55 protein-coding genes and 1 tRNA gene (2 of these 56 only partly in view) are annotated in these 55,373 nt (G+C 67.0%); 39 read left to right on the forward strand and 17 right to left on the reverse strand.

Going from position 1 to position 55,373, the window contains the following annotated elements; all coding sequences use genetic code 11:
* The 5 genes in view from ACG01O_RS06870 to hemW are tightly spaced (at most 13 nt apart) and all read left to right on the forward strand, a layout consistent with a single transcriptional unit that may run on beyond the window.
* On the forward strand, positions 1–943 hold the 3' portion of the coding sequence (locus ACG01O_RS06870) for a serine/threonine protein kinase (protein ID WP_394382785.1). The gene continues 26 nt to the left of window position 1, outside the view; only the last 943 of its 969 coding nucleotides appear in the window; its start codon lies beyond the left edge, outside the window; the stop codon is at positions 941–943.
* Positions 940–1,839, forward strand: coding sequence for a PP2C family protein-serine/threonine phosphatase (locus tag ACG01O_RS06875; RefSeq protein WP_394382788.1), 900 nt, complete (start codon positions 940–942; stop codon positions 1,837–1,839). The genes ACG01O_RS06870 and ACG01O_RS06875 overlap by 4 nt, the downstream gene beginning before the upstream one ends.
* Before the next feature lie 13 nt (positions 1,840–1,852).
* Positions 1,853–2,575, forward strand: coding sequence for a ribonuclease PH (rph, locus tag ACG01O_RS06880; RefSeq protein WP_394382790.1), 723 nt, complete (start codon positions 1,853–1,855; stop codon positions 2,573–2,575).
* A complete protein-coding gene (gene rdgB, locus ACG01O_RS06885; protein ID WP_394382792.1) occupies positions 2,572–3,177 on the forward strand; it encodes an RdgB/HAM1 family non-canonical purine NTP pyrophosphatase in 606 nt (201 codons plus the stop codon). Before rph ends, rdgB begins: the two co-directional genes overlap by 4 nt.
* Before the next feature lie 5 nt (positions 3,178–3,182).
* A complete protein-coding gene (hemW, locus tag ACG01O_RS06890) occupies positions 3,183–4,367 on the forward strand; it encodes a radical SAM family heme chaperone HemW (RefSeq protein ID WP_394382794.1) in 1,185 nt (394 codons plus the stop codon).
* Positions 4,368–4,402: 35 nt separating this feature from the next.
* Here hemW and ACG01O_RS06895 read toward each other — a convergent pair whose 3' ends face one another.
* Positions 4,403–5,326 carry a LysR substrate-binding domain-containing protein gene (locus ACG01O_RS06895; RefSeq protein ID WP_394382796.1) on the reverse strand — a complete coding sequence of 308 codons (924 nt, stop codon included), beginning with the start codon at positions 5,324–5,326 and terminating at the stop codon, positions 4,403–4,405.
* A gap of 94 nt (positions 5,327–5,420) precedes the next feature.
* Between ACG01O_RS06895 and ACG01O_RS06900 the strand changes: the two genes are divergently transcribed.
* A complete protein-coding gene (locus tag ACG01O_RS06900) occupies positions 5,421–5,744 on the forward strand; it encodes a hypothetical protein (RefSeq protein ID WP_394382798.1) in 324 nt (107 codons plus the stop codon).
* Positions 5,745–5,825: 81 nt separating this feature from the next.
* Here the strand turns inward: ACG01O_RS06900 and ACG01O_RS06905 are convergent, their stop codons facing one another.
* From ACG01O_RS06905 to ACG01O_RS06915, 3 genes are read right to left on the reverse strand one after another with little or no spacing between them, the layout of a single operon-like run.
* Complete coding sequence (locus ACG01O_RS06905; RefSeq protein WP_394382800.1) at positions 5,826–6,914, reverse strand: protein-glutamate methylesterase/protein-glutamine glutaminase; 1,089 nt, start codon at positions 6,912–6,914, stop codon at positions 5,826–5,828.
* A 12-nt stretch (positions 6,915–6,926) separates the two neighbouring features.
* On the reverse strand, positions 6,927–7,586 hold the full coding sequence (gene cheD / locus ACG01O_RS06910; RefSeq protein ID WP_394382804.1) for a chemoreceptor glutamine deamidase CheD: 660 nt from the start codon (positions 7,584–7,586) through the stop codon (positions 6,927–6,929).
* 3 nt (positions 7,587–7,589) lie between these two features.
* Positions 7,590–8,441, reverse strand: a complete 852-nt coding sequence (locus ACG01O_RS06915; protein WP_394382805.1) for a CheR family methyltransferase — start codon at positions 8,439–8,441, stop codon at positions 7,590–7,592.
* 200 nt (positions 8,442–8,641) lie between these two features.
* On the opposite strand from ACG01O_RS06915, the gene ACG01O_RS06920 reads away from it, so the two are divergent.
* From ACG01O_RS06920 to ACG01O_RS06935, 4 genes are read left to right on the forward strand one after another with little or no spacing between them, the layout of a single operon-like run.
* Entirely contained in the window at positions 8,642–9,379 is a 738-nt protein-coding gene (locus ACG01O_RS06920; RefSeq protein WP_394382806.1) for a GGDEF domain-containing protein, read from the forward strand.
* Positions 9,376–10,173, forward strand: a complete 798-nt coding sequence (locus ACG01O_RS06925) for a MinD/ParA family protein (protein WP_394382809.1) — start codon at positions 9,376–9,378, stop codon at positions 10,171–10,173. Before ACG01O_RS06920 ends, ACG01O_RS06925 begins: the two co-directional genes overlap by 4 nt.
* Positions 10,127–10,561: a group II truncated hemoglobin gene (locus tag ACG01O_RS06930; RefSeq protein ID WP_394382811.1), complete on the forward strand. Its 435-nt coding sequence runs from the start codon at positions 10,127–10,129 to the stop codon at positions 10,559–10,561. The genes ACG01O_RS06925 and ACG01O_RS06930 overlap by 47 nt, the downstream gene beginning before the upstream one ends.
* A 54-nt stretch (positions 10,562–10,615) precedes the next feature.
* Positions 10,616–10,996, forward strand: a complete 381-nt coding sequence (locus tag ACG01O_RS06935; RefSeq protein WP_394382814.1) for a response regulator — start codon at positions 10,616–10,618, stop codon at positions 10,994–10,996.
* Between the two features lie 21 nt (positions 10,997–11,017).
* On the opposite strand, the gene ACG01O_RS06940 is transcribed toward ACG01O_RS06935, so the two are convergent.
* From ACG01O_RS06940 to radC, 3 genes are all read right to left on the reverse strand, one after another.
* A complete protein-coding gene (locus ACG01O_RS06940; protein WP_394382817.1) occupies positions 11,018–11,656 on the reverse strand; it encodes a hypothetical protein in 639 nt (212 codons plus the stop codon).
* A 165-nt stretch (positions 11,657–11,821) separates the two neighbouring features.
* Positions 11,822–12,466, reverse strand: coding sequence for a Smr/MutS family protein (locus ACG01O_RS06945; protein ID WP_394382820.1), 645 nt, complete (start codon positions 12,464–12,466; stop codon positions 11,822–11,824).
* Positions 12,463–13,137, reverse strand: a complete 675-nt coding sequence (radC, locus tag ACG01O_RS06950) for a RadC family protein (protein ID WP_394382823.1) — start codon at positions 13,135–13,137, stop codon at positions 12,463–12,465. Before radC ends, ACG01O_RS06945 begins: the two co-directional genes overlap by 4 nt.
* 40 nt (positions 13,138–13,177) lie before the next feature.
* On the opposite strand from radC, the gene ACG01O_RS06955 reads away from it, so the two are divergent.
* From ACG01O_RS06955 to ACG01O_RS06970, 4 genes are all read left to right on the forward strand, one after another.
* On the forward strand, positions 13,178–13,621 hold the full coding sequence (locus ACG01O_RS06955) for an FKBP-type peptidyl-prolyl cis-trans isomerase (RefSeq protein WP_394382825.1): 444 nt from the start codon (positions 13,178–13,180) through the stop codon (positions 13,619–13,621).
* Entirely contained in the window at positions 13,621–14,598 is a 978-nt protein-coding gene (gene ispH / locus ACG01O_RS06960) for a 4-hydroxy-3-methylbut-2-enyl diphosphate reductase (RefSeq protein WP_394382828.1), read from the forward strand. Before ACG01O_RS06955 ends, ispH begins: the two co-directional genes overlap by 1 nt.
* A 73-nt stretch (positions 14,599–14,671) precedes the next feature.
* A complete protein-coding gene (gene serS / locus ACG01O_RS06965; protein WP_394382831.1) occupies positions 14,672–15,967 on the forward strand; it encodes a serine--tRNA ligase in 1,296 nt (431 codons plus the stop codon).
* A gap of 57 nt (positions 15,968–16,024) precedes the next feature.
* A tRNA-Ser gene (locus ACG01O_RS06970) sits at positions 16,025–16,115 on the forward strand.
* 176 nt (positions 16,116–16,291) lie between these two features.
* On the opposite strand, the gene ACG01O_RS06975 is transcribed toward ACG01O_RS06970, so the two are convergent.
* The 3 genes from ACG01O_RS06975 to ACG01O_RS06985 all read right to left on the reverse strand — a co-directional run bounded on the left by ACG01O_RS06975 (position 16,292) and on the right by ACG01O_RS06985 (position 18,514).
* Complete coding sequence (locus ACG01O_RS06975; protein WP_394382834.1) at positions 16,292–16,510, reverse strand: hypothetical protein; 219 nt, start codon at positions 16,508–16,510, stop codon at positions 16,292–16,294.
* Between the two features lie 180 nt (positions 16,511–16,690).
* Positions 16,691–17,434 carry a LuxR C-terminal-related transcriptional regulator gene (locus tag ACG01O_RS06980; protein ID WP_394382837.1) on the reverse strand — a complete coding sequence of 248 codons (744 nt, stop codon included), beginning with the start codon at positions 17,432–17,434 and terminating at the stop codon, positions 16,691–16,693.
* 102 nt (positions 17,435–17,536) lie between these two features.
* Positions 17,537–18,514 (reverse strand): NADPH:quinone oxidoreductase family protein, encoded by a 978-nt coding sequence (locus tag ACG01O_RS06985; protein ID WP_394382839.1) that lies wholly within the window; start codon positions 18,512–18,514, stop codon positions 17,537–17,539.
* A 91-nt stretch (positions 18,515–18,605) separates the two neighbouring features.
* Here ACG01O_RS06985 and surE point away from each other — a divergent pair, with 91 nt between their 5' ends.
* The 6 genes from surE (at position 18,606) to ACG01O_RS07015 (ending at position 25,169) form a co-directional block, all read left to right on the forward strand.
* The gene (surE, locus tag ACG01O_RS06990; protein ID WP_394382842.1) at positions 18,606–19,349 is read left to right on the forward strand and encodes a 5'/3'-nucleotidase SurE; all 744 of its coding nucleotides are present in this window, start codon (positions 18,606–18,608) and stop codon (positions 19,347–19,349) included.
* A complete protein-coding gene (locus ACG01O_RS06995; RefSeq protein WP_394382845.1) occupies positions 19,350–20,153 on the forward strand; it encodes a protein-L-isoaspartate(D-aspartate) O-methyltransferase in 804 nt (267 codons plus the stop codon).
* Between the two features lie 70 nt (positions 20,154–20,223).
* Entirely contained in the window at positions 20,224–21,111 is an 888-nt protein-coding gene (locus ACG01O_RS07000; RefSeq protein ID WP_394382848.1) for a peptidoglycan DD-metalloendopeptidase family protein, read from the forward strand.
* Between the two features lie 42 nt (positions 21,112–21,153).
* Positions 21,154–22,134: an RNA polymerase sigma factor RpoS gene (gene rpoS, locus ACG01O_RS07005; protein WP_394382851.1), complete on the forward strand. Its 981-nt coding sequence runs from the start codon at positions 21,154–21,156 to the stop codon at positions 22,132–22,134.
* Between the two features lie 30 nt (positions 22,135–22,164).
* Positions 22,165–23,517 carry a 23S rRNA (uracil(1939)-C(5))-methyltransferase RlmD gene (gene rlmD, locus ACG01O_RS07010; RefSeq protein ID WP_394382854.1) on the forward strand — a complete coding sequence of 451 codons (1,353 nt, stop codon included), beginning with the start codon at positions 22,165–22,167 and terminating at the stop codon, positions 23,515–23,517.
* Between the two features lie 131 nt (positions 23,518–23,648).
* Positions 23,649–25,169 (forward strand): glycoside hydrolase family 5 protein, encoded by a 1,521-nt coding sequence (locus ACG01O_RS07015; protein WP_394382857.1) that lies wholly within the window; start codon positions 23,649–23,651, stop codon positions 25,167–25,169.
* Between the two features lie 84 nt (positions 25,170–25,253).
* Here the strand turns inward: ACG01O_RS07015 and ACG01O_RS07020 are convergent, their stop codons facing one another.
* Entirely contained in the window at positions 25,254–25,946 is a 693-nt protein-coding gene (locus tag ACG01O_RS07020; RefSeq protein WP_394382859.1) for a Bax inhibitor-1/YccA family protein, read from the reverse strand.
* A 91-nt stretch (positions 25,947–26,037) separates the two neighbouring features.
* Here ACG01O_RS07020 and ACG01O_RS07025 point away from each other — a divergent pair, with 91 nt between their 5' ends.
* The 6 genes from ACG01O_RS07025 (at position 26,038) to ACG01O_RS07050 (ending at position 32,731) form a co-directional block, all read left to right on the forward strand.
* Positions 26,038–26,439 carry a GlcG/HbpS family heme-binding protein gene (locus ACG01O_RS07025; RefSeq protein WP_394382862.1) on the forward strand — a complete coding sequence of 134 codons (402 nt, stop codon included), beginning with the start codon at positions 26,038–26,040 and terminating at the stop codon, positions 26,437–26,439.
* Positions 26,440–26,610: 171 nt separating this feature from the next.
* Positions 26,611–27,771 carry a glutamine-hydrolyzing carbamoyl-phosphate synthase small subunit gene (gene carA / locus ACG01O_RS07030; protein ID WP_394382864.1) on the forward strand — a complete coding sequence of 387 codons (1,161 nt, stop codon included), beginning with the start codon at positions 26,611–26,613 and terminating at the stop codon, positions 27,769–27,771.
* Between the two features lie 17 nt (positions 27,772–27,788).
* Complete coding sequence (gene leuE, locus ACG01O_RS07035; RefSeq protein WP_394382866.1) at positions 27,789–28,427, forward strand: leucine efflux protein LeuE; 639 nt, start codon at positions 27,789–27,791, stop codon at positions 28,425–28,427.
* 24 nt (positions 28,428–28,451) lie between these two features.
* Positions 28,452–31,727: a carbamoyl-phosphate synthase large subunit gene (carB, locus tag ACG01O_RS07040; protein ID WP_394382869.1), complete on the forward strand. Its 3,276-nt coding sequence runs from the start codon at positions 28,452–28,454 to the stop codon at positions 31,725–31,727.
* Positions 31,728–31,808: 81 nt separating this feature from the next.
* The gene (gene greA / locus ACG01O_RS07045) at positions 31,809–32,285 is read left to right on the forward strand and encodes a transcription elongation factor GreA (protein WP_394382873.1); all 477 of its coding nucleotides are present in this window, start codon (positions 31,809–31,811) and stop codon (positions 32,283–32,285) included.
* Entirely contained in the window at positions 32,285–32,731 is a 447-nt protein-coding gene (locus ACG01O_RS07050; RefSeq protein ID WP_394382875.1) for a DUF4149 domain-containing protein, read from the forward strand. The genes greA and ACG01O_RS07050 overlap by 1 nt, the downstream gene beginning before the upstream one ends.
* Here the strand turns inward: ACG01O_RS07050 and ACG01O_RS07055 are convergent.
* Positions 32,709–33,188 (reverse strand): YhbY family RNA-binding protein, encoded by a 480-nt coding sequence (locus tag ACG01O_RS07055; protein ID WP_394382877.1) that lies wholly within the window; start codon positions 33,186–33,188, stop codon positions 32,709–32,711. The two genes, ACG01O_RS07050 and ACG01O_RS07055, sit on opposite strands and share 23 nt — an antisense overlap.
* A gap of 20 nt (positions 33,189–33,208) precedes the next feature.
* Here ACG01O_RS07055 and ACG01O_RS07060 point away from each other — a divergent pair, with 20 nt between their 5' ends.
* From ACG01O_RS07060 to glmM, 4 genes are all read left to right on the forward strand, one after another.
* On the forward strand, positions 33,209–33,883 hold the full coding sequence (locus ACG01O_RS07060) for an RlmE family RNA methyltransferase (protein WP_394382880.1): 675 nt from the start codon (positions 33,209–33,211) through the stop codon (positions 33,881–33,883).
* 85 nt (positions 33,884–33,968) lie between these two features.
* Positions 33,969–35,867 carry an ATP-dependent zinc metalloprotease FtsH gene (gene ftsH / locus ACG01O_RS07065; protein WP_394382883.1) on the forward strand — a complete coding sequence of 633 codons (1,899 nt, stop codon included), beginning with the start codon at positions 33,969–33,971 and terminating at the stop codon, positions 35,865–35,867.
* 61 nt (positions 35,868–35,928) lie between these two features.
* Complete coding sequence (gene folP, locus ACG01O_RS07070; protein WP_394382885.1) at positions 35,929–36,789, forward strand: dihydropteroate synthase; 861 nt, start codon at positions 35,929–35,931, stop codon at positions 36,787–36,789.
* On the forward strand, positions 36,786–38,117 hold the full coding sequence (gene glmM / locus ACG01O_RS07075; protein ID WP_394382888.1) for a phosphoglucosamine mutase: 1,332 nt from the start codon (positions 36,786–36,788) through the stop codon (positions 38,115–38,117). The genes folP and glmM overlap by 4 nt, the downstream gene beginning before the upstream one ends.
* A 121-nt stretch (positions 38,118–38,238) precedes the next feature.
* Here glmM and ACG01O_RS07080 read toward each other — a convergent pair whose 3' ends face one another.
* On the reverse strand, positions 38,239–38,727 hold the full coding sequence (locus ACG01O_RS07080) for a fasciclin domain-containing protein (protein ID WP_394382891.1): 489 nt from the start codon (positions 38,725–38,727) through the stop codon (positions 38,239–38,241).
* A 218-nt stretch (positions 38,728–38,945) separates the two neighbouring features.
* Between ACG01O_RS07080 and pstS the strand changes: the two genes are divergently transcribed.
* From pstS to phoR, 7 genes are all read left to right on the forward strand, one after another.
* A complete protein-coding gene (pstS, locus tag ACG01O_RS07085; protein ID WP_394382893.1) occupies positions 38,946–39,995 on the forward strand; it encodes a phosphate ABC transporter substrate-binding protein PstS in 1,050 nt (349 codons plus the stop codon).
* Between the two features lie 138 nt (positions 39,996–40,133).
* A complete protein-coding gene (pstC, locus tag ACG01O_RS07090; protein WP_394382896.1) occupies positions 40,134–41,093 on the forward strand; it encodes a phosphate ABC transporter permease subunit PstC in 960 nt (319 codons plus the stop codon).
* Positions 41,090–41,950, forward strand: a complete 861-nt coding sequence (pstA, locus tag ACG01O_RS07095) for a phosphate ABC transporter permease PstA (protein ID WP_394382899.1) — start codon at positions 41,090–41,092, stop codon at positions 41,948–41,950. Before pstC ends, pstA begins: the two co-directional genes overlap by 4 nt.
* Before the next feature lie 9 nt (positions 41,951–41,959).
* Positions 41,960–42,745 (forward strand): phosphate ABC transporter ATP-binding protein PstB, encoded by a 786-nt coding sequence (gene pstB / locus ACG01O_RS07100; protein ID WP_394382902.1) that lies wholly within the window; start codon positions 41,960–41,962, stop codon positions 42,743–42,745.
* A gap of 14 nt (positions 42,746–42,759) precedes the next feature.
* A complete protein-coding gene (gene phoU / locus ACG01O_RS07105; RefSeq protein ID WP_394382907.1) occupies positions 42,760–43,467 on the forward strand; it encodes a phosphate signaling complex protein PhoU in 708 nt (235 codons plus the stop codon).
* Positions 43,468–43,577: 110 nt separating this feature from the next.
* Positions 43,578–44,279: a phosphate regulon transcriptional regulator PhoB gene (phoB, locus tag ACG01O_RS07110; protein ID WP_394382910.1), complete on the forward strand. Its 702-nt coding sequence runs from the start codon at positions 43,578–43,580 to the stop codon at positions 44,277–44,279.
* A 15-nt stretch (positions 44,280–44,294) separates the two neighbouring features.
* Complete coding sequence (gene phoR / locus ACG01O_RS07115) at positions 44,295–45,662, forward strand: phosphate regulon sensor histidine kinase PhoR (RefSeq protein ID WP_394382913.1); 1,368 nt, start codon at positions 44,295–44,297, stop codon at positions 45,660–45,662.
* 31 nt (positions 45,663–45,693) lie between these two features.
* On the opposite strand, the gene ACG01O_RS07120 is transcribed toward phoR, so the two are convergent.
* The 4 genes from ACG01O_RS07120 to trxA form a co-directional block, all read right to left on the reverse strand.
* A complete protein-coding gene (locus ACG01O_RS07120; protein ID WP_394382915.1) occupies positions 45,694–47,334 on the reverse strand; it encodes a hypothetical protein in 1,641 nt (546 codons plus the stop codon).
* 190 nt (positions 47,335–47,524) lie between these two features.
* On the reverse strand, positions 47,525–47,776 hold the full coding sequence (locus ACG01O_RS07125) for a type B 50S ribosomal protein L31 (protein ID WP_268168108.1): 252 nt from the start codon (positions 47,774–47,776) through the stop codon (positions 47,525–47,527).
* Between the two features lie 127 nt (positions 47,777–47,903).
* A complete protein-coding gene (gene rho, locus ACG01O_RS07130; protein ID WP_268168107.1) occupies positions 47,904–49,169 on the reverse strand; it encodes a transcription termination factor Rho in 1,266 nt (421 codons plus the stop codon).
* A gap of 250 nt (positions 49,170–49,419) precedes the next feature.
* Complete coding sequence (gene trxA / locus ACG01O_RS07135; RefSeq protein ID WP_394382920.1) at positions 49,420–49,749, reverse strand: thioredoxin TrxA; 330 nt, start codon at positions 49,747–49,749, stop codon at positions 49,420–49,422.
* 149 nt (positions 49,750–49,898) lie between these two features.
* On the opposite strand from trxA, the gene ACG01O_RS07140 reads away from it, so the two are divergent.
* A complete protein-coding gene (locus ACG01O_RS07140; RefSeq protein WP_394384185.1) occupies positions 49,899–52,433 on the forward strand; it encodes a PD-(D/E)XK nuclease family protein in 2,535 nt (844 codons plus the stop codon).
* On the forward strand, positions 52,430–55,373 hold the 5' portion of the coding sequence (locus tag ACG01O_RS07145; protein ID WP_394382922.1) for a UvrD-helicase domain-containing protein. 275 nt of this gene lie beyond the right edge of the window; only the first 2,944 of its 3,219 coding nucleotides appear in the window; it begins with the start codon at positions 52,430–52,432; its stop codon lies beyond the right edge, outside the window. The genes ACG01O_RS07140 and ACG01O_RS07145 overlap by 4 nt, the downstream gene beginning before the upstream one ends.

Below are 55,373 nucleotides of genomic sequence, written 5' to 3' on the forward strand. Positions count from 1 at the left end.
GCCAGCAGGCACGGTGGTTGGGGGCTACCAGATCATCAAGCGACTGGCGGCGGGAGGTTTCGGCGTCGTCTATCTCGCCGAGGATCCCGACCATCACCTGGTCGCGCTGAAGGAATACCTGCCCTCATCCCTGGCCGAACGTTCGCCCGGTGAATTGACGCCGCGGGTGAAGCCGGAGAAACAGCCGTTGTACCGGCTGGGGCTGAAGAGCTTCTTCGAGGAAGGCCGCTCGCTGGCGCAGATTTCGCACCCCAGCGTGGTTTCGGTGCTGAACTTCCTGCGCGAGAACGAAACCGTCTACATGGTCATGAACTACCTGCAAGGGGACACCCTGCAGGACTTCATCGTGACCGCGCGCGATCTGAAACGCGACAAGGTGTTCCGCGAGTCCACCATCCGCAGCCTCTTCGACGAGATCCTGCGTGGCTTGCGCATCGTGCATCAGCACAAGATGCTGCACCTGGACATCAAGCCGGCCAACATCTTCATCACGAACGACAACAAGGCCGTGCTGTTGGACTTTGGCGCCGCGCGTGAAGTGCTGAGCAAGGAAGGCAACTTCATCCGCCCGATGTACACGCCGGGCTTCGCCGCACCGGAGATGTACCGCCGCGATGGCTCGCTGGGCCCTTGGACGGACATCTACGCCATCGGCGCGTGCATTTACGCCTGCATGCAGGGCTACCCGCCCAACGATGCCCCGCAGCGCCTGGACAAGGACCGCCTGTCGCTGAGCTTGTCGCGGCTGCGCAATGTGTACTCCGACAACCTGCTGGAAGTGACCGAATGGTGCATGTCGCTGGACGCCTTGTCGCGCCCGCAAAGCGTGTTCGCCTTGCAAAAGGAACTGGCGCGGGAGACCGAGCGCCGCTACACCAAGCTGTCGTTCAGTGAGCGACTGAAGCTGCAACTCGAGAACCTCAAGTCCGGAGCGAAGGCATGAGGTTCGCTGTCTTCCAGGTCAGCCGCCGTGGCGGCCGCGAGACCAATGAAGACCGCATGGGCTACTGCTACACCAGCGAAGCCGGTCTGTTTGCTCTGGCCGATGGCATGGGTGGCCACCCCGAGGGTGAAGTGGCGGCGCAAATTGCGCTGCAAACCTTGGCCGCGCTGTTCCAGCAAGATGCTCGCCCCGCGATCGAAGACCCACAGCGGTTTTTGCAAGACAGCATCGTCATCGCCCACCAGCAACTGCTGCGCTACGCCGACAGCAAAGACCTGTCCGACACCCCGCGCACCACGGTCGTGGCCTGCATCCTGCAAGGCAACCAGGCATGGTGGGCGCACTGCGGCGATTCGCGGCTGTATCTGGTGCGCCAAGGCAAGCTCATCGCCCGCACCCGAGACCATTCGTACTCGGAACTTCAAGAAGCGCTGGGCCGCACCTCGCGCCCCGGTGAGGCCTTCAACCGCAACGTGCTCTTCACGTGCCTGGGCAGCCCGGGCAACCCCATGGTGGACTGCCAGGGTCCCTTGATCCTGGAACAGGGCGACCGCCTGCTGCTGTGCTCGGACGGTCTCTGGGGCAGCGTGGAAGATTTCGAAATCGTCCAGCAACTCGCCGACCTCGGCATTGGCGAGGCCGTGCCCGAGTTGGTGGAGCAGGCGCTTCGCCGCGGCGGCGAGCGCAGCGACAACGTGACCGCATTGGCCGTCGAGTGGGAAAGCGATGGCGACCCCGGCGGCGACACGACACAGAACCTCGGCAACTCCGGGTTCGCGTCCACCATCCAGGGCGCCCTGGATGCCGACTTGGTGGCTGGCATGGATGACGAAGAGATCGAGCGCTCGGTGCGCGAGATCAATGAAGTCATTCGCGAACGCGCCAGCCGCCGCTAACTTCCGAACACCCATGACCCAGACTTACCTGCGCAGCGCTGGCCGCGCTGCCAATCAATTGCGCCCGGTTCGCATCACCCGGGGCTTCACCGTGCATGCAGAGGGCTCGGTGCTGATCGAGTTCGGCGCCACCCGCGTGCTGTGCACCGCCTCGGTGGAGGAGCGCGTGCCGCCGCACAAGCGCGGCTCGGGCGAGGGCTGGGTGACGGCCGAATACGGCATGCTGCCGCGCGCCACCCACACGCGCAGCGACCGTGAAGCGGCCAAGGGCAAGCAAAGCGGCCGCACGCAGGAAATTCAACGCCTGATCGGCCGTTCGCTGCGCGCGGTGTTCGACCTCTCCAAGCTGGGCGAGCGCACGCTGACGCTGGATTGCGACGTGATCCAGGCGGACGGCGGCACGCGCACCGCCGCCATCACGGGCGCCTTCGTCGCGGCCCGTGACGCGGTGAATCGCCTGCTGGCCGACGGCAAGATCACCGAGTCGCCCATCAAGGACGCCGTGGCCGCGATCTCGGTGGGCATCGTCAACGGTGTGCCGCTGCTGGACCTCGAGTACACGGAAGACTCCGCCTGCGACACCGACATGAACGTCGTGATGACCGGCGCCGGGGGCTTTGTGGAACTGCAAGGCACCGCCGAAGGCGTGGTGTTCTCGCGCGACGAAATGAACGCGCTGCTGGACTTGGCCGATCAAGGCATTCGCCAGCTCATCGACTTGCAGAGCCGCGCATGAAGCTCGTGCTCGCGTCGAACAACGCGAAGAAGCTGGTGGAGCTGCAGGCGCTGTTCGCGCCGCTGGGCATTGAGCTCGTCACCCAGGGCAGCTTGGGCATCGGCGAGGCCGAGGAGCCGTTCAACAGCTTCGTCGAGAACGCACTGGCCAAGGCCCGGCACGCGTCGCGCGAAAGCGGCCTGCCGGCCCTGGCTGACGATTCGGGCCTGAGTGTGGATGCCTTGGGCGGCGCGCCCGGCGTGCGTTCCGCTCGTTACGCGCTGGATGCCGGTGGCGAGAAAAGCGACGCAGCCAACAACGCCCGCTTGCTGCAGGTGCTGGCCGGGGAGGCGGATCGCCGTGCGCGTTTCGTGTGTGCCTTGGTGGCCGTGCGCAGCGACGCCGACCCCGAGCCGCTGGTGGCCATGGGCCGCTGGATGGGTGAAATCCTGACCGAGCCGCACGGCGCGGGGGGCTTTGGCTACGACCCCCTCATGCACATCCCGTCGATGGGGGCGAGCGTGGCGGCCTTGTCGGCTGACGTGAAGAACCGTCACAGCCACCGGGCGTTGGCGGCGCAGCAACTGATCGCGCAGTTCCGCGAGGTCTGGCACCTCGGTTGACCCGCATGGCGGACTTGCTGCACCTCATGCGCCCGGGCACGCTGCAACTGCCGGCGCTGCCGCCACTGGCGCTGTACGTGCACCTGCCGTGGTGCCTGCGCAAGTGCCCGTACTGCGACTTCAACTCCCACGAGGTGCGGGGCGGCGCACTGGCGCCTGACACGGCCCAGGCCTACCTGGCCGCGTTGCGGGCCGACCTGGAGGCTGCGTTGCCGCTGGTGTGGGGGCGGCCGGTGGTGAGCATCTTCATCGGCGGCGGCACGCCCAGCCTGTTCAACCCCGACGAGGTGGGGCAGCTGATTTCCGACATCCGCGCACGCTTGCCGCTGGAGCCGGGTTGCGAGATCACGCTGGAGGCCAATCCCGGCACATTCGAGCGAGAGCGGTTCAAGGGCTTTCGGGCTGCTGGCGTCACGCGCCTGTCGGTGGGCGTGCAGAGCTTTGACGACGGGCAGTTGAAGGCGCTGGGCCGCGTGCACAGCGCTGCGCAGGCGCGCGAGGCCTTGGCCGAGGCCGCACAGGCGTTCGACACCTTCAACCTGGACCTGATGTACGCCCTGCCAGGTCAGAGCCTGGATGACTTGGCGCAGGAGTTGGACACGGCCCTGAGTTTTCGGCCGCCGCATCTGTCCATCTACCACCTCACCATCGAGCCCAACACGGTGTTCGCCACGCGCACGCCGGCCGGGCTGCCGGACCCCGACCTGGCCAGCGACATGCTGGACCTCATCACCGCCAAGACGGCGGCTCAGGGCCTGCAGCGGTACGAGGTGTCGGCCTATGCGCAGGCGGGGCACCGGTGCCAACACAACCTGAACTACTGGCAGTTCGGCGATTACCTCGGCATTGGCGCGGGCGCGCACACCAAGCTGAGCTTCCCCCATCGTGTGCTGCGCCAGGTTCGCTGGCGCGAGCCGGCTGCTTACATGGCCCAGGCCGAGAAAGTCAGCAACGAGCATGAGGTGGCTCGCAAGGACTTGCCGTTCGAGTTCATGCTGAATGCGCTGCGCCTGAAAGAGGGTGTGACCGTGACCCAGTTCCTGGAGCGCACGGGCTTGCCGCTGTCGGCCATCGCCACCGGCCTGGACCAGGCGCGCGGGCGCGGTCTGCTGTCGCCCGACCTGGCTCGCATTCAGCCCACCGAGCGTGGGTTCGACTTCTTGAGCGACCTGCAGCAGTTGTTCCTTTAGGCCGGCGCCCGTTGCCGGGAGGAAAGCCCGCCGGTTCAGGCCAGGCCGGCTGCCTCGTTCAGGCGTTGTTGCAGGGCGGCAAATTCGGCGTGCAGCCAGTCGCAGAACATGCGCACGGCGGGGTCGTCCCGCAGCGCTTCGGGGTAGACGACGTGGTAGTCGCGTCCGACGTCGAAGTCCAGCTCCTGCGTGGCCACGCGCACCAGGCGGCCGTCCAGCAATGCATCGCCCGCCATCAACTCGCGGGCCAGGGCCACGCCCATGCCCTGCTCGGCGGCTTGCAGCAGCACGCCGGCGTCATTGAAGCTGGCCACCACCACCGGTGCCACCGGCAGGCCGGCCAACGCGAACCATTGCCGCCACACGTCCACATCGTCCAGCAGCGGTTGCTGGGCCAGGGCCTGCAAGGGCTGGCCGATCAGGCGGTGCGCCAGGGCGGGCGCCGCCACGGCAATCAGGGGCGAATGGAACAGCTTTTCGTGCACCAGCCCGGGCCACGGCCCACGGCCCACGCGCAGGCCGACCTGGTAGCCCTCGCGTTCCAGGTCCATCACTTGATGGCCGGTGTGCAGGTCCAGGGTGATGTGCGGCTGCAGGGCTTGCCAACGGGGCAGGCGGGGCATCAGCCAGCGCTGGGCCAGTGAGGGCAGGGAGGTCACGCGCAGCAGGCGGGCCTGCTGCCCGTGCGCCTGGCCGGCTGCCAGCAGCCCGGCTTGCAGTTCCGCAAACATCTTGCTGACCGCCCGTTGCAGCGCCTGGCCGGCGGGGTTCAGGCGCAGGCGCCGGCCCTGCCGGGTGAAGAGTTCAAAGCCCAGCTGGGCTTCGAGGCCGCGAATCTGCTGGCTGATGGCGCTGTGCGTGAGGTGCAGGCTTTCGGCCGCTGCACGGAGGTTTTCGGTCTGCGCGGCCGCTCGGAACGCGGCCAGGTACTGCAGCGGGAAGCGGTCGAGCGAGGTCATCTTGGTAGGTTTGGCTGCCCAGCCAATGAAGATTTCAGCGTTTTGCGCGGGCTCATTGGGTGCATAGGATAACCAGCAAACCCAAGGAGTGACCATGCACACGTTGAATCACTGGACCCCGTTGCTGCTGGCGCCGATGTTGTTGACCGCCGCCCTGAGCGCTCAAGCGTTCAGCGACGAGAACGCGGAGGCGAAAGAGGTGGCGAAAGCGGTGGCGGACCGTCGTGCCGCAGCTCGCGTGGTGGTGCCTGACCCGGCCGGCGTGCCGCGCCGGGTGGTGTGGGTGCCGCCGTCGCCCAAGCGGCTGGATGGATTCAGGCCCTGGACGGCGGATGAGGCACTGCCAACCGCAGACCACACCCTGCGGCTGGCAGCAGCTTCGAGCGCGGCCAGCGGAATCCTGGCGAAGTCGCGCTGATCGGTTGCGTCAAGCCGCTGCGGCCCAGCCCAGCCAGCGCCAGCGGGGCAAGACGCGGCGCTGCCACCGCGCAGCTGGGGGTCAGACGCGGTTCAGCGAGATGCCGGACGTGGCGCGCAGGCGCTCCAGCACCTTGGTGGCGATCTGGTTCAGCGGCAGCACTTCGTCGGCCGCCCCAGCAGCGATGGCCTCACGCGGCATGCCGAACACGACGCAGCTCGCTTCGTCCTGGCAGTAGTTGTATGAGCCCGCGTCCTTCATCACCTTCATGGCGCGTGCACCATCGGCGCCCATGCCGGTCAGCATGATGCCGATCGCGTTTTGCCCCACCACCTTGGCAGCTGACAGGAACAGGGCCTCCACCGAGGGCTTGTGCCGGTTGATGGGTTCGCCGTCTTGCACCCGGGCGATGTAGTTCGCACCACTTCGCTCCACCGTCAGGTGGAAGCCGCCCGGGGCGATGTAGCCGTGGCCCGGCAAGATGCGCTCGCCGTCCTGGGCCTCTTTCACGCGGATCTTGCACAGCCCGTCCAGCCGCGCGGCGTAGCTCTTGGTGAAGCCGGGCGGCATGTGCTGCGTGATGACCACCGCCGGACTGTCGGCCGGCAGGTTGATCAGCACATCCTTGGTGGCTTCCGTGCCTCCGGTGGACGCGCCGATGAAGATCAGCTTTTCAGTGGACGCCTTGCCCAGGCTGGCCATGGTGACGGCCTTGACTGGCGCGGCCGGTGCAGCGCCCGGTGCCGGCGCGGCATGCGCCCGGCGGATGTGGGCCTTGGCGGCGATGCGGATCTTGTCGGTGATGTCCTGCGCCAGCAGGCGGATGCCGTCGGCCACGCCGATCTTGGGCTTGGCGACGAAGTCCACGGCGCCCAGTTCCAGCGCCTTGAGCGTGACCTCGGCGCCGCGCTCGGTCAGCGTGGACACCATCACCACCGGCATCGGGCGCAGCCGCATCAGGCGGGAGAGGAAATCTAGCCCGTCCATGCGCGGCATTTCCACGTCCAGCGTGATGACGTCGGGGTTGAGGTTGCGGATCATCTCGCGGGCCACGAGCGGGTCGGCGGCTGCGCCGATGCATTCCATGTCCGTTTGACGGTTGATGATTTCGGTGAGGATGGAGCGCACCAGCGCCGAATCGTCCACCACCACGACCTTGGTCTTGGCCATGGATGTCTCCTGTCAGAACAAGTCGATGGAGCCGCCGCTGCTGGCGACCGGCTGCACCTTCTGGATCGCGGCCTTGTCCTGTTGGACCAAGGCGTCCGTGTTTGTGGGGGCCAGTCGTTTGACCATGGCCTTGCCGCTGGCCGGCAGGAAGCACACCTTGCGGGGGTACACGTCCATCACGTCCTTGGACACGATGGGAATGCGCTCCAGCTTCAGGAAGTCGATGACGAAGTTGGTGTTGCGCTCGCCCACGTTCAGCGAGTTCATGCCCGAAATCACGGCGCCGCCGCCGAAGATCTTGGCCTCCATGCGGCTCTTGCTCGCGCCGCGCTTCATCATTTCGTTGATCAGCAGTTCCATCGCGAACGAGCCGTAGCGGCCCGAGTCGCCGTTGCCCTCGGGCAGCATGAAGTGGTTCATGCCCCCCACCTTGGCCACGCGGTCCCACAGGCATGCGGCGATGCACGAACCCAGCGTGGTCATGACCAGCAGGTCTTCCTGATCCACAAAGTATTCGCCGGGCAGGATCTTGACCGCTGCGTTCTTGAAGTGCGCGTCGTAGAAGAAGAACGACGCCTCACCCTGCTTGCGCGGTTGCGCCTTGAGCTGGTTGACCTTGGCCAGCGCGGCTGGGTTGCCGAGGGTCGATGCGGAAGCGAGGGGGGTGCTCATGGATCAGACCCGTTCGTAAATCGTCTTGCCGCGGAGCTTGAACAGGTCGCGCGATTCGGTGAAGTTTTCGGAATGCCCCACGAAGAGCAGTCCGCCCGGCCGCATGACGCGGTGAATGCGCTCCAAGACCTTGCGTTGGGTGGGCGCGTCGAAATAGATCATCACGTTGCGGCAGAACACCATGTGAAAGGGGTCGCCGAGTTGCCACTGCTGGTCCATCAGGTTCAGCGGGCGGAAGTCGACCCAGCGCTGCAGCTCGGGCTTCACGCGGATCTTTCCGGAGTTGGCGCCCGTGCCGCGCATGAAGAAGTTCTTGAGGCGGTTGGCGTCCAGGCCGCGGGCGTCGGCGTTGTAGACCCCGCGCCGCGCCGTGGCCAGCACGTTCGTGTCGATGTCGCTCGCCACCAGTTGCACCGACGCGCCAGGGCCCAGTGCTTCGCTGCACGTCATCAGGATGGAATAGGGCTCCTCGCCCGTGGACGCTGCGCAGCACCAGATGCGCACCGACTTGCCCACGAAGGGCTTCAGGTCGTCCTTCAGCGCGTGGAAGTGGTGGTCCTCACGGAAGAAGGACGTCAGATTGGTGGTCAGGCAGTTGACGAATTCCTGCCATTCGGCAGCACCGTTGGGGCCGGTGGACGCCTCCAGCCACTGCAGGTAGCTGGCGAAGCTCTTGTGGCCGGTCTCGCGCAGGCGTCGTGACAGCCGGCTGTACACCATGGCGTGCTTGCCATCGTGCAGGCTGATCCCGGCGTGCTTGTAGATCAGCTCGCGCACCCGGTCGAAGTCAGCTTTGCTGAAGCTGAACTCGTGGTCGAGGGCGTCCGAGCCGGAGGCGAGGTCGGGAGCGGGCATGTGAATCGATCAGGTGGAGACGTGCTCGCTGCGTGTATGACGAAGGGCACTTTGATTCTGCACTGCGGGGCGTCGCCCCCGAGCCGGTTGCGAGGCAGGATAGTGCAAAGAGCCGTCAGGAACGTGCCTGTTTCACGACCTGTGAAGCCTGGCCCCGCTGCTAGACTGGCCGCACGCCCCCTGCCGGTCCTGCATCCCCCTTGGAACACCCTGCGCCTCCACCCCACCTGATCGACGCCGAAGCGCTCGTTCTGGACGAAGCCTTGCAGCTGCTGCAGCAGGCGGGGGCGCGGTTGCCGCACGAGGCGCCCAAGAGCGTGGCTTGGTTGCAGGCGGTGGTGGATGCCTTGTGCGACCTCTCAAGCAAAGACGCGCTCACCGGCCTGGTGAACCGGCGCAGCTTCGAGATGGCCCTGGCCCGCGAAGTGGACCGGGTGGCCCGTTCGGGCGAAGCGGCCCTGCTGCTGGTGCTGGACATTGACCACTTCAAGGCCGTGAACGACACCTACGGGCATGGCGCCGGCGATTTGGTGATCCGGGCTGTGGCGCGGGCCATCGAGCAAACCGTGCGCCCGATGGACCTGGTGGCGCGCGTGGGTGGCGAAGAGTTCGCCATCATCCTGCCCAACTGCGCCTCGCACGTGGGGTTGGCGGTGGCAGAGCGGGTGCGTGAGCGGGTGTCTGAGATCGGCGTGGAAGTCACGCCCGGGCAGATGCTGAACGTGACCGTGAGCCTGGGTGGTGCCTTCGCGCCGCAATGGGTGCGGTCGTCGCCGTTGCTCTGGACGGAGCGGGCCGATCGCCAGCTCTACCGCGCCAAGGCCGAAGGCCGCAATCGTGCCTGCCTGGAGCCGCAGGTGGACTCTCTGGTCAGCGCTGAAGAAAAGGGCATGTTGTTCGCCTCGCTGAATCTTGAAACGCAACAGGACCTGCCATGAGCATGACCCCCGATCCTGCTGCATCACGCCCGGCGCGTTCCGGCGCCCGCACGCTGGCCGTGACCAGCGGCAAGGGTGGCGTTGGCAAGACCTTCGTCACCGCCAACCTCGCCGCGGCGCTGGCCGCGCGCGGGCAAAAGGTGCTGGTGCTGGACGCCGACCTTGGCCTGGCGAATCTGGACGTGGTGCTGAACCTGCACCCCAAGCTCACGCTGCACGACGTGTTCACCGAGAAGGCCACGCTGGAGCAGGCCATCCTGCCCGCGCCGGGCGGGTTCTCGGTGCTGCTGGCGGGTTCCGGCATGGTGGAGTACTCGCGGCTGACGCCCGAGGTGCGTGACAAGCTGCTGCACATCATCGACCTCGTGAAGCCCCGGTTCGACTGGGTGCTGCTGGACACCGGCGCCGGCATTTCGGACGTGGTGCTGTTCGCCATTTCGCTGGCGCAAGACGTGCTGGTGGTGGCCACGCCCGAGCCCACGTCGCTGACGGACGCCTACGCCACCATCAAGGTGCTGGCCACGCAGCAAGAGCGCCGTACGGTGGGCCTGCTGGTGAACCAGGCCAACCGGGTGGGCGAGGGCAAGCTGATTTGCGGGCAGTTGCAGCAGGTGCTGCAGCGCTTCGTGGGCCCCACGCCGGGCCAAACCTTCAAGCTGGAACTGATGGGCGAGGTGAAGGCCGATGTGGCCGTGCGCCAGGCCGTGCTCAAGCGCCAGCTGATGTTGGAACACTACCCGGGCTGCGATGCGGCCCAGGCGATCAAGGCCTTGGCCTCCAAGATCCTTGGCTGACGCACAGCCCACCACGGCGTTCGAGTGGATTGGCGGGGAGCCGCGGGTCCGCGAACTCGTGGACCGCTTCTATGACCTGATGGATCTGGAGCCGGCGTACGTGCGCTTGCGGGCGGCCCACGGCGCGTCGCTGGAGTCGGCCCGGGACAAGCTCTTCTGGTTCCTGTGCGGCTGGTTGGGCGGCCCGGATCACTACATCAGCCGGTTCGGCCATCCGCGCCTGCGGGCGCGCCACCTGCCGTTTCGCATCGGCATTGCCGAGCGCGACGAGTGGCTGGCCTGCATGGCCCAGGCCATGACCGAGACGGGTGTGGACCCGCAACTGCAAGCGCGACTGGCCGAGTCCTTTGCGGGCACGGCCGACTGGATGCGCAACGTCGGTGGCTGAGGGGCGGGCGGCTCGCCGTTGGGTCTCGCTGCGCCTGACGGCCCCCGTCGCTTCATGACCGCCGCCTCGGCTTTCGCCCATGTGTTGGTGGTGGACGACAACACCGATGCCACCGAGGTGCTCGCGCTGCTGATTGAAACCGAGCAGTGCACCGCAGCCACCGCCCGCACCGTGGCGGAGGCCCGCCAGGCGTGGCGGGCGCAGCGGCCCGACCTGGTGCTGCTGGATGTGCAACTGCCCGACGGCAGTGGGTTGGACTGGCTGGCCGAACTGCAGGCGGGCGGCGCTCTCAGCGACACCCGGGTGGTGGTGCTGAGTGGCGCGTTGGACACTGCGACTCGAACGCGCGCGCTCGCGTTGGGCGCCGCTGAAACCCGGCTCAAGCCCTTGGGCCTGGACGAGTTGCAGCAGGTGCTGGGTTCGGTGCGCCGCTGACGTCACCGAACCCGGTCAGGCTCAGTCGATCCGGAAGGCGAAGTCCTGCTGGAAGACGGCTTCACCCTGGCATTGGTAACCCGACAGCGCCGTTTCAACCGACCGCTGCAACGCACGCCGGGTCTTGGCGTCCAGTGCACCTTGTACGGTGCGGAACTCCGTGCCCACGACGCGACCGCCGCGCACGGTGGCCACCACCTGCAACACGGCCTCGCCGGTCCAGTTCACGGCCGGGACTTCGGGTTGGGGCATCACCGCGCAGACCGCGCCCGCCGCGCGGATTTGCGGTGGGTGGGTGACGGCGGGCGGCGTGTCGACACGTGGTGTGCCGGGCGTGCTGGGAACCGTGGCGTCTGGGCGCAGGGGCGCGGTGCGAAGCGGCGGGGCGTCGGTCGTCGCTTCCACGACGACATCAGGTACCGGAATCTGAATGACGTTCGGCTGGCTGAACCGCGGCTGCTCGGCTTGCAGCGGCTCGACGGGCGGCTTGGGCAGCGGCAGGTCGGGCGGCAGCGGCTTGAACTCGGTGGGCTGGTGCGCACGGGGCGGCGTTTTCATGAGCCCGGCACTCAGGGCATACAAGGCTGCGAGATGCAGGGCCACCACCAAGCCGATGCCCACATAGCGGGCGGGGGACGGGGCATGACGGGACAGGTTCATGGGCGCTCCTTGGGTGGGCTGAGGGAAACCTGATGTCGCGCAGTGACGCGTTGACCCCAGGCTACCGCAGGCCTGTCAGCGCAAAGGTCGCATTTGTTGCGGCCGTTGGGGTGCGTGGCGGTGCAGCGACGCCGGCACCATTCCCGCGCCAGCGTCAGCCGGATGTCAGGCCGTGCCGGTCAGCAGCACGATCAGGGCGCCCGCGCCGCCATCGCTGGCGCGGGCCTGCACAAAGGCCAGCACTTCGTTCTTTTGCACGAGCCAGCGGCGCACGCGGCCTTTGAGCACGGGCTCGCGGCCCGGCGACCCATGCCCCTTGCCGTGCACCACGCGCACGCAGCGCAGGCCGCGGCGTGCGCTGTCGTGGATGAACTGGCTCATGGCTTCTCGGGCGGCGTCTCGGCGCAGGCCGTGCAAGTCCAATTGAGCCTGCAAGGCCCAATGGCCCCGACGCAGCTTGCGCACCACCTCCAGCGAGATGCCCTCGCGGCGGAAGCTCAGCGTCTCGTCGGTGTCGAGCAGGGTGTCGATGTCGATGTCATCGGACAAGGCCTGCAGCAGCACTGCGCGCTCATCCGCCTCGCGTTGGCGCGGCTCAGGTTCCGGGCGCGGGACTTCATGCAGCACGCGGTCGGCCTGACGCAACGGCGTGACCGGGCCCACCGTCAGCTCGAACACCCGGCGCTCCTGCTCGGCCAGCCGGGCCGCTGCCGCGCGCCGCTCGCGCTCCATCTCGGCCGCCACGCGGGCGGCCTGCAGTTCGCGCGCCAGTGGCTTGAGGTCGGCAAAGCTGCGCGCCGTCTTGCTCACAGCAGCCCTCGCTCGGCAAATGACACCACCTCGTGGGCGCCCACCACGAGGTGGTCCACCACCTTCACGTCCACCAGGGCCAACGCCTGGCTCAGGTGGCGGGTCAACATTTCGTCGGCATGCGACGGCTCGGCATGGCCGCTGGGGTGGTTGTGGGCCAGCACCACGGCGCCGGCACCCAGGGCCAGCGCGCGTTTGACCACCTCGCGCGGATGCACGGTGGTGGAGGTGAGGCTGCCCTGAAACAGGGTTTCCAGCGCGATGAGCTTGAGCTGCGCGTCCAGGAACAGCACGGCAAACACCTCGTGGCCCAGGCGCCCGAGGTGCAGGCGCACGTAGGTTTTCACGCTCTGCACATCGGCCATGGCGGGCTTCTCGGCCAGGCGCTGGTCCAGCGAGCGGCGTGCAATCTCCAGCACGGCGGCAATTTCCGCCCGTTTGGCCGGGCCCAGGCCCTTCACCTGTGCAAGGTCTTGCACATCCGCCGCCAGCAAGCCAGCCCAGCCACCGAAGCGGTCCAGCAGCGATTGCGCCAATTGCAGCACCGGGTGACCCTGGATGCCGGTGCGCAGCAACAGGGCCAGCAACTCGGCGTCCGCCAGCGCCTGCGGGCCGCGGGCGAGCAGCTTCTCGCGCGGCCGGGCGTCCGGGGGCAGGTGGGTCAGCGGCATAAAATCGGCAGTCTAGCCAAGCGCTCCTTGCCCCTCTCGAATGAACCCCATCCAGGCCGGCTCTTTCCTCACGCTGCATTACCGGCTCTCAGGCCCGGACGGTGCCGACATCGTCAACACCTTCAACGACAAGCCGGCGACGCTGTCGCTGGGCGCCGGGCAGCTGTCGCCCGCCATTGAAAAGCGCCTCGTCGGTTTGCCGGAAGGCGCGCGGGAGCGCTTCGAGCTGGCACCGGGTGAGGCCTTTGGTGACCGCAATCCCGAGTTGCTTCAGTGGGTGAAACTGTCGCTGCTGCGGCAGCTGGGCGATCCGGACGAGGCCTACAACGTTGGCGACGTGGTGCAGTTTCCTGGCCCGGACGGGCAGGGCGGCTACGCCGGCGTGGTGCGTGAAATGGGAGATTCCGCGCTGCTGTTCGACTTCAACCACCCGCTCGCTGGCCAGCCGGTCAGCTTCGAGGTGCACGTGATCGGGGTGCTGTGATGACCGACGCCGTGAACCTGCAAGAGGTGCTGCTGGCCGAGCCGCGGGGGTTCTGCGCGGGCGTGGACCGGGCCATCGAAATCGTCGAGCGGGCCCTGGTCAAGTTCGGTGCGCCCATCTACGTGCGCCACGAAATCGTGCACAACACCTATGTGGTGAACGACCTGAAGTCGCGCGGCGCGATCTTCATCGAGGACCTGGCCGAGGTGCCGCCCGGCGCGACGCTGGTGTTCAGCGCCCACGGGGTGAGCCAGGAAGTGCGCCGCGAGGCGGCGGCCCGCGGCTTTCAGGTGTTCGATGCCACCTGCCCGCTGGTCACCAAGGTGCACGTGGAAGTGGCCAAGCTGCACCGCGAGGGCTTCGAGTTCATCATGATCGGCCACAAGGGCCACCCTGAGGTGGAAGGCACCATGGGTCAGCTGTCCGACGGCATCTACCTCGTCGAAGAGGTGCAGGATGTGGCCCAGGTGCAGGTGAAGAACCCTGCCAAGCTGGCCGTGGTGACGCAAACCACGCTGAGCGTGGACGATGCGGCCGAGATCCTGGCCGAGGTGAAGCGCGTGTTCCCGCAGGTGCGCGAGCCCAAAAAGCAAGACATCTGCTACGCCACGCAGAACCGGCAAGACGCCGTGAAGGTGCTGGCGCCGCAGGTGGATGTGGTCATTGTGGTGGGCAGCCCCACCAGCTCCAACAGCAACCGGTTGCGTGAACTGGCCGAGCGGCTGGGCACGCCGGGCTACATGGTGGACGCCGCGGAAGACCTGCAGCCCGCGTGGCTGGAAGGCCGGCCACGCGTGGGCCTGACGGCGGGCGCCTCGGCTCCCGATGTGCTGGTGCAGGCCGTCATCGAGCGCCTGCGTGAATTCGGTGCCACCACGGTGCGCAGCCTCCCCGGCGTGGAAGAGCATGTGCGCTTCCCCCTGCCATTCGGGCTGGGCGACAAATCCATGGCCGAGGTGAGCGCCTCCCGATCTTGACGCCGCGTGCTGTGCACCGGGCGGCGCCCTGAATCGGCGCCGTTTTCCTGTCCGAATTTCCTAGGTACCCGACATGCTCGACATCACCCAACTGCGCAAGGACCTCGACGTCGTCATCGAGCGTCTGAACGCGCGCAAATCGCCCCAGCCGTATCTGGATGTGGAGGCCTTCAAGTCGCTCGAAGCTGAGCGCAAGGCCGTGCAGACCCGCACGGAAGAACTGCAGGCGCGTCGCAACGCGCTGTCCAAGCAAATTGGCATGGCCAAGGGCAAGGGCGAAGACGCCTCGGCATTGATGGCCGAAGTCAACGGCATCGCAGATGAACTGAAGGCGGGCGCTGAACGCCTGGACGCGATTCAGCACGAGTTGAACCAACTGCTCATGGGCGTGCCCAACCTGCCCGACGCCAGCGTGCCGGCCGGCGTGGATGAATCCGGCAACGTGGAAGTGCGCCGCTGGGGCACGCCCCGTACCTTCGACTTCCCCGTGCGCGACCACGTGGACCTGGGTGCCCCGCTGGGCCTGGACTTCGAAACCGGCGCCAAGCTGTCGGGCTCGCGCTTCACGTTCCTGAAGGGCTCCGTCGCGCGCTTGCACCGCGCACTGGCGCAGTTCATGCTCGACGTGCAAACCACCGAGCACGGCTACACCGAGTGCTACACGCCCTACATCGTCAACCGCGAGATCCTCGAAGGCACGGGCCAACTGCCCAAGTTCAAGGAGGACATGTTCTGGGTGCTGCGCGGCGGAGACTCGGAACACCCGGAGCAGTACCTGATCTCCACGTCGGAAATCTCGCTGACCAACACCGTGCGCGAAAGCGTGCTGAAGGCTGAGGAGCTGCCCGTCAAGCTCACGGCGCACAGCCCCTGCTTCCGCTCGGAAGCCGGTTCGGCCGGGCGCGACACCCGCGGCCTGATCCGCCAGCATCAGTTCGACAAGGTGGAAATGGTGCGCATCGAGCACCCCGACCACAGCATGGCCGCCCTGGAAGAGATGACCGGCCACGCTGAAGCCATCTTGCAAAAGCTCGGCCTGCCGTACCGCACGGTGCTGCTGTGCAGCGGCGACATGGGCTTTGGCTCCACCAAGACCTACGACCTGGAGGTCTGGGTGCCGGCGCAGAACACCTTCCGCGAGATCAGCTCCTGCTCGAACATGGGCGCCTTCCAGGCCCGCCGCATGCAGGCGCGCTTCAAGAACGCGCAGGGCAAGAACGAACTGGTCCACACCCTGAACGGCTCCGGCTTGGCCGTGGGACGCACCCTGGTGGCGGTGCTTGAGAACTACCAGAACGCCGACGGCAGCATCACCGTGCCCGAGGCGCTGCGCCCCTACATGGGCGGCGTCGAGGTGCTGCGCGCATGATTCTTTGCGTGGGCGAAAATTCTGCTTATAATGGCAGGCTTCGCTCACACCGAATCAGGAGAGGTGGCAGAGTGGTCGAATGTACCTGACTCGAAATCAGGCGTACGGTATCCCCGTACCGAGGGTTCGAATCCCTCCCTCTCCGCCAATTGCCTTGCTCAGCAAGGACCTGAAAGCCCGCCTTGTGCGGGCTTTCTTGTTTTTGGCGCGCTGCTGATTGAGCTAGCCCAGGTGGGCGGTGAATCGCGCGGCCTGAGCGAAGCGGTGGCGCAGAGGCCGGCGTGACCGTGGCCACGAGGCGACGCCTGGGTGCGGCCCTGACAATCAGCTCAGTCGATGCTTCTTGGACCGGTTGTCGGCCTCGAGTTGGTCCGCGACGTGCCGGAGGATTTGCGGCAGTGCCATGCAGAACTCCGGTGAGCCCATGGCCGAGAACCCATTGCCGAACATGCCGTCGTGCACCACCACGACCGTGCCATTCGCTTCGGCTTTGGCATGCACTTCGTTGCACAGGTCGCTGTATTTGCCGGGTTTTGAGGTCATGGTCGCTCGCATGGTGTCCTTCGTTGGGTGCTGCGCAGCGTAGCGGATGGCTGGCTCATCAGATGAGCTAGTTGCGTGTGCTGGCGTCGAGGCTGCCGCACCATGGTGACGCTGAACAAAGAAAAAAGGCCGCGGCGGGTGCCGAGGCCTTTTCGAGGTGGGGCGGTTTGGGGCTTGGCGTCAGACCAGGCCTTGCTTGGAGGCCAGCACCGCCGCTTCTGCGCGGCTCGAGACGTTGAGCTTCTTGTAGATGCTCTTGATGTGGTCGTTCACCGTGAACCACTTGATGCCCATCAGGTTGGCGATTTCCTTGATGGTGAAGCCCTTGCTCAGGTAGGTCAGGACTTCGCTTTCGCGGGGCGTCAGGCGCTCCCACTCGGGAGTCGGGTCCAGCGCCACGTTGCGGCTGCTGGAGAAGGGCGCTTGTGCCGTGGACAGACTGCCGAAGCCTGAGTTCAGCGGCATGTTGCCGCTCTCACCCGAGGCCGGGCGGAAGTGGGCGAGCAAGCGGCGGGCGATGGCCGGCGACAGCGGCGGCTGACCGCGCACGATGCGCTGCAGTTCTTCCACCAGCACTTCGAAGCGGTCTTCCTTGAGCAGGTAGCCGTCGGCGCCGCATTGCAGCGCGGGGAAGAGGTGGTCGTCGTCCGAGTAGAGCGTGGTGACGATCTTGATGGCGGTCGAGCCGTTCAGTTCCGTCAGGAACTCCATGCCGTTGCCGTCGGGCAGCTCCAGGTCGACCAGGATCAGCTTGAAGCCGACCTCGCCCGCGCTGTTGGTGTGCTTGCCCACCTGGCGCCGCGCGTTTTCGAGGTCACCGACCTCGGTGATTTCCATCGCGTCGCTGAAGCTCTCGCGCACCACGCGGCACAGGAAGCTGCGGGCGACGGGGTTGTCTTCGATGATCAGGACTTTGACGGTCATGGCGCGGGTCTGGCGGCGGCGGGAAATCCAACAGAGGAATGTAGCGCACGCCCCCTGGAAAACCCGTTGTCAGGCGGCGGCGCCTCGCCCCCGTTTCAGGCTTCAAGCATTGGTAAGAACCAACTTGCCGACCACGTCGCGCGCCGCCATGCGGGCGAAGGCGCGGGGCAGGTCCTCCATCGGCAGCACTTGGTCCACCACTGGCTTGACCTTGCCAGCGGCGTACCACGCAGCCAATTCGGCCAGCATGCGGGCGTTGCGCTGGGGCTCGCGCTTGGCGAACTCGCCCCAGAACACGCCAACCAGTGAGGCACCCTTGAGCAGTGCGAGGTTCAGCGGCAGGGCCGGAATGCTGCCTTGGGCGAAGCCGATCACCAGGTAGCGACCGCGCCAGGCGATGGAGCGGAAGGCGGCTTCGGCCAGGTCGCCGCCGACCGGGTCGTACACCACATCCGGGCCTTTGCCCTCGGTCAACGCTTTGAGTTCGTCCCGCAGGTTTTGCTGGGTGTAGTTGATGACAGCATCGGCGCCGAGCGCGCGGCAGGCGTTGGCCTTGGCGTCCGAACTCACGGCCGCAATGACGCGGGCGCCCGCCGCCTTGGCGATTTGCAGCGCCGCTGTGCCCACGCCACCCGCAGCGCCCAGGATGAGCACCGTTTCGCCCGGTTGCAGGGCGCCGCGATCCATCAGGGCGTGGTGGCTGGTGGCGTAGGTGCAGATGAACGCGGCGGCGTCTTCGAAGGAGAACGCGTCGGGCAAGGGCATGGCAAGTGCCGCCGGAATGCAGACCTCAGTGGCGAATCCGGCCAGTCCGCCGAAGGCGGCAACCCGCTGGCCCACGGTGAAGCCCTTGACGCCGTCGGCCACCTCGGTGACGACGCCGGAGAACTCCGTGCCCGGGATGAAGGGCAGCGGCGGCTTCATCTGGTACTTGTTCTGCACGATGAGCAGGTCGGGGAAGTTGAGGCTGGCCGCATGCACCGCCACACGAAGGTGCCCGGGTGCCAGGGTGGGGGAGGGCAGTTCACGCCATGCCAGGGCTTCCACGCCGACGGGGTTTTCACAGAGCCAAGCCTTCATCGTCATCTCCGGTTTTGCAAGCGGCGGATGATAGGAATCGGAGGGCTAACACCCGGTCCCGCAGGTGACGCGCTCCCTACAATCCGACCCCATGCGCATCCTCATTTCGAACGACGACGGCTACCTGGCACCGGGCCTGGCGGCACTGGTCAAAGCGTGTGAAGGCCTCGGTGAAATCGAGGTCATCGCGCCCGAGCAAAACGCCAGCGGCACCTCCAACTCGTTGACGCTGAACCGCCCGCTGAACGTCTACCGCGCGGCCAACGGGTTTCGGTATGTCAGCGGCACGCCGTCTGACGGCGTGCACCTCGCGCTGAGCGGGCTGCTCGGCTACCGGCCGGACCTGGTGCTCTCGGGCATCAACAACGGCGCCAACATGGGCGACGACACGCTCTACTCCGGCACCGTGGCTGCGGCCACCGAAGGCTATTTGTTCGGCATCCCGTCCATTGCGTTCTCTCAGGCCGAGAAGGGTTGGGGCGAACTGGAAGCCGCCGCTCGCACGGCGCGCAGCGTGGTCGAGCAGGTCATCGCCGGTGGGCTGGACAAGGCTTTCCTGCTGAACGTCAACATCCCCAACCGGGCCGATGCCGACACCCTGCCGCGCAAGATCACGCGCTTGGGTCGCCGTCACTCGGCCGAGGCCATCATCGAGCAGGTCAACCCGCGCGGCGAAACCATCTACTGGATCGGCCCGGCGGGCGATGCGCGCGATGCTGGCGAGGGCACCGACTTCCACGCCACGATGAACGGCCAGGTGTCCATCACGCCCTTGCAGGTCGACCTGACGGACCATGCCGCGTTGGGTGGTTGGGCGCAGCGACTCGGCCTTTGAATGTCGGCTCCCAAGCGCTTTCCAGCCAGCCTGAAGACGGTGACGGCACCGCAACGAGAGTTGCTGATGCCGCAGCGCCATCTGCAGTTGGCGGCGGCCGATGCGGCCCGCTTGGCACGACCCAGCGGCACTGGTTTGGACGGCGGTGCCGTGCGTCAACGCATGGTGGCCCGGTTGCGGGCGGAAGGGCGTTTTGACGAGCGTGTGTTGGCCGCGATGGCCAGCGTCCCACGACACGAATTCGTCGACACCGCGCTCGCCGCCCAGGCGTACGAGGACACGGCGCTGCCCATCGGTCACGGTCAAACCATCTCCAAGCCTTCTGTTGTGGCCCACATGTTGGGGCTGTTGATGGCGGGCACGGGCGCTGCGCAGCGCGGCGGCCTGGGCCGGGTTCTCGAAATCGGCACCGGCTGCGGCTACCAGGCGGCGGTGCTGGCCATGCTGGCGCGGCAGGTGACCTCGATCGAACGCCTGCAAGGCTTGTACGAGAAGGCGCAGATCAACCTCCACCGTGTGGCGCTGCCGCGTGCGCCACGCCTGCTGTGGGCCGACGGCCGGCTGGGACATGCTGCCAGCGGCCCGTTCGACAGCATCATTGCCGCCGCCGGCGGAGACGACATCCCGCCGGCTTGGCTGGAGCAACTGGCGCCGGGTGGGCGACTGATCGCGCCGACCGCGGCAGCGGGGCGCGGCCAGGTGCTGGTGGTGTTGGATCACCTCTCCGACGCCGGTGGTCAGCGCTGGGTGCGCAGCGAGCATGAGGCGGTGCTGTTCGTCCCCCTAAAATCCGGCGTCGTCTGACGGGGCCGACGGCGCACCGCGCCACACAATCGTGGTCGGCCTCCCACGTGCCCCAGTGCCGTATTCCACGATGCTCAATCGCCTGCGTACTCTCCCCCTCTTCGCAGCAGCCTTGCTGCTCAGTGCCTGCGGCACCTCGCTGCACCGCGCGCCGGTGGAGGATCGCAACCCCCAGCCCGCACGACCCAGCGCGCCTGCCGCAACGCCGGTGGCGACGCCGGCCGCACCGGATGTGAAGCCGCCGCCGGGCGCGGAGAACGCCGGCAAACCGGGCTACTACACGGTCAAACCGGGCGACGCGCTGATCCGCATCGCGCTCGACAACGGCCAGAGCTGGCGCGACCTGGCCAAGTGGAACAGCCTGGACAATCCCAACCGCATCGAAGTCGGCCAGGTGCTGCGTGTGGTGCCGCCGGGTGTGGATGCCGGCGTGGTGTCGGCCAAGCCGATCGCCGCCGCACCCAAGACGGAGGCTCGGCCGTTGGATGCCAAGGCGCCGGTGGTGTCGGCCAGTGCGCCGGCCACGTCGGCGTCTGCAGCGTCGGCGCCTTCGGCCGCCGTGACGGCACCGGCGGCAGCGGCCGACGAAGACGGGTTGTCGTGGGGGTGGCCGGTGCATCAGCCGGTCAGCGCCGGCTTTGATGACCAGCGCAACAAGGGGCTGGATTTCGCGGGCAAGCCCGGGGACCCGGTGTTCGCCGTGGCCGATGGCCGCGTGGTGTACGCCGGTTCGGGCTTGCGCGGCTACGGCAACCTCGTCATCATCAAGCACAACAACACCTACCTGACGGCCTACGCGCACAACCGCGCCATGCTGGTCGAGCAGGATCAGGTGGTGCGCAAAGGCCAGAGGATTGCTGAGATGGGTTCCACCGAAAGCGACACGGTCAAACTGCACTTTGAGGTGCGCAAACTCGGCAAGCCGGTCGATCCGGCCAAGTTGCTGCCGAGCCGCTGAGCGCTCGCGCCGCCCCACGGATGTCCAGCCCGCCCATCTGTCATGAAGCGCGCTGGACTTTCACCGAACAACCCGGACGGTGCGCCGCAGGACGCTGACGAGCCGGGTGAGCCGGCCGCCGATGCGGCCGCCAGCCCCGGGGAACCGGGCCCTTCGGGCGGAGATGATCTCGACACAGGCAATGCGCTTCAGGCCTACCTGAGGGACATCCGCCGCACGCCGCTGCTCACGCCGCAGCAGGAATTCGAGACCGCGCTGGCCGCGCGGCAAGGCAGCTTCGAGGCGCGCCAGGCCATGATCGAACACAACCTGCGCCTGGTGGTCAGCATTGCCAAGCACTACCTCGGCCGTGGTTTGCCCATGAGCGACCTCATCGAAGAGGGAAACCTGGGGTTGATGCACGCCATCGGCAAGTTCGAGCCGGAGCGCGGGTTTCGCTTCTCCACCTACGCCAGCTGGTGGATTCGCCAGAGCATCGAGCGGGCGCTGATGCACCAGGCGCGCTTGGTTCGGCTGCCGGTGCACATCGTGCGTGAGCTCAACCAGGTGCTCAAGGCCCGGCGTGCGCTGGAGGCCGTGCAGAGTGCGCAAGGGGGCGACGGCAAGATTCGCGTCGAGGCGATTGCGCAGGCCCTGCACCGCCCAGTGTCGGAGGTGAACGACCTGCTGGCTTATGCCGAGTTGCCGAGCTCGCTGGATGCGCCGGTCGATCGAGGGGCTGAGGCCGGTGAGGCGATGGTGGACCTGGTGGCGGATGACCAGGCGCTCGACCCGGTGGGCCAGCGGCTGTCGCACGAGGTGGAGGCCTTGCTGCGCCATGGCTTGGCCAGCTTGAACGAACGCGAGCGCGAGGTGCTGGCGGGCCGCTATGGCCTGGCCGACCGAGAGCCGGAGACGCTGGATGTGCTGGCGGTGCGCCTGAACCTCACGCGCGAGCGCATCCGACAAATCCAGCTGGAGGCGCTGAGCAAACTCAAGCGCAACATGGTGCGGCACGGGGTGGATCGGGACTCGCTGTTCTGAGCCGGCGCGCCGGCCCCGGATAATTCGGGGATGAATCAGACAACCGAATGGCTCAAGGTCGAGAGCATCGAGCTTGAGGCGCAGGGCGTGGCGCACAACGCTGAAGGCAAGGTGGTGTTCATCGACGGGGCCCTGCCGGGCGAAATCGTCAAGGCCCAGATCTCCCGCCGCAAGAACAACTGGGAGCAGGGCCAGCTCACCGAGATCAAGAAGGAAAGCCCGCTGCGCGTGACGCCGGGCTGCCCGCACTTTGGCCTGCACGCGGGCGCCTGCGGCGGCTGCAAGATGCAGCACCTGCAGGCTGGGGCGCAGGTGGCGGTCAAGCAGCGCGTGGTGGAGGACAACCTCTGGCACCTCGGCAAGGTCAAGCCCGAAGTGCTGTTGCGGCCTATCGAGGGCCCGACCTGGGGCTACCGCTACCGGGCACGTTTCTCGGTGCGCTATGTGGCCAAGAAGGGCGAAGTGCTCATCGGCTTCCATGAGCGCAAGAGCCGCTACGTGGCGGACATGCAGGTCTGCAAGGTGGTGCCCAAGGTCGTGAGCGACTTGCTGATGCCGCTGCGCCAACTCATCGCCAGCATGGCCGAGCGCGACCGCCTGCCCCAGATCGAGTTGGCCATGGGGGACGAGGTGATCGCCCTGGTGCTGCGCCACCTGAACCCGCTGCCCGACGGCGACGTGGCGCTGCTGCGCGCCTTCGCCGCCGAGCATGGCGTGCAATGGTGGCTGCAGCCCAAGGGGCCGGACACCGTCAAGCTGCTGGACGAAGGCGGCCCGCAGCTGGCGTACGCCCTGCCGGAGTTTGGCGTGCGCATGCCGTTCAAGCCCACCGATTTCACGCAGGTCAACCCGCACATCAATTCGGCCCTGGTGGGGCGCGCGCTGCGGCTGCTGGCGGTGCAAAAGGACGACCGCGTCATCGACTGGTTCTGTGGCCTGGGCAACTTCACCCTGCCGCTGGCCACGCAGGCCCGCGAGGTGCTGGGCATCGAGGGCAGCGAAGCCCTGGTGCAGCGCTCGCGCGAGAACGCCGTCGTCAACGGCCTGGCCCACAAGACGCATTTCGTGGCGCGCAATCTTTTTGAGATGACGCCGGAGCTGCTGGCCGCGGACGGCGTGGCCGACCGCTGGCTCATCGACCCGCCCCGCGAGGGCGCGTTCGCCCTGGCCAAGGCGGTGGCCGACATTGCGCAGGACCCGAGCCTGGCACCCGGTTGGACGCCGCCGCGGCGCATCGTCTACGTCAGCTGCAATCCCGCGACGCTCGCGCGTGACGCCGGGTTGCTGGTGAATCTGGCGGGCTACCGCTGCACGGCAGCCAGCGCAGTGAACATGTTCCCGCACACCGCGCACGTCGAATCCATCGCGGTGTTCGAGTGCTGAAGTTGCGGCGGCCCGCGCGGCGGGCTTCTCCGCGTTAGCCCGATACGCCGGCGCCTGGCGTGTGGACAGAATAGGTAAACAAAGCTGTTTAGCTTTGTTTACTTCATTCATTCCAATCCAGGAGACTGCCCGTGGGAACGCGTTTGCAATGGATTCGCCGCTTGGGAGTGGCGTTGTTGGCGGGAGGCTGGCTGGCTTGTGCAGCGGCCCAGGGTGCGGGCACGGCGCTGCCGGAGGTGCCGCGCCGTGGGGTCAACATCGTCGGGTACGACCCGCTCTGGAAAGACCCGGCCCAAGCACGCTTTCAGCTCCGACACCTGCAGGCGATTCGCGATGGCGGCTTTGACCATGTGCGGCTCAATCTCCAGGCCTTCGTGCACATGGACGCCGACAACCGGCTGCCTGCCGCGTGGTTTCGCCAGCTGGATGCGCTGGTCGACGCAGGCCTGAAGGCGGGTCTGCAGGTCATCCTCGACGAGCACAACTTCACCGAGTGCGCCCAAAGCGTGGAGGTCTGCCGCGCGAAGCTGCGGGCCTTCTGGCAGCAGGTGGCGCCCCGGTATCAAGGGGCGCCGGACGCGGTCATTTTCGAGATCCTGAACGAGCCAAATGGCGCGGCGGATGCGCTCTGGAACGACATGCTGGCCGAGAACCTGGCCATCATCCGGCAGACCAATCCGCAGCGCCGCGTGATCGTCGGCCCCAAGTTCTGGAACTCGCTGGACCACCTGGACACCCTGCGGCTGCCCGCGGCCGACCGGCGGCTCATCGTGACCTTCCACTACTACACCCCGATGGAGTTCACCCATCAGGGCGCGCACTGGACGCCGGAGTTCCAAAAGCTGTCAGGCGTGACCTGGGGCACGCCGGCCGAGTTGCAGAAGCTGCAAAAGGACATGGACCGGGTGAAGGCTTGGTCTGATCAGCAGCAGCGCCCCATCCTGCTGGGTGAGTTCGGCGCGCTGGAGTCGGCCGGCATGGCGCAGCGCGTGGCCTGGACATCGGCGGTGGCGCGCGCCGCCGAGGCGCGGGGCTTTGGCTGGACCTACTGGCAGTTCGATTCGGACTTCATCCTGTGGGACATGAAGGCAGATGGCTGGGTGAAGCCCATCCTCGGCGCCTTGATTCCCGACAAGGCAGCCGCCGCAGCGCCGGCACGCGACCCGGCGCTGGACCACTTGGTCAACGCGCCCAGCCTGGCCGCATGGTCGGTGTATGGCGACACCGGTGGCGTGCAGACCGTGCCGTGCGCGCTGACCGGCAAGGCCTGCTTGCGTGTGGGCTGGATGGGCGCCAAGGCCAACGCTTGGGATGTGGGGGCGGTGGTGCCGCTGAGTGCAGCCATCGCCAAGGGAGACAAGCTGCAAGCGCTGCTCTGGGCGCGGCTGGACACCGACGATGCCAAGGCGCGGGCCGTGGTGCCGCTGCTCCTGCAGCTGGGTGCCGCGCCGTACACCGCCGTGGTGGCCGGGCAGGTGACGTTGACCAACAAGCTGGAGGCGGTGGTGGTGAGCGGCGCGTCAGGCGATGCGTTTGCGGCGGGCACCGTCAATCTGGCTCTGCAACTGGGGCAGGTCGGCCACCCGGTGCTGTTGAGCCCGCCCTACGTGCTGAAGAACTACACGCCGGCGGCCAAACCAGCGGCCAAATAGGCGGCCAAATAAGCGGGCCGGTGATCGCCGGGCCGGGCAAAGAAAAAGGCGGCCGAAGCCGCCTTTGATTTGCGCGTGCTGCGATCAGTCGCGGTCGCCGCCGAAGATGCCCAGCAGCGACAGCAGGCTCTGGAACACGTTGTAGATGTCCAGGTAAATCGCCAGCGTGGCCGTGATGTAGTTCGTCTCGCCGCCGTCGATCACGCGCTTGATGTCGTACAGCATGAAGGCCGAGAAGATGCCCAGCGACATCACCAGCATGGTCAGCATCAGCGCGGACGACTGCAGGAAGATGTTCGCGATGCCGGCCACCATCAGGATGACGGCGCCCACCACCAGGAACTTGCCCATCGAGGACAAGTCGCGCTTGATGACGGTAGCCAAGCTGGCCATGGTGAAGAACACAGCCGCCGTGCCGCCGAAGGCGGTCATCACGAGCGAGGTGCCGTTCTTGAAGCCCAGCACGTAGCCCACGAGGCGCGACAGCATCAGGCCCATGAAGAACGTGAACGCCAGCAGGGCGCCCACTCCGGCGGCGCTTTCCTTGGTCTTCTCGATGACGAACATCAAGCCGAAGGCGCCGACGAAGAACACGATGGCACTCATGCCCGGGCTCATCATCCGGAACAGTCCGGTGGACACGCCGATCCAGGCGCCCAGCACCGTCGGCACCAGCGACAGGGCCAGCAGCCAGTAGGTGTTGCGCAAGACGCGTTGGCGCTCGGCCGCGAGGTCACCCCCGGCAAAGCCGTAGGCGGTCTGCAAGCTTTCGTTCATGACGTTCCTCCAAGAGAGAAATGAAAACCGGGCGGATTCTAGGGTGGCCCGGCGCCGCTACATTGGGCGTCCTCCCAAGGAATTCAAGCCCATGAAACAGCAAGCCCAACTCGAACTGTCTGACGTCAAGCGCATCGCCGCTGCAGCAGAGGCCCATGCCCTGGCTCACCAATGGGCCGTGACCATTGCCATCGTGGACGCCGGCGGCCATCTGCTGTGGCTGCAGCGCTTGGACGGCGCACCGGCGGTGTCTGCCCAAATTGCACCCGCCAAGGCGCACACGGCGGCCCTGGGCCGTCGGGAGTCCAAGGTGTACGAGGACATCATCAATCAGGGACGCACGTCGTTCCTGAGTGCGCCCGGCCTGCAGGGCTTGCTCGAAGGTGGCGTGCCCATTCTGGTGGACGGCCAGTGCATCGGCGCTGTCGGCGTGAGCGGCGTGAAGTCCAGCGAAGACGCGGAAATCGCCAAAGCCGGCATCGCGGCACTTTGAGGCGTCACCAGCGCGTCACGAAGCCTCCGTACTTACCCCAGTCGGCTATACTCGATGGGTTTACCTGAACCCACCTCGCTGCCCGGCGCACACCCCTTCAGTGTCTTGAGCTGATCCGTCCTTTCGGACGGGGTTGCCGCCGGCCACGCGTGCCATTTGCGGAGACCCCCTGTGCTGACCGACCTGCTCCATCCCCCTCAAGCAATCTTGGCTCTGGCGGATGGGACAGTGTTCCGAGGTCAGTCCATCGGCGCCACGGGCCAGACGGTGGGGGAGGTGGTGTTCAACACCTCGCTCACCGGCTATCAGGAGATCCTGACCGACCCGAGCTACTGCCGTCAGATCGTCACGCTGACCTACCCGCACATCGGCAGCTACGGCATCAGCGACGAAGACGTGGAATCGTCCAAGGTCTACGCGGCCGGCTTGGTCGTGAAGGACCTGCCGGTCCGCGCTTCCAACTTCCGCGCTGGCAAGACGCTCGACGCCTACCTGCGCGAGCAAGGCACCGTCGCCATCGCCGGCCTGGATACCCGCCGCCTGACGCGCGTGCTGCGCACCACCGGCGCCCAGAACGGCTGCATCCTGGCGCTGGCCGCTGGCGAGGCCATCACCCAAGCGCACATCGACACGGCCGTGGCGGCGGCCCAAGCGGCGCCGTCCATGGCGGGGCTGGACCTGGCCAAGGTTGTCAGCCGCACGTCGTCGGAAGTCTGGACCCAAACCGAGTGGAAGCTGGGTGCTGGCTACGGCACGCAAGCGGCCCCCAAGTTCCACGTCGTCGCCTACGACTTCGGCGTGAAGCACAACATCCTGCGCATGCTGGCCGAGCGCGGCTGCAAGGTCACCGTCGTGCCGGCGCAAACGGCTGCGGCCGACGTGCTCGCCCTGAATCCGAACGGCGTTTTCCTGTCCAACGGCCCTGGCGACCCGGAGCCCTGCGATTACGCGATCCGCGCCACGGCGGAGTTGATCGAGTCGGGCACGCCCGTGTTCGGCATTTGCCTGGGCCACCAGATCCTGGCGCTGGCCAGCGGCGCCAAGACCTTCAAGATGAAGTTCGGTCACCACGGTGCCAACCACCCGGTGAAGGACCTGGACAGCGGCCGCGTGGGCATCACCAGCCAGAACCACGGTTTTGCGGTCGATGCGGAAACGCTGCCGGCTCACCTGCGGGCCACGCACATCAGCCTGTTCGACGGCACGCTGCAAGGCATTGCCCGCACGGACAAGCCGGCGTTCAGCTTCCAGGGCCACCCGGAAGCCAGTCCGGGCCCGCACGACATTGCCTACCTGTTTGACCGCTTCATCGGCCTGATGGCCCAGGCCTGATCGGCGAGGACGGCGCGATGTTCGGCATCACCGACCTCGGCACCTTCGTGGCAGCAGCGGTGTTCATCATCCTGCTGCCCGGGCCCAATTCGCTGTACGTGCTGTCGGTGGCGGCCCAGCGGGGCGTGCGTGCCGGCTACACCGCCGCCTGCGGCGTGTTCGTGGGCGACACGGTGTTGATGACCGCGGCTGCAGCCGGCGGCGCTTCGCTGCTGATGGCCAGCCCGCAGATCTTCTTTGCCGTGAAGATGGTCGGCGCCCTCTACCTGGGCTGGATCGGGCTGCAACTGCTGCGCGGTGCTGTCAGTACCTGGCGCGGGGATGCCAATGACGATGCCCCGCGCGTCGTCGATGCCCGCCAACCCTTCCGCAAGGCGCTGGTGGTGAGTCTGCTCAACCCCAAGGCGATTGCCTTCCTGCTGAGCTTTTTCATCCAGTTCGTCGACCCTGCGTATCCCGCGCCGGCGCTGACCTTTTTGATCCTGGGCACCATCATCCAGGTGCTCAGCTTTGCTTATCTCTCGACGCTGATCTTTGCCGGCGCCCGCCTGGCTGCTGCCTTCCGTGCGCGCCGCAAGCTGGCCGGCACCGCGAACGCCGGCGTCGGTGCCCTTTTCGTTGGATTCGGGGCCAAGTTGGCCACGGCCACCCTCTAAAAAGTTCCAAGAGCGCAGACCGCCATGCCGAAACGTACAGACCTCAAGAGCATCCTCATCATCGGCGCCGGCCCGATCATCATCGGCCAGGCCTGCGAGTTCGACTACTCCGGCGCCCAGGCCTGCAAGGCGCTGCGCGAGGAGGGCTACAAGGTCATCCTGGTGAACAGCAACCCGGCGACGATCATGACGGACCCGGACACGGCCGACGTCACCTACATCGAGCCCATCACCTGGCAGGTCGTCGAGAAGATCATCGCCAAGGAGCGTCCGGATGCGGTGCTGCCGACCATGGGCGGCCAGACCGCGCTGAACTGCGCGCTGGATCTGCACAAGCACGGCGTGCTGGCCAAGTACAACGTCGAGATGATCGGCGCCAACGAGGTCGCCATCGAGAAGGCCGAAGACCGCCTGAAGTTCAAGGATGCGATGACCAAGATCGGCCTGGGCTCGGCCAAGTCGGGCATCGCGCACTCGCTGGAAGAGGCGTGGGCGGTGCAGAAGCAGATCCACGCCGAGATCGGCGGCAGCGGCTTCCCCATGGTCATCCGCCCCAGCTTCACGCTGGGCGGCACGGGCGGCGGCATTGCCTACAACCCGGAAGAGTTCGAGACCATCTGCAAGCGCGGCCTGGACCTCTCGCCCACCAATGAGCTGCTCATCGAAGAGAGCCTGATCGGCTGGAAGGAATATGAGATGGAAGTCGTCCGCGACAAGGCGGACAACTGCATCATCGTCTGCTCCATCGAGAATCTGGACCCGATGGGCATCCACACGGGTGACTCCATCACCGTGGCCCCGAGCCAGACGCTGTCCGACAAGGAATACCAGCTGCTGCGCAACGCGTCGCTCGCTGTGCTCCGTGAGATCGGCGTGGACACCGGCGGCTCCAACGTGCAGTTCTCCATCAACCCGAAGGACGGCCGCATGGTCGTCATCGAGATGAACCCGCGCGTGTCGCGCTCCTCGGCGCTGGCCTCCAAGGCCACGGGCTTCCCCATCGCCAAGGTCGCGGCCAAGCTGGCCGTGGGCTACACGCTGGACGAGCTGAAGAACGACATCACAGGTGGTGCCACGCCGGCGTCCTTCGAGCCCAGCATCGACTACGTCGTCACCAAGATCCCGCGCTTCGCCTTTGAAAAGTTCCCGATGGCCGACTCGCGCCTGACGACGCAGATGAAGTCGGTCGGCGAAGTGATGGCCATGGGCCGCACGTTCCAAGAGTCCTTCCAGAAGGCCTTGCGCGGTTTGGAGACGGGCATCGACGGCCTGACCGAGCGCAGCAACGATCGTGAAGAGATCGTGCAGGAAATCGGCGAAGCCGGCCCTGAGCGCATCCTGTTCCTGGCCGACGCCTTCCGCATCGGCATGACGCTGGACGAGATCTTTGAAGAGACCGCGGTGGACCCGTGGTTCCTGGCCCAGATCGAGCAACTGGTGCAGATCGAAGGCGCGATCAAGGGTCGCGCGATCGAGTCCATTACCGAAGCTGAACTGCGCCTGCTCAAGACCAAGGGCTTCTCGGACAAGCGCCTGGCCAAGCTGCTGGGTACGAACCAGCACGAGGTGCGCGCCCGTCGCCATGCCTTGAACGTGCGCCCGGTCTACAAGCGCGTGGACACCTGCGCCGCCGAGTTCTCGACGCAGACGGCCTACATGTACTCGTCCTATGAAGGCGAGGGCGCTGAGTGCGAAGCGCAGCCGACGGACAAGAAAAAGATCATGGTGCTGGGCGGTGGCCCGAACCGCATCGGCCAGGGCATCGAGTTCGACTATTGCTGCGTCCACGCGGCCCTCGCCATGCGCGAGGACGGCTACGAGACCATCATGGTCAACTGCAACCCCGAAACCGTTTCGACCGACTACGACACGAGCGACCGCCTGTACTTCGAGCCGGTCACGCTGGAAGACGTGCTGGAGATCGTCGACAAGGAGAAGCCGGTCGGCGTCATCGTGCAGTACGGCGGCCAAACGCCGCTCAAGCTGGCGCTGGACCTGGAACGCGCTGGCGTGCCCATCATCGGCACGACGCCCGATTCCATCGACATCGCCGAAGACCGTGAGCGCTTCCAGAAGCTGCTGCACGAGCTGGGCCTGAAGCAGCCGCCCAACCGCACCGCACGCACCGAAGAGCAGGCCGTCACCTTGGCCAACGAGATCGGCTATCCGCTGGTGGTGCGCCCGAGCTACGTGCTGGGCGGCCGCGCGATGGAAATCGTGCACGGCGACAAGGACCTGGAGCGCTATATGCGCGAGGCCGTGCGCGTCAGCGAGAAGTCGCCGGTGCTGCTGGACCACTTCCTGCAAGACGCTGTCGAGGTCGACGTGGACTGCATCTCCGACGGCGTCGACACCATGATCGGCGGCATCATGGAGCACATCGAGGCGGCCGGCATCCACAGCGGCGACTCGGCCTGCTCGCTGCCGCCCTACACGCTGGCCGCCGACGTGCAGGACGAGCTGCGTCGCCAGACCGCGGCCATGGCCAAGGCGCTGAAGGTCGTGGGCCTGATGAACGTGCAGTTCGCCATCCAGGGCGACGTCGCGAAGGGCCTGGCGCACTGCACGATCTACGTGCTGGAAGTGAACCCGCGCGCCTCGCGCACGGTGCCTTACGTGTCCAAGGCCACCGGCCAGCAACTGGCCAAGGTGGCCGCGCGCTGCATGGCCGGCGTGAAGCTCAAGGATCAGAAGGACCGCAACGGCAAGCAGCCGCGCGAAGTGGTGCCGCCGTACTTCAGCGTCAAGGAAGCCGTCTTCCCGTTCAACAAGTTCCCGGGCGTGGACCCCATCCTCAGCCCCGAGATGCGTTCGACCGGCGAAGTGATGGGCGCCGCCAAGACCTTTGGCGAAGCGATGCTCAAGAGCCAGATCGGCGCCGGCTCGCGCCTGCCGCGTTCGGGCAACGTGCTGATCACCGTGAAGAACAGCGACAAGGCCCGTGCGGTCGCCATCGCCAAGGACCTGCACGCGCTGGGCTTTGGCATCGTGGCCACCAAGGGCACGGCGGCCGCCATTGCGGAGGCTGGCGTGCCGGTCAAGCTGATCAACAAGATCAAGGACGGCCGTCCGCACATCGTCGACGCGCTCAAGGGCGGCGACATCCAGCTCGTTTTCACGACCGTGGACGAAACCCGCACGGCCATTGCCGACAGCCGCTACATCCGCCAGGCCGCGCTGGCCAACCGTGTCACCTACTACACCACCATGGCGGGTTGCGAAGCCGCGGTGGAAGGCATGAAGCACCAGAACGGCCTGCTCGTGCAATCCCTGCAGGAACTGCACGCCGAGCTGAACTAAACTGCGTCTCCAACGATTCCGCCGCCGCTGCCTCCAGACGGGCCGCAGCGGCGGAATTCTTTCTGCCCTTCCAGTTTTGACATGACGACCATCCCCCTGACCAAGCGTGGCGCTGAAGCACTCAAGGCCGAGCTGCATCGCCTCAAGACCGTGGAACGCCATGCCGTGGTGCAGGCGATCGCCGAGGCACGCGCGCAGGGTGACCTGAGCGAAAACGCCGAGTACGACGCGGCCAAGGACAAGCAGGGCTTCATCGAAGGCCGCATCCTGGAAATCGAAGGCAAGCTCGCGGCTGCGCAGATCATCGATCCGTCCTCGCTGGATGCCGGTGGCCGCGTGGTGTTCGGCGCCACCGTCGACCTGGAAGAAGAGGCCAGCGGCAGCGAAGTGACCTACCAGATCACCGGCGACGACGAAGCCGACATCAAGCTGGGCCGCATTTCGGTGAGCTCGCCCATTGCTCGCGCGCTGATCGGCAAGGAGGCCGGTGATGTGGCCGAAGTGCAGGCCCCGGGCGGGATCAAGCGCTACGAAATTCTCGAAGTGCGCTACGAGTGATGTTCGCTCGGCTCCAAGCCCTGCTGGCCGCCCTTTGGGGCGGCCTTTTGCTGTGCATCGCGCTCGTGGCCACGCCCAGCGCATTTGCGGTGCTCGACCGCGCCCAGGCGGGCGCGTACGTGGCACGGGTCTTCGCGCTGGAAGCGCAGATCAGCCTGGCGCTGGGCCTGGTGCTGATGTTGATCGAGCGCCGCCAGGCGCGTGATGCGGCGGAGGCGGGGCAGGTGAACGATCAACCGTTTTCCGCCCGCCTGTTGCTGCCGATGGTGGCGCTGTTTTGCACCATTGCCGGCTACTACGGCCTGCAGCCCTTGATGGCCCAGGCCCGGTCGGGGGCCGGGGTGGCGAGCTTCGCCGCCTTGCATGGCGTCTCGCTCGCGTTCTTTGGCGTCAAGGGCCTGTCGGTGCTGGCCCTGGCCTGGATCAGTCTGCGAAGGACTTCTTGACGCTGGTGGTCTTCGGGCGCTTCTTGATGCGCTTGATTTCGCCGCCCTGCGTCACGCGCTCGTTGCCGAGCACCTTGACCTTGCTCACCTGGGGGCGCGAATTGCCGCTCTTGGAGAACTTGACGATCTTCACCACGCGCGGGCCCCGCATGGCGTCTTCCCGCTCGGCCTTGGCCTTTTCGGGCATCGGGCGCCACAGCACCAACAGCTTGCCGATGTGCTGGATGGGGGCGGCATTGAGTTCGTCGCACAGCTGGGCGAGCATGGCATCGCGGGCATCGCGGTCGTCGCCCAGCACACGCACCTTGATCAGGCCATGAGACTTGAGCGCCGCGTCGGTTTCCTTCACGACGGCCGGGGTCAGCCCCTCGCCGCCGATCATCACGACCGGGTCGAGGTGATGGGCATCGGCGCGCTTTTCCTTGCGCTGGGCGGGGGTGAGATTGATTTGAGGCATCCCCGTATTATCCCGTAGGCATGAAAACGCAAACCAAAAGCAAGAAGCTCAACAAGGCGTGGTTGAACAACCATGTCTCGGATCCGTACGTTCAGCAGGCGCAAAAGGACGGTTATCGCTCCCGCGCGGCCTACAAGCTGAAGGAAATCGACGAAGAGTTGAAGCTCATCCGGCCGGGGCAGGTGGTGGTCGACTTGGGCGCCACGCCTGGGGCCTGGAGTCAGTACTTGCGGCGCAAATTCGCGCCCAAAGAGGCGGGGCAGGGCGGGGCGGCGGTCGGGCAGTTGAACGGCACCATCATTGCGCTGGACCTGTTGGACTTCGAGCCCATCGAGGGCGTGCAGTTCATCCAGGGCGACTTCCAGGAGGATGCCGTGCTGGCCCAACTGGAAGGCGCCTTGGCCGGTCGGCCCGTGGATGTGGTGGTGTCGGACATGGCGCCGAACTTGTCGGGCATCGCGTCCACCGATGCGGCGCGCATTTCCAACTTGATCGAGCTGGCGGTGGATTTCGCCAGCCGGCACCTCAAGCCGGAAGGCGCGCTGGTGGCCAAAGTCTTCCACGGGAGCGGCTACAACGAGTTGGTACAGCTCTTCCGGGCGCACTTCAAGGTGGTCAAGGTGGTCAAACCCAAGGCCTCGCGGGAGCGGTCTTCCGAGACCTTCTTGGTCGGCATTGGCCTGAAACCCCAGTGAAGCCCGGGGTTGCCCCCTTGCGTCACCTAAAATCGCCCCCACTGTCCTGAAACCCGCGCTGGGCCATCAGGGCCAAGGAGTCGCAGTGAACAATCAATGGTTTTCTAAGTTCGCCGTCTGGGTCGTGATCGCGCTGGTGCTGTTCACGGTCGTGAAGCAGTTCGGCGGCTCCACGGCACCGGGCAAGCAGGTGACGTATTCGGAGTTTTTGGATCTGGTGCAGGCGCACCGCATCAAGTCGGTCGTGTTGCCGGATGGCTTCGCCGGCGACGTGGTCGCGGAAGACACCGAAGGCAACAAGCTGCGTACCCTGGCCACCGCCAAGGACCAGGGCCTGGTGGGTGACCTGATCAAGAACGGCGTCAAGTTCGACGTCAAGCCTCGCGAGGAGCAAAGCTTCCTGCTGAGCATGCTGATCAACTGGGCGCCCATGCTGCTGCTGATCGGCGTCTGGGTGTACTTCATGCGCCAGATGCAGGGTGGCGGCAAGGGCGGGGCGTTCAGCTTCGGCAAGAGCAAGGCCCGCATGCTGGACGAGAACAACAACACCATCACCTTCGCCGATGTCGCCGGCTGCGACGAGGCCAAGGAAGAGGTGAAGGAGCTGGTCGACTTCCTGAAGGACCCGCAAAAGTTCCAAAAGCTGGGCGGCCGCATCCCGCGTGGTGTGCTGATGGTCGGCCCTCCGGGCACCGGCAAAACTTTGCTGGCCAAGTCCATCGCCGGCGAGGCCAAGGTGCCGTTCTTCACGATCTCGGGTTCCGACTTCGTTGAAATGTTTGTCGGCGTGGGTGCAGCCCGTGTGCGCGACATGTTCGAGCAGGCCAAGAAGAGCGCTCCCTGCATCATCTTCATCGACGAAATCGACGCGGTCGGTCGCCACCGCGGTGCGGGCCTCGGCGGCGGTAACGACGAGCGCGAGCAAACGTTGAACCAGATGCTCGTCGAGATGGACGGCTTTGACACCAACCTCGGCGTCATCGTCATCGCGGCCACGAACCGCCCGGACATCCTCGACCCCGCACTGTTGCGCCCGGGCCGCTTCGACCGCCAGGTCTACGTGACGCTGCCGGACATTCGCGGCCGCGAGCAGATCTTGAACGTGCACATGCGCAAGGTGCCCATCGGGCAAGACGTGAACGCGTCCATCCTGGCCCGTGGCACGCCTGGCATGAGCGGTGCTGACCTGGCCAACCTGGTCAATGAGGCGGCGCTGTTCGCGGCCCGCCGCAATGCACGCCTCGTGGAAATGATCGACTTCGAGCGCGCCAAGGACAAGCTCTACATGGGCCCCGAGCGCAAGAGCATGGTCATGTCCGAGGACGAGAAGCGTGCGACGGCGTACCACGAGTCGGGCCACGCCATCGTGGCGGAGTGCCTGCCGGGCACCGATCCGGTTCACAAGGTCACCATCATGCCGCGTGGTCGCGCGCTGGGTGTGACCTGGCAGTTGCCCGAGCGCGACCAGCACAGCCTGTACTTCAAGCAGATGCTCAACAGCATCAGCATCCTGTTCGGTGGCCGCATTGCCGAAGACCTGTTCGTGCACGACATCTCCACCGGCGCGTCCAACGACTACGAGCGTGCCACGCGCATGGCCCGTGACATGGTCACGCGCTACGGCATGAGTGAGCTGTTGGGCCCGATGGTGTACGCCGAGAACGAGGGCGAAGTGTTCCTCGGTCGCAGCATGACCAAGACGGCCAACATCAGCGAGAGCACCCAGCAAAAGGTCGACGGCGAAATCCGCCGCATCCTGGACGAGCAGTACGCCGTGGCCCAGAAGATTCTGGAAGACAACCGCGACAAGGTCGAAGCCATGACGGCGGCGCTGATGAAGTGGGAAACCATCGACCGGGATCAGATCCTGGACATCATGGCCGGCCGTCCCCCGCGGGAGCCGGGCGGCACGCCGCCGGCACCGGCTGGTGGCCCGAGCGGCACGCCGCCGGTCAGCACCGACGGCGCACCGGCTGCGGCCTGATTCACTTTGCTTTCACGGGCCCGGCTGATGCCGGGCCCGATTCATTTGGGACTTTGGTTTGATGCACTGGCAGACCCGACGATTTCGTATCGACCTCTCTCGCCCCCGCGTCATGGGCATCGTCAACGTGACGCCGGACTCGTTCTCTGACGGCGGCCAGCATGCCGGCGTTGCCGGGTCCATTGCGCACTGCGAGGCCCTGCTGCGGCAAGGGGCCGACATGCTGGACATCGGCGGCGAGTCCACACGGCCCGGGGCTGCCCAGGTGGATGCGGACGGGGAGTGGGCACGCATCGGCGATGTGCTGCGGGCCGCGGTGTCGATGGGCGTGCCGGTGTCGGTGGACACGTACAAGCCGGACATCATGCGGCGCGCGTTGGACGCGGGTGTGGACATCGTCAACGATGTGCAGGCGCTGCAGCGCCCCGGGGCGCTGGAGGCTGTGGCGGCCAGCGAGGCTGGCGTGTGCCTGATGCACATGCGGGGCGAGCCGGCCTCCATGATGGACCTGGCGCAGTACGACGACGTGGTGGCCGAGGTCGCGGCGTTCCTGCAGGATCGCGCATCGGTCGTGCAGCGGGCTGGTGTGGCGGCGGAGCGCATCGTGCTGGACCCGGGCTATGGTTTTGCGAAGACGGCGGCGCACAACCTGCGGCTGCTGGCCGGGCAGCAGGTGTTGGTGGCCTTGGGCTATCCGGTGCTGGCGGGTTGGTCGCGCAAGCGCACGCTGGGCGACATCACTGGGCGGCCAGTGAATGAGCGCGTGGCCGCCAGCGTGGCGGCGGCGTTGCGTGCCGTGGTGCATGGCGCGTCCATCGTGCGGGTGCATGACGTCGCTGCCACGGTGGACGCGCTGAAGGTCTGGGCGGCCGTCGATGCGGCGACAATTCCGGCCCCAAAGACAAAGGAAGACGTTCGATGAGCCGGAAGTATTTTGGAACCGACGGAATTCGCGGCACGGTCGGTCAGGCTCCCATCACGCCGGATTTCATGCTCCGCTTGGGGCATGCTGTGGGGCGCGTGTTGCGCCGCTCGGCGCAACGGCCCACGGTGCTCATCGGCAAGGACACCCGGATTTCGGGCTACATGATCGAGTCGGCCCTGGAGGCCGGTTTTGCCTCGGCGGGCGTGAATGTCCTGCTGACCGGCCCGCTGCCCACGCCCGGCGTCGCGTACCTCACGCGTGCATTGCGGCAGGACCTGGGCGTGGTCATCAGCGCCTCGCACAACCCGTTTGCCGATAACGGCATCAAATTCTTCTCGGCCAAGGGTGAGAAGCTGCCCGATGCCTGGGAGCTGGCGGTTGAGGCTGCGCTGGAAGAAGCGCCGCAGTGGGTGGATTCGGCCAACCTCGGTCGCGCCAAGCGCCTGGAAGATGCCCGTGGCCGCTACATCGAGTTCTGCAAGAACAGCTTCGGCTCTGATTTGACGCTCAAGGGGCTCAAGATCGTGGTGGACGCCGCCCACGGCGCGGCTTACCACGTGGCCCCGGATGTGTTCCACGAGCTGGGCGCGGAAGTCATTTCCATTGGCTGCAAGCCCGACGGCTTCAACATCAACGCCGGGTTCGGCGCCACCTCGCCCGCGGCCTTGGTGGAGGCGGTGAAGGCGAACGGTGCTCACTACGGCGTGGCCCTGGACGGCGATGCAGACCGTTTGCAGCTGGTGGATGCGGCCGGCCGCCTCTACAACGGCGACGAGTTGCTGTACGTGATGGTGGCTGATCGCCTGAGCCAGGGCGCGCGCGTGCCGGGGGCCGTGGGCACCTTGATGACCAACATGGCCGTGGAATTGGCCCTGCGCGCCCGTGACGTGGAGTTCGTGCGTGCCAAGGTGGGCGACCGCTATGTGCTGGAAGAGCTCGCTGCGCGCGGCTGGCAGTTGGGCGGTGAGGGTTCGGGCCACCTGCTGGCCCTGGACAAGCACACCACCGGTGATGGCATCGTGAGTGCACTGCTGGTGCTGCAGGCTGTGTGCCGCAGCGGCAAGAGCCTGGCCGAGCAACTGAGCGGCGTGGACCTGTTCCCGCAGACGCTGATCAACGTGCGTTTGCAAGCCGGGCAGGACTGGAAGTCGAGCCCGCGCCTGGCGGCAGAACAAGCCGCCGTCGACGCCGAGCTGGGCGATCGCGGCCGCGTGCTGATCCGGGCCTCGGGCACGGAGCCGCTGCTGCGGGTGATGGTGGAGGCGTCCGACGCGGCTCTGGCGCAGCGCTGCGCCCAGCGCTTGGCCGACGCCGTGGCGGCGTGACGCACCCAGCCAGGGCACAGGCCCGGGCATGACCCAGCCGCCTTCGGGCGGCTTTTTTCCGCCCGGCTTGTTCCGGCGTGGCGCCATGGCAGGGCGCGCCGCGCCGCGCCGGGCTGGCGACTTACTTCTTGGGCGGCATCAGCACGCGATCGACCGTGTGCGCCATGCCGTTCGTGGCGGACAAGTCGGCGTCTTGCACCACGGCGTCTTCCACGGTCACGAAGGTGCCGGCCTTGGCCAGGTTCAGGTTGGAACCTTGGCGAGCCTTGACCGGGCCGGCTTTGACGTCGGCGGCGGCCACGCGGCCGTCGATCACGTGGAAGGCCAGCACGGCCTTCAGTTGGGCCGGATCGGCGTTCCAGGCCTCCAGCGTCTTGGCCGGCACGGCCTTGAAGGCCTCGTCTGTGGGGGCAAAGACGGTGAAAGGCCCGGCGCCGCGCAGATCATCGGCCAGCCCGGACTGCACGGCCAGGCGGGTGAAGGTGGACAACTGCGGGTTGCGAGCCAGCGCGTCGGGCAACGGGGCCGGGGCGGGCGTCGTGGCGCAGCCCGCGAGGAACACGGCGGCGACGAGCGCGAATCGGGACAGCAAGGCGGGGAGGTGGCGCATGGCTTGGAGCGAGGCTTGTGGAGGTGTTTGCACTCTAGAAACGCCAAATGACGATCGCGTGAAACCGGTGTGACAGTGTCATAAAGCGCATTTGGCGGCTTCTCGGGCGGGCCTGAACGCGCTCCAATCGCAACTGTGTGACGGTCACGTCACCGAACCGTCACATTCGCTCCCTAGGATGCGAACCATCGTCAAACCCGCCTGTAGAAGGTCTCTCGATGAAGTTTGTTCAAGTCAGCAAGTCGTTCGCCCTGGTGTCCTCGCTGGCCGGGCTGTTCGCCGCGACGTCGGCCCAAGCCCAAGACGTGACGGGCGCCGGCGCCACCTTCCCGGCGCCCATCTACGCCAAGTGGGCCGATGCCTACAACAAGGCCTCCGGCGCTCGCATCAACTACCAATCGGTGGGTTCTGGCGCTGGCATTCGCCAGATCAAGGCCAAGACCGTGGACTTCGGTGCGTCCGACATGCCGCTGAAGGATGAAGAGCTGGCCAAGGATGGCCTGGTGCAGTTCCCGACCGTCATCGGCGGCGTGGTGCCCGTGGTGAACATCAAGGGCGTGGCGCCGGGCCAGATCAAGCTGACCGGCCCTGTGCTGGCAGACATCTACATGGGCAAGATCACCAAGTGGAACGACGCGGCCCTGACTGCGCTGAACCCGGGCGTGCCGCTGCCGGATGCCGCGATCGCCCCGGTGGCGCGCGCTGACGGCTCGGGCACCACGTTCATCTTCACGAACTACCTGTCCAAGGTCAGCTCGGAGTGGAAGGAAAAAGTGGGTGAGGGCACCACCGTCAAGTGGCTGGCTGGCACCGCCGGCAAGGGCAACGAGGGCGTGGCCGCCTTCGTGCAGCGCCTGCCGAACTCCATCGGTTACGTGGAGTACGCGTACGTCAAGCAAAACAAGATGACCTACGTGCAGCTCAAGAACAAGGATGGCCAGTGGGTCAACCCGAGCGACGACGCCTTCAAGGCTGCGGCCGCGGGTGCGGACTGGAACAAGACCTTCTACCAAATCACGACCGACCAGCCGGGCAAGACGTCGTGGCCGCTGACCAACCCGACCTACATCCTGATGTTCAAGTCGCAGGACAAGCCGGCCAACGCCAGCGCTGCGCTGAAGTTCTTCGAGTGGGCCTACGTCAACGGCGACAAGATGGCCGACGACCTGGACTACGTGCCGCTGCCCGCCTCGGTCAAGGACCTGGTGCGCAAGCAGTGGACCGACCAGATCAAGGACAGCTCGGGCAAGGCCATCGCCCACAAGTGATCCCAGGCTGAGGCCAACAAGCCCGGTGCAAACCGGGCTTTGCCGCATCCGCCGCTTTCCCAGACCCGATCGACCGGAGGTCCCTTGGCCGCCATCTTTTCCAACGACAGCGCCCGCAGCGCTGCACCCCCGCAATCGATGAAGCCTCAACCCCCTCGCCGCCGCGTTGCCCCTTGGGCTGACACGCTGTTCGCCGTGCTGTCGCAAGGTGCTGCGTGGCTCACGCTGGCCTTGATGGTGGGCATCATCGGCTCGCTGATCATGGGCGCTGCTCCTGCGCTCAAGGCCTTCGGTCTGGGCTTTCTGACCAGCACTGACTGGGACCCGGTGCAGGAGAAGTTCGGCGGCCTCGTGATGATCTACGGCACGCTGGCCAGTTCGTTCATCGCCTTGCTGATTGCTGTACCGGTGAGCTTCGGCATCGCCATCTTCCTGACCGAGTTGTCGCCCAGCTGGCTCAAGCGGCCGCTGGGCATTGCCATCGAACTATTGGCGGCCGTGCCGTCCATCGTGTATGGCATGTGGGGCCTGCTGGTGTTCGGCCCCATCCTGGCCACGTTCGTGCAGCAGCCGCTGCAAGCGGTGTTCACGGGCGTGCCATTCCTGGGCAGCCTGTTTTCGGGCCCGCCGGTGGGCATCGGCATCCTGTCGGCCGGCATCATCCTGGCCATCATGATCATCCCGTTCATCGCCTCGGTGATGCGCGATGTGTTCGAGGTCACGCCGCCCATGCTCAAGGAGAGCGCCTACGGCTTGGGTGCCACCACGTGGGAAGTCGTGTCCAAGGTGGTGCTGCCCTACACCAAGACCGGTGTGGTGGGCGGTGTGATGCTGGGCTTGGGCCGCGCGCTGGGCGAAACCATGGCGGTCACCTTCGTGATCGGCAACATGAGCCAGCTGAATTCGCTGTCGGTGTTCGAGGCGGCCAACAGCATCACCTCCACGCTGGCCAATGAATTCGCCGAAGCCGGCGAAGGCCTGCACCAAGCCTCGCTGATGTACCTCGGCCTGGTCCTCTTCCTCATCACCTTCGTGGTGCTGACCATTTCCAAGCTGCTGCTGATTCGACTGAAGAAGAGCGAAGGAGCCCGCTCATGAGCAAGCTCGACGCAGGCCGTCTGGCCATGCACGCCAAGCGCAAACGCATCAACGCGGTCGCGCTGACCTTGTCTCTGGGCGCGATGGCGTTCGGGGTGTTCTGGCTGATCTGGATCCTCTTCGAGACCATCTACCTGGGCATTGGCGGCCTGAACCTGGCCACCTTCACGCAAATGACGCCGCCGCCGCAGGGTGAGGGTGGCGGCCTGGCCAATGCCTTGTTCGGCAGTCTGGTGATGGTGGGCCTGGCCACGTTGGTGGGTACGCCGGTGGGCATCCTGGCTGGTGTGTACCTGGCGGAGTACGGCCAGAAGACCTGGCTGGGCAGCGCGGTGCGGTTCATCAACGACATCCTGCTGTCGGCGCCCTCCATCGTGGTGGGGCTGTTCGTGTATGCCGTCATCGTGGCCCGCATGCACACCTTCTCGGGCTTGGCGGGTTCGCTGGCGCTGGCGTTGCTGGTGATTCCGGTGGTCATTCGCACCACCGAGAACATGCTGAGCCTGGTGCCCAACGCGCTGCGCGAGGCAGCCTACGCCCTGGGCACGCCCAAGTGGAAGGTCATTCTGGCCATCACGCTGAAGGCCGCCCGGGCGGGCGTCATCACCGGCATCCTGCTGGCGCTGGCCCGCGTGTCGGGTGAGACCGCGCCGCTGCTGTTCACCGCGCTGTCCAACCAGTTCTGGACGAGTGATCTGGGCGCGCCCATGGCCAGCCTGCCGGTCACCATCTTCAAGTTCGCCATGAGCCCGTACGAGAACTGGCAGAAGCTGGCCTGGGCCGGCGTCTTCCTGATCACGGTGGGCGTGCTGCTGCTGAACATCCTGGCCCGCGTGCTTTTCAAGAACAAACACTGAGGACTCACCATGGACGCCAAAGTCGAAACGCCCGTGGGCGAACGCGCCAAGCTGTCGGTGCGCAACCTGAACTTCTATTACGGCAACTTCCACGCGCTGAAGAACATCAACCTCGACATCCCCGAGAAGAAGGTCACCGCCTTCATCGGCCCGTCGGGCTGCGGCAAGAGCACGCTGCTGCGCACGCTCAATCGCATGTTCGAGCTCTACCCCGAGCAGCGCGCCGAGGGTCAGATCCTGCTGGATGGGGAAGACATCCTCACCAGCAAGGATGACGTCTCTTTGATCCGCGCCAAGGTCGGCATGGTCTTCCAGAAGCCCACGCCGTTCCCGATGTCCATCTACGACAACATCGCGTTCGGCGTGCGTCTGTTCGAGACGCTGCCCCGCGTGGAGATGGATGAGCGCGTGGAGTGGGCGCTCAAAAAGGCCGCGCTCTGGACCGAGGTGAAGGACAAGCTCAACCAAAGCGGCGCCGGCCTGTCCGGTGGCCAGCAGCAACGCCTGTGCATCGCGCGCGGCATCGCCATCAAGCCCGAAGTGCTGCTGCTGGACGAGCCTTGCTCGGCGCTGGACCCGATCTCCACCGGCAAGATCGAAGAGCTCATCCACGAGCTCAAGAGCGACTACACCGTGGCCATCGTGACCCACAACATGCAGCAGGCGGCGCGCTGCTCGGACTACACCGCCTACATGTACCTCGGCGACCTCATTGAATTCGGCCCCACGGCGGAGCTGTTCATGAAGCCCAAGCGCAAGGACACCGAGGACTACATCACCGGCCGCTTCGGCTGATCGAGGAGCTAAGAATGGTTGACAAACATCTCTCCACGCAATTCGATGCCGAGCTGAGCGGCATTTCCACCCGCGTGCTCGAAATGGGCGGGCTGGTGGAGGCCCAGGTGGCCCAGGCCGTGCAGGCCTTGGGAGATTTCTCCGCCGAAGCCGCTGACGAAGTGCTGGCCCGTGAAGGCCGGGTGAACACGATGGAAGTTGAGATCGACCGCGATCTCTCCACCATCATTGCCCGCCGCCAGCCCACCGCGCGTGACCTGCGCCTGCTGATCGCCATCAGCAAGAGCATCGCCAACCTGGAGCGTGTGGGCGACGAAGCCGCCCGCATCGCGCGTACCGCGCAGCGCCTGGTGTCCAGCGGTGTGTCGAGCCGGCTGCGCGTGCCCATGTCCGATCTCGCCTACGAGGCCGAACTCGCGACCACCCAGCTGCGCAAGGCGCTCGACGCCTTCGCCCGCCTGGATGTGGAGCGTGCACTTGACGTGCTGAAGCACGACGACGAGATCGACAAGGAATTCGACGGCCTGCTGCGCAAGCTCATCACCTACATGATGGAAGACCCGCGCACCATCTCGTCGTCCATCGACCTGGTGTTCGTCGCCAAGGCCATCGAGCGCGTGGGCGACCACGCCAAGAACCTGGCGGAGGTCGTGATCTACGTGGTCAAGGGCCAAGACGTCCGGCACAACACGCCGGAAGCCATTGAAACGATGGTGCGGTAACCACCCCTGTACCGGCTTCGCCGGCCCCCTGTGGGGCCCTGTCAGCGGCCCGGCTCCGTCGGCGCGGCGGCAGGCACTCGGCAAGGCACACCTTTCGAAAGAGCATGTCTATGAGTCGAGTTCTCGTCGTTGAAGACGAATCGGCAATTGCCGAGCTGATTTCCATCAACCTGCGCCACGCCGGGTTTGAAGTGACGATCGCGGGCAGCGCCACGCAAGCCCAGTACGAGGTGGACCGCGTGCTGCCCGACCTCGTCGTGCTGGACTGGATGCTGCCGGGTCAGAGCGGTGTGGCGCTGGCGCGCCAGTGGCGCAGCACGCCGCGCACCAAGGAACTGCCGGTGATCATGCTGACCGCGCGGGCCGAGGAGAGCGACAAGATTTCCGGCCTGGATGCCGGCGCGGACGACTACATCACCAAGCCGTTCTCCACGAACGAGCTGCTGGCCCGCATCCGCGCCGTGCTGCGCCGCAAGGCGCCTGAAGCGCTGGACAGCGCGGTGGAAGTGGGCCCGCTGCTGCTGGACCCGGGCACCCGCCGGGTCAGCCGCGAAGGCACCGAGGTCAAGCTCGGCCCTACGGAGTTCCGCCTGCTGCACTTCTTGATGACGCACCCGGAGCGCGTGCACAGCCGCTCGCAGCTGCTGGACCGTGTGTGGGGCGACCATGTGTTCATCGAGGAGCGCACGATCGACGTGCACGTCAAGCGCCTGCGCGAAGCGCTGGAGCGCGTTCAGTGCGCCCGCATGATCGAGACGGTGCGCGGCGCGGGCTATCGCCTGACGCAGCACGCCAGCGCGCTGTCCGCCTGAGGAACCGCCCCTGTCATGACCTGGCTGCTGCCCAGACTGTTGATGGCCGTGCTGGCGGCCTTGTTGGGCTTTGTGGTGGGCGCCGTGGTTCGCAAGGTGTCGGGTGTCGACAGCCTGGGGCTTGGGTTCGGCGTGGCCTGCGCGGTCGTGCTGACGTTGCTGGTGGACGCCGTGCGCGGGCACCGGTTGCTGGGCTGGCTGCGGGGCAACCAACTCGAAAACGCACCGCGTGACACCGGCCTGTGGGGCGAGGTGGGCTACCGCATCGAGCGGGCCGTGCGGGACCGGGACCGGGCGCTGGCAGCCGAGCGCCTGGCGCTGGAGCAGTTCCTGTCGGCCATCGAGGCTTCGCCCAACGGCGTGTTGTTGCTGGATGCGCAGGAGCAAATCGTCTGGTGCAACCGGGTCGCGGCGGACCACTTCTCGCTCGACCCGGCCCGCGACTTGCGGCAGCGCATCACCAATCTGGTTCGCGCGCCGTCCTTCGTGGCTTACCTGCAGGCCGAGCAATACGCCGAGCCGCTGGTGCTGGGCAATGGTCGCGGCCAGGGCACGCTGTCCATCATCGTCCGTGATTACGGCGCCGGCATGCGCTTGGTGCTGTCGCTGGACATCACCGAGCGGGTGCGCAACGAGGCGATGCGCCGCGACTTCGTGGCCAACGTCTCGCACGAGATTCGCACGCCGCTGACGGTGCTGGCGGGCTTCATCGAAACCCTGCACAACCTGCCGCTGACCAAGGCCGAGCGGGACCGCGTGCTGGTGCTGATGACGCAGCAAACCCAGCGCATGCAGACCCTGGTGTCGGACCTGCTGACGCTGGCCCAGCTGGAAGGCAGCCCGCGTCCGGCGCCGGACCGGTGGGTGTCGCTGGATGCGATGCTCACGCGCATTGCGGCCGATGCCGAGGCGCTGTCGGCGGGGCGTCATCAGATGCGGCTCAAGGTGCACACCGGCACCGAGTTGGCGGGCGTGGAGAGCGAACTCATGAGCGGCATCGCCAACCTCGTGACCAATGCGGTGCGTTACACGCCCGAGGGCGGTGAAGTGGAAGTGGTGTGGCGGCTGCTGGACGATGGCCACGGCGAACTGACCGTCGTGGACACGGGGCCGGGCATCGCGCGAGAGCACATCCCGCGCCTCACCGAGCGCTTCTATCGGGTCGATGGCAGCCGTTCACGCGAGACCGGCGGTACGGGCCTGGGCCTGTCCATCGTCAAGCATGTGATGCAACGCCATGGCGGCGAGCTGCTCATCCAAAGCGAAATCGGCAAGGGCTCGCGCTTCCGGCTCGTGTTCCCCGCGGCCCGTGTGCGGGCGGCGTCCGATGCGGCGCTGGGCGATGAGGCCGCATTCGGCGCCGCGGCGCTGTCGGATTCCTGATCGACTGCTGGCGCCGCGGCTGGCTGATCTGTCACTGGCGCTTGAGCAGCACCAAGCCGGCGCTGCCTGTGCGGTCGGTCGGGCGCTTCACTTGCGCCACCACCTGCCACCCTTTGGGCACGGCTTGGTTGGGGTTGGTGACGGCGTAACTGCAGCCGGAGGTTTCAATCGTGCCGCGGCCTTTCACCGGCCAGTGGCCATGCCACTCCAGCGCGGCAAGCGTGGCGAGGTTTTGCTCCGGCGCGGCCAGGCAATGCACGTCGTTGGGCATGCGGGCTTGCAAGCGCGCCACCAGCGGCCCGAGGCTTCGGGCGTAGTCCAGCGGCGGCAGCAGCAGGCTCATCACCAGCAACCAGCCCAGGGCCACGCCGCCGGCCGGCAGCGCCAGGCTTTTCCACAGCGCATGGCGATGGCGAGCCGTGCGCCAACGCACCAGGGCCAACCAGGCAATGGTGGCGGTCACGGCCATGAGCAGGGCCACGAGACTGAATCGGGGCTCGAAGCCCTCGGCCAGGCGGCGCAGGTTGGCCAGCGGCCGCGTGGGCCAGCCCAGGTGCATCGACAAGTAGTACAGCCAGAAAAAGAGCGCGGCGGCACTGAAGAAGAACACCGAGAACCAGTCCACCGCCGCGCTGAACCCACGGCTCAGCGTGGGCAGCGCAAAAGCTGCCAGGATGGCCAGCGAGGGCAGGGCGAGCAGCAGCGCGCGGTCAGAGCCGTCCATGCCGATGCAGGCGGCCAGCGGCACCAGCAGTGCAATGGCGGGCACGGTGATGTGCCGGCGCAGGCCGTGGCGGCGCCAGCGCCACAGGGTCCACAGCGCCAGGGGGCCGGCCGGCCAGCAGAACCACGCCAGCAAGGTCAGCAGGGACGGCGCATGAAAGATGGGCTGCACCCGCCACGCCCAACCGTCGAACGCCCACGCCGCGAGCACCGCCAGCGTCAATGCGCCCAGCAGCCACACGCGCTGGCTTTTGGCTTCGTCGTAGCTGGAGCGGTGGTTCAGCAGCAGGCCCAGGGCCCCCAGCCCGCACGCGACGGTGGGCGCCCCGCTGGCGGCCAACACGGGCAGGGCCAACAGCACCGCCAGCCGGGCACGACCGCGCCGAAACGGGGCCGCCGCTAGGCCGTAGAGGTAGACCGACACCGCGAGCAACTGCACGAGCTCTGGCGTGGTTTCATGCCCGAGCTGCAGAAGGCCGAGCGAGGCCATCAGCGCGAGCAAGGCGCCATCGGCCAGCGCGCGGGCGTAGTCCACCGCCTGGGCTTCACCGCCGAAGGCGAATGCCACCGGCTGGGCGGCCTCGGTGCGGGCAAGATGAAAGCTGGCGTACCAGACGGCCACCAGCACGCCCACCAGCACCAGGGCGTACGGCAGACGCGCCGCCACGGGCGCATCGAGCCAGGGCAGCAGTTTGATGGCCAGTGCGCCGAGCCAATAGGGCAGGGGTCCGCCGTCGGCCGGCAGCCCGGCGATGGATGGCTGCCACCATGGTGCTCGACCGTCGGCAATGCTGGCCATGAAGCCGAATGCGGTCAGGTCGGCATTGCGCCAGGGGTCGCGGCCGAAGATGCCCGGCAGCACGTAGGCGGCGCAGAGCAGGATCAGCGCCAGGCGCGGGAGGCGTTCAACGCCGCGTTCGGCAACGATGGCAGGGGTGGGTAGATTCACGCGCAGTGCAGGAGGGGTGGCGGCCGCATGATGCCGCAGAACCGGTGCGGGCTTGCCACGCAGTTGTCAGCAGGCATCGTTGCTCGAAGCCTGGGTTGGCGGGTGCGCCTCGAGGTCGGGCGTCGGAAATGACAAAGGGCAGCCGAAGCTGCCCTTGCGTGCGGATGCGGCGCAATGCCGCTTCGGCAAATTACTTCTTGAGGTGCGCGAACTTGTTGCGGAACTTCTCGACGCGGCCGCCCAGGTTGTCCACGCTCTTTTGCGTGCCCGTGTAGAAGGGGTGCGACTCGCTGGTGGTTTCCAGCTTCACCAGCGGCAGGGTCTTGCCGTCGATCTCGATGGTTTCCTTGGTCTGGACGGTCGAGCGCGTCACGAACTGGAAACCGTTGGACAGGTCGACGAAGACGACGTCGCGGTAGTTGGGGTGAATGCCTTCTTTCATGGGAACCTCTTGGCTTAGGTTGGGAGCCACGCTGTGCTTGGTGCCAGCGCACTTTCCAGGGTGTCAGGGCGGAAAACCCGCGATTGTAGCGGGCTTCCCTGCGGTTTGGCTAGTTCTGGGTGGAGGCTTACCCGCCGCGCCGCATCATGTCGAAGAAGTCCAGGTTGTTCTTCGACGCCTTCATCTTGTCGAGGATGAACTCCATCGCCTCGATCTCGTCCATGTTGTAGAGCAGCTTGCGCAGGATCCAGCTCTTTTGCAGGATTTCCGGCTTCAACAGCAGCTCTTCACGGCGGGTGCCCGACTTGTTGATCAGGATGGACGGGTAGACGCGCTTCTCGGCCATGCGGCGATCCAGGTGGATTTCGCAGTTGCCGGTGCCCTTGAACTCTTCGTAGATCACCTCGTCCATCTTGGAGCCGGTGTCGATGAGCGCCGTGCCGATGATGGTCAGCGAGCCGCCTTCTTCGATGTTGCGCGCCGCACCAAAGAAGCGCTTGGGGCGCTGCAGGGCGTTGGCGTCAACACCGCCGGTCAGTACCTTGCCGGAGCTGGGCAGCACGTTGTTGTACGCGCGGGCCAGGCGGGTGATCGAGTCCAGCAGGATGATCACGTCCTTCTTCAGTTCCACCAGACGCTTGGCGCGCTCGATGACCATCTCCGCGACCTGCACGTGGCGGGCGGCGGGCTCATCGAAGGTGGAGCTGATGACCTCGCCGCGCACCGTACGAAGCATTTCGGTCACTTCCTCAGGGCGCTCGTCGACGAGCAGCACGATGAGGTGGCAGTCCGGGTGGTTGGCGACCAGAGCATGGGCGATGCTCTTCATCATCTCGGTCTTGCCGGTCTTGGGCTGGGCGACGATCAGCGCGCGCTGGCCTTTGCCGATGGGCGAGGTCAGGTCGATGATGCGGCCGGTGATGTTTTCTTCACCCTTGTAGCCTTCACGCTCGAGCTTGAACTGCTCCTTGGGGAACAAGGGCGTCAGGTTCTCGAACATGATCTTGTTCTTGCTCTCCTCGGGCGTCTGGCCGTTGACACGGTCGACCTTCACGAGAGCGAAGTAGCGCTCGCCATCCTTGGGCACGCGCACTTCACCTTCCACCAGGTCACCGGTGTGCAGGTTGAAGCGGCGGATCTGGCTGGGCGACAGGTAGATGTCGTCGGTCGACGCCATGTAGCTGGCCTCGATGGAGCGCAGGAAGCCGAAGCCATCCGGCAGCACCTCCAGCACGCCATCGCCGAAGACCTGCTCGCCCGCCTTGGCGCGCTTCTTCATGATGGCGAACATCAGCTCCTGCTTGCGCAGGCGCGTGACGTTGTCGATCTCCAGTTCCTCGCCCATCTTGATGAGGGCCGAGACGTGGAGGGCTTTCAGTTCGGAAAGATGCATGGGTGAACACCCGTCAGGAGCCGCTGCGCCAGCCAAGGCGCTTGCGGCGAATCCACGGCCGCCCCGTGGAAGGACTGAACCAACACCGCACGTACAGCCTGCGGCATCGAATCAGAAAAATTGGGGGAGGGGGAGCCGAGGCCACGCTGGCTGGGTGCAGGTTCGTGACCCATGCACCCGGGGCGTGTTGGCTTTGGCTGCTGCAGCGGGGCACCTGGGGCGCCAGAAGCGCTGCAGCAGTTGCGCGAGATTATAGGTTCGCGTCGATGAAGGCGGTCAACTGGGCCTTGGAGAGGGCGCCGACTTTGGTCGCAGCCAGCTGGCCGTTCTTGAACAGCATCAGCGTCGGGATGCCGCGGATGCCGAACTTGGCCGGCACTTCGCGGTTTTCGTCGACGTTCATCTTGGCAACCTGCAGCTTGTCGCCGTAACCGCTGGCGACTTCGTCCAGGATGGGGGCGATCATCTTGCAGGGGCCGCACCATTCGGCCCAGTAGTCCACCAGCACCGGCTTGCCGGACTGGATGACGTCGGCGTCGAACGACGCGTCGGAAACGTGCTTGATCAATTCGCTGCTCATGGGAGGTTCCTTGGCCTCAAAAGGGTGGCGGGACCGCGCTGGGGCCCGTCCGTATAGGCAAAATCATTGTGACATAGCCACTTTGCCCGGAAGGTCGCCGGGGTGACCGAAGTGAGCCGGTAGTTCGGGGCGGGAGGCCCCCTTTGCAAGTGCACGACACCCTCAGCCTGGGCCTCGCCCCAGGAGAAGACATCCCCGGCTTCTGGCGCCGCCTGGCCGCTCTGAGCTCCGACTGGCTGGCTCGCCACGGTGCTGCGGCGCGTGATGCGGTGCTGCTGCTGCCCTTCGCGCAGCAAATCGCGCCCGCGCGTCGCGCCTTCGCGGCCCAGGGCGGCTGGGCACCCTTGATCACCACCAGCCACAGCCTGGCGTCGTCGCTGGGGCCCAGCCCGCTGGCCGCGCCGGGGCAGCTCAGCGGCGATGCCGCCATCGACGCGTTCACGGCCGACGGTCTGCTCGCCGGCCAATCCTGGGCCCAGGCGTTGCGCACGCGGGACGAAAAAGCCTACGTGGCCGCCCGCGCCCGGCTCGTCGAGACGGCACATGCGCTGGCGCGAGCTGCAGGCCAGCGGGCACCCGCGAGCCGTGCCGCCTTCTTTGCCGCCGCGGCCGAGCGCCTGGACCTGCAGGCCGGCGGCCCGGGCGACCTGGAGCGGGCGCTGGGCTTGGTCGCTCTGGCCTGGGCCCAGTCGGACGATCGCGCGCCGTCCACCGATGCGCTGTTCACGCAGCGGCCCAGCGCCTGGCTGGTGCTGGAGGTGGGCGGTCCCGACGCCCTGGCGCAGGCCCTCATCGCGGGTGATGTGCCGTCGCTGTGCTTGCGTGCGGATGTGGACCTCGATGCCGCACAGCCCACGGGCGTCGACCTGCAGTTGGCCCGTTGCCCGGATTTCGAGACCCTGGCCGAGCAGGCCGCCACCGCCGTGCTGCAGCACCTGAACGCCGGGCGGGCGCCGGTTGCGTTGCTGGCGCAAGACCGGGTGGCCGTGCGCCGCGTGCGCACGCTGCTGATGCGCCAGGGCGTGCCCATCCATGACGAAACCGGCTGGACGCTGGCCACTACACCGGCCGCGGCAGCCCTGATGGCGCTGCTGCGCGCGCAACTCGCCCAAGGTGGTGTGGACGATTGGCTGGCGTGGATGAAATCGCCGCTGGGTGCCGGCTTGGATGCTGACGCCCTGCGCAACCTGGAGGCGCTGTGCCGCCGCAAGGGCTGGCGGGAGACCGGGCCGCTGGACGCGCTGGGCCTGCCGCTTTGGCGTGAGGCGCGCGACGCCGCGGCGCCCCTGGCGGGCGGGCCCCGAAAGTTGGGCGGTTGGCTGGCCGACCTGGGGCGCGTGCTGCGTCGCCTGGGCGCGCTGACCGAGGTGGAGGGCGGCGAGCCGCTGCTAAACGCGCTCTGGATCAGCCGCAACCCCTGGGCCGGCAGCGCGCATGAACAAGTCATCGGCGCGACACGCCTGCGGCCCGATGAATTCCTGGCCTGGGTGGACGCCACGCTGGAAGGCGCCCAGTTCAGCCCGCCGGAAGACGCGCAGCCCGCCGTCGTCGTCACGCCGCTGGCCCGGGCGCTGCTGCGGCCCTTCGGTGCCGCCGTGCTGCCGGGCGCCGACGCGGCCACCCTGGCCCCGGCCGCGCCGCGCAATGGCGTGCTCTCTGACGCTGACGCCCAGGCGCTGGGCCTGCCGTGCCTGGCCGCGCAACGCGAAGCGCAGGCCTGGGCGTTTGCGCAGCTGCTGCGTTTGCCGGCCGTCACGCTGTTGCGCTGCAGCCATGCCGGGGCCGAGCCACTGCCGCCCAGTCCGCTGATCGAACGCCTGGAGGCCGCCTGGGCGGCGCACCTGCCGGCCTGGGTGGATGCGCGCGCGGTGGAGCCCCTGGTGCCCCAGCCGGCGCACCGTCGCGCCGCGGTGCCGCATCGACTGCCGGCTCAACTTAGCGCCAGCAGCATCGAGGCGCTGCGCAACTGCCCTTACCAGTTCTTCAGCCGCAGCGTGCTGGGCTTGCGCGAGCCGGGCGAGCTGGATGTGGAGCTCGACAAGCGCGACTACGGCACCTGGCTGCATGACGTCCTGCGACGCTTTCACGAGGCCCGCACGGGCAACGATCTCGCCGACCTGCTTGCAGCAGCCGACGCCGAAGCCCAGAGCCTGGATGCTGCCGATTTCCTGCCCTACCGCGCCGCGTTCGAGCGGGTGCTGCCGCGTTACGTCAGCTGGTTGACCGAGACCGAAGCGGCAGGCCAGCGCTTCGAGGCCGGTGAGGTCGAGCTGCGCTGCCAGCCGTTCGACGGGCCGCTGGCGGCCGTGGCGCTGCAAGGCCGCATCGACCGCATCGACACCACCCCGGGTGGCCCGCTGCTGCTGGACTACAAAACCGGCCGCGCCAAGGACCTGAAGGACAAGCTCAAAACGCCGCTGGAAGACACGCAGCTGGCCGTCTACGCGCTGCTGATGGATGTCGACCCGGCCATGCAGGCGGCCTACTTGGCGATGGATGAGCCCGAAGCGCTGGCTACCGTTCCCCACCCGGAGGTGAGCGCCACCGCGCAGGTGCTGCGCGAGGGGCTGCAGGCCGACCTGTCGGCCGTGCTGGCCGGCCAGGCCTTGCCTGCGCTGGGAGAAGGCCGCGTTTGTGACTACTGCGAAGCCCGCGGCCTGTGCCGTAAAGATGATCTGACATGAGCGGCACCCAGTTCGCCTACTACGCCGACGGCCAGCGCATCCCGCGCGAGCGTTTTTATGCCATCGCCTGCGACCCGGCGCGCAGCAGCATCGTCGAGGCCTGTGCTGGCGCGGGAAAAACCTGGATGCTGGTGTCTCGCATCCTGCGTGCGCTGCTGGCTGGCGCGGAGCCGCAGCAGATCGTGGCCATCACCTTCACCCGCAAGGCTGCGGGCGAGATGCGGGAGCGATTGGCGCAGTGGCTGGCCGAGTTTGCGCAAGCCGGCGAGTCGGCCCAGCGCCAGGCCCTCATCGACCGCGGCCTCACGCCCGAGGACGCCGAGCGTTTGCGCCCGCGGCTGGCGCAGTTGCAGGCGGAGCTGCTGCGGGGTGGCCGGGGCGTGGAGGTGCGCACCTTCCACGGCTGGTTCTCGCAACTGCTGCGTGCGGCGCCGCTGTCGCTGCTGACCGAGCTGGAGATCTCGCCCGAACTGCAGCTGATTGAGGACGAAGCGGAGCTGATGCCCACGCTGTGGCGCCGCTTCCATGGGGCGGTGCTGGCCGACGCCTTGCTGCTGGCGGACTTCCAGGCACTGACGTTGGCCCGGGGGCGCCACAACCTGCGCGAGTGGCTGCTGGCGGCTTTTTCCAAGCGCGTGGAGTTGGGCCTGGCGCAAGCCCACGGTGTGCTGGACGGCAGCGTGCCGCCTCCGGTGCATCACCCGGCCGAGCGCTTCGAGGCCCTGGCACCGGACATCGCCGCGCTGGCCCGGGCTTTGGGCGCCATCACTGGTGCCAAAGCCCAAGCCGCCGCGGCCGAGCTGATGCAGGCGGGCAGCCTCGCCGAGGTGCTGGCCGCGCTGTTCACCGAAAAGGGCCACGGCACGCCGCGCAAGCTGGGCAAGGCCTGCGATGACCTGCCGCTGTGGCGCGCGGTCACGGCCGACCTGGAAGCGCTGCGGGCCGATGCTGAGCAGCAAGCCGCGGCCGAGCAGCATGCGGCCATGTGCCGTCTGGGCCAGCGGCTCGTGGCCGAGTTCGAGGCGCTGAAGCGCCAGCGCGGTCTGGTCGACATGAACGACCTGGAGCGCGGTGCGCTGGCCTTGCTGGCGCAGCCGGAACTGGCGGGCTGGGTGCAGCAGCGGCTGGACGCCCAGGTGCGTCATCTGCTCATCGATGAGTTCCAGGACACCAGCCCGCTGCAATGGCAGGCGCTGCACGGGTGGCTGTCGGCCTACGCCGGCGCTGGTGGCGGCACGGGCTTGAGCGTGTTCATCGTGGGCGACCCCAAGCAGAGCATCTACCGCTTTCGGCGGGCCGAGCCGCGCGTGTTTGTGGCCGCGCGCGAGTTCGTCGTCGGCGGGCTGGGTGGCGCCAGCCTGGCGTGCGACCACACCCGGCGCAACGCACCGGAAGTGCTGGCGGCGGTCAATGGCGCGCTGGACGGCGTGCTGGACGGCTTTCGGCCCCACACCACCGAGGGCGCCCCGGGCGGCGATGCGCTGGCGGGCCTGTGGCTGCTGGACGGCCCGCCGGGCGAGAAGACCGACCGCGAGGTGGACCCGCTCGTGTGGCGGCCCAGCCTGACCGAGCCGCGCCATGAGCCCGAGTTCGAGCGTCGCGCGGCGGAGGCCGAGCGTGTGGCGGCCTGCATTGCCGGCCTGCTGGCGGCGCGGCCGAGCCTGCGACCGGGGCAGATCTTCGTGCTCGCCCGCAAGCGAGACCCGCTGCGTCAGCTGAGCGTGGCCCTCACGGCGGCGGGCATTGCGCACGCGGCGCCCGAGGAGACCCCGCTGGCGGAAGCCCCCGCGGTGCGCGACCTGCTGGCGTTGCTGGATGTGCTGGCGTCGCCGGGGCATGACCTGTCCCTGGCGCAGGCACTGGCCAGCCCGTTGTTCGCCATCGGTGACGACGAATTGCTTCGCCTGGCCGCTGCCGCCGGCCGTGTGGCCTACCTGGACGCGCCCGCTGCCGAGCCGCCCCGGCCCTGGTGGGCCGCGGTGCAAACGCTGCCGTCACCCAGCCCGGCGCTGGCTCGCGCACAGCGCCTGCTGGCCGCCTGGCAGGCCGCGGCCACGCGCAGCACCCCGCATGAGCTGCTCGACCGCATCGTGCATGAGGGTGAGTTGCTGCCGCGTCTGCTGGCCAGCAGCCCGCCCACCGAGGCCCAGGCGCGGGTGCAAAGCGTGCAGGCGCTGTTGCGCGCCGCGCTGGACCTGGATGGCGGCCGCTACGCCCAGCTTTACGGTTTCGTGCGTGCCCTGCGCAGCCGTCCGCTCACCTGGGCCGCGGCGCCCGGCGAAGACGGCGTGCAGCTGCTGACGATTCACGGCGCCAAAGGGCTGGAGGCCGATGTGGTGGTGCTGTTGGACGCCGAGGTTGCGCCGCCCAAGGCCGAAACCTATGGCCTGCTGCTGGACTGGCCCGTGGGGCAGCCCGCGCCGCAACGGGCCGCGTTTTTCGGCTCTGAGGCCAAGCCACCTCCGTCGCTGGCCGGGCTGGTGGCCGAAGAACAAGCCGCCCGGCAGCGCGAGGAGTTCAACGCCTTGTACGTGGCTCTCACGCGGGCGCGGCACACCTTGATCGTGAGCCGCACGCCGGCCAAGCGTCCGCAGGACAGTTGGTGGTCGCGTCTGGCGCCGCTGGGCCAGGCCTGGCCCCTGCCGCTGGTGGAGGGGCGCACCGGGCAAGCCGCGCCGGTGGCGTGGCGACCGCTGCCCGCTTGGCAAGGCCAGCGCCAGCCACTGCCGGTGCGCGCGGCTGACAACGCCCGCGCCGCGCAAGTGGGCGAGGCGCTGCACCGGGTGCTGGAATGGGTCAGCCAGCCCGGGCAGACGCAGCCGCTGGACGTGCTGCTGGCGGGCAGTTCGCAGGCCTTCGGCCTGGATGCAGCGGGCCGCGAGCAACTGGCGCGCAGCGTCGAGGCCATCCTGGCCAGCGATGAAGCCAGGCCCTTCTTCG

This window comes from Pelomonas baiyunensis, assembly GCF_043555935.1.
GTDB classification, from domain to species: Bacteria; Pseudomonadota; Gammaproteobacteria; order Burkholderiales; family Burkholderiaceae_C; genus Pelomonas; species Pelomonas baiyunensis.

Coding starts and splice junctions, on each gene's coding strand:
- ACG01O_RS06980 (WP_394382837.1), bottom strand. CDS start 17,434: ATGACCGTCAAAGTCCTGATCATCGAAGACAACCCCGTCGCCCGCAGC.
- ACG01O_RS07080 (WP_394382891.1), bottom strand. CDS start 38,727: ATGCGCCACCTCCCCGCCTTGCTGTCCCGATTCGCGCTCGTCGCCGCC.
- hemW (WP_394382794.1), top strand. CDS start 3,183: ATGGCGGACTTGCTGCACCTCATGCGCCCGGGCACGCTGCAACTGCCG.
- ACG01O_RS07125 (WP_268168108.1), bottom strand. CDS start 47,776: ATGAAAGAAGGCATTCACCCCAACTACCGCGACGTCGTCTTCGTCGAC.
- ACG01O_RS06975 (WP_394382834.1), bottom strand. CDS start 16,510: ATGACCTCAAAACCCGGCAAATACAGCGACCTGTGCAACGAAGTGCAT.
- trxA (WP_394382920.1), bottom strand. CDS start 49,749: ATGAGCAGCGAATTGATCAAGCACGTTTCCGACGCGTCGTTCGACGCC.
- rdgB (WP_394382792.1), top strand. CDS start 2,572: ATGAAGCTCGTGCTCGCGTCGAACAACGCGAAGAAGCTGGTGGAGCTG.
- glmM (WP_394382888.1), top strand. CDS start 36,786: ATGAGCCGGAAGTATTTTGGAACCGACGGAATTCGCGGCACGGTCGGT.
- ACG01O_RS06955 (WP_394382825.1), top strand. CDS start 13,178: ATGAACCCCATCCAGGCCGGCTCTTTCCTCACGCTGCATTACCGGCTC.
- ACG01O_RS07020 (WP_394382859.1), bottom strand. CDS start 25,946: ATGAACGAAAGCTTGCAGACCGCCTACGGCTTTGCCGGGGGTGACCTC.
- folP (WP_394382885.1), top strand. CDS start 35,929: ATGCACTGGCAGACCCGACGATTTCGTATCGACCTCTCTCGCCCCCGC.
- ACG01O_RS07060 (WP_394382880.1), top strand. CDS start 33,209: ATGAAAACGCAAACCAAAAGCAAGAAGCTCAACAAGGCGTGGTTGAAC.
- pstS (WP_394382893.1), top strand. CDS start 38,946: ATGAAGTTTGTTCAAGTCAGCAAGTCGTTCGCCCTGGTGTCCTCGCTG.
- surE (WP_394382842.1), top strand. CDS start 18,606: ATGCGCATCCTCATTTCGAACGACGACGGCTACCTGGCACCGGGCCTG.
- serS (WP_394382831.1), top strand. CDS start 14,672: ATGCTCGACATCACCCAACTGCGCAAGGACCTCGACGTCGTCATCGAG.
- ispH (WP_394382828.1), top strand. CDS start 13,621: ATGACCGACGCCGTGAACCTGCAAGAGGTGCTGCTGGCCGAGCCGCGG.
- leuE (WP_394382866.1), top strand. CDS start 27,789: ATGTTCGGCATCACCGACCTCGGCACCTTCGTGGCAGCAGCGGTGTTC.
- carB (WP_394382869.1), top strand. CDS start 28,452: ATGCCGAAACGTACAGACCTCAAGAGCATCCTCATCATCGGCGCCGGC.
- ACG01O_RS06900 (WP_394382798.1), top strand. CDS start 5,421: ATGCACACGTTGAATCACTGGACCCCGTTGCTGCTGGCGCCGATGTTG.
- ACG01O_RS06935 (WP_394382814.1), top strand. CDS start 10,616: ATGACCGCCGCCTCGGCTTTCGCCCATGTGTTGGTGGTGGACGACAAC.
- ACG01O_RS06985 (WP_394382839.1), bottom strand. CDS start 18,514: ATGAAGGCTTGGCTCTGTGAAAACCCCGTCGGCGTGGAAGCCCTGGCA.
- pstC (WP_394382896.1), top strand. CDS start 40,134: ATGAAGCCTCAACCCCCTCGCCGCCGCGTTGCCCCTTGGGCTGACACG.
- greA (WP_394382873.1), top strand. CDS start 31,809: ATGACGACCATCCCCCTGACCAAGCGTGGCGCTGAAGCACTCAAGGCC.
- pstA (WP_394382899.1), top strand. CDS start 41,090: ATGAGCAAGCTCGACGCAGGCCGTCTGGCCATGCACGCCAAGCGCAAA.
- radC (WP_394382823.1), bottom strand. CDS start 13,137: ATGCCGCTGACCCACCTGCCCCCGGACGCCCGGCCGCGCGAGAAGCTG.
- ACG01O_RS06925 (WP_394382809.1), top strand. CDS start 9,376: ATGAGCATGACCCCCGATCCTGCTGCATCACGCCCGGCGCGTTCCGGC.
- ACG01O_RS07055 (WP_394382877.1), bottom strand. CDS start 33,188: ATGCCTCAAATCAATCTCACCCCCGCCCAGCGCAAGGAAAAGCGCGCC.
- ACG01O_RS06940 (WP_394382817.1), bottom strand. CDS start 11,656: ATGAACCTGTCCCGTCATGCCCCGTCCCCCGCCCGCTATGTGGGCATC.
- ACG01O_RS06905 (WP_394382800.1), bottom strand. CDS start 6,914: ATGGCCAAGACCAAGGTCGTGGTGGTGGACGATTCGGCGCTGGTGCGC.
- rph (WP_394382790.1), top strand. CDS start 1,853: ATGACCCAGACTTACCTGCGCAGCGCTGGCCGCGCTGCCAATCAATTG.
- rlmD (WP_394382854.1), top strand. CDS start 22,165: ATGAATCAGACAACCGAATGGCTCAAGGTCGAGAGCATCGAGCTTGAG.
- ACG01O_RS07025 (WP_394382862.1), top strand. CDS start 26,038: ATGAAACAGCAAGCCCAACTCGAACTGTCTGACGTCAAGCGCATCGCC.
- ACG01O_RS06875 (WP_394382788.1), top strand. CDS start 940: ATGAGGTTCGCTGTCTTCCAGGTCAGCCGCCGTGGCGGCCGCGAGACC.
- cheD (WP_394382804.1), bottom strand. CDS start 7,586: ATGAGCACCCCCCTCGCTTCCGCATCGACCCTCGGCAACCCAGCCGCG.
- ACG01O_RS07000 (WP_394382848.1), top strand. CDS start 20,224: ATGCTCAATCGCCTGCGTACTCTCCCCCTCTTCGCAGCAGCCTTGCTG.
- phoR (WP_394382913.1), top strand. CDS start 44,295: ATGACCTGGCTGCTGCCCAGACTGTTGATGGCCGTGCTGGCGGCCTTG.
- phoB (WP_394382910.1), top strand. CDS start 43,578: ATGAGTCGAGTTCTCGTCGTTGAAGACGAATCGGCAATTGCCGAGCTG.
- phoU (WP_394382907.1), top strand. CDS start 42,760: ATGGTTGACAAACATCTCTCCACGCAATTCGATGCCGAGCTGAGCGGC.
- ACG01O_RS06915 (WP_394382805.1), bottom strand. CDS start 8,441: ATGCCCGCTCCCGACCTCGCCTCCGGCTCGGACGCCCTCGACCACGAG.
- pstB (WP_394382902.1), top strand. CDS start 41,960: ATGGACGCCAAAGTCGAAACGCCCGTGGGCGAACGCGCCAAGCTGTCG.
- rho (WP_268168107.1), bottom strand. CDS start 49,169: ATGCATCTTTCCGAACTGAAAGCCCTCCACGTCTCGGCCCTCATCAAG.
- ACG01O_RS07050 (WP_394382875.1), top strand. CDS start 32,285: ATGTTCGCTCGGCTCCAAGCCCTGCTGGCCGCCCTTTGGGGCGGCCTT.
- ACG01O_RS06930 (WP_394382811.1), top strand. CDS start 10,127: ATGCGGCCCAGGCGATCAAGGCCTTGGCCTCCAAGATCCTTGGCTGAC.
- rpoS (WP_394382851.1), top strand. CDS start 21,154: ATGAAGCGCGCTGGACTTTCACCGAACAACCCGGACGGTGCGCCGCAG.
- ACG01O_RS06995 (WP_394382845.1), top strand. CDS start 19,350: ATGTCGGCTCCCAAGCGCTTTCCAGCCAGCCTGAAGACGGTGACGGCA.
- ACG01O_RS06895 (WP_394382796.1), bottom strand. CDS start 5,326: ATGACCTCGCTCGACCGCTTCCCGCTGCAGTACCTGGCCGCGTTCCGA.